Source organism: Vicinamibacterales bacterium, from assembly GCA_036496585.1.
Classification (GTDB): Bacteria; Acidobacteriota; Vicinamibacteria; order Vicinamibacterales; family 2-12-FULL-66-21; genus JAICSD01.
Map to the genome: position 1 here is coordinate 114,007 of DASXLB010000015.1, position 56,950 is coordinate 170,956.

54 protein-coding genes (1 of these 54 cut by a window edge) are annotated in these 56,950 nt (G+C 67.7%); 30 read left to right on the top strand and 24 right to left on the bottom strand.

What is annotated here, in order from left to right; genetic code table 11:
• Both VGI12_04840 and VGI12_04845 read left to right on the top strand, forming a co-directional pair.
• Positions 1–117, top strand: partial view of an NAD(P)/FAD-dependent oxidoreductase gene (locus VGI12_04840; GenBank protein ID HEY2431982.1) — the final stretch only. Its footprint begins 1,140 nt before the window's first position; 117 of the gene's 1,257 nt are visible here — the last part of the coding sequence; its start codon lies beyond the left edge, outside the window; the stop codon is at positions 115–117.
• On the top strand, positions 114–1,133 hold the full coding sequence (locus VGI12_04845; protein HEY2431983.1) for a DUF3810 family protein: 1,020 nt from the start codon (positions 114–116) through the stop codon (positions 1,131–1,133). The genes VGI12_04840 and VGI12_04845 overlap by 4 nt, the downstream gene beginning before the upstream one ends.
• 56 nt (positions 1,134–1,189) lie before the next feature.
• Here the strand turns inward: VGI12_04845 and VGI12_04850 are convergent, their stop codons facing one another.
• The gene (locus VGI12_04850; protein ID HEY2431984.1) at positions 1,190–1,432 is read right to left on the bottom strand and encodes a hypothetical protein; all 243 of its coding nucleotides are present in this window, start codon (positions 1,430–1,432) and stop codon (positions 1,190–1,192) included.
• A gap of 137 nt (positions 1,433–1,569) precedes the next feature.
• On the opposite strand from VGI12_04850, the gene VGI12_04855 reads away from it, so the two are divergent.
• A complete protein-coding gene (locus VGI12_04855; protein HEY2431985.1) occupies positions 1,570–2,499 on the top strand; it encodes a hypothetical protein in 930 nt (309 codons plus the stop codon).
• Here VGI12_04855 and VGI12_04860 read toward each other — a convergent pair.
• Complete coding sequence (locus VGI12_04860) at positions 2,480–3,271, bottom strand: DUF4097 family beta strand repeat-containing protein (GenBank protein HEY2431986.1); 792 nt, start codon at positions 3,269–3,271, stop codon at positions 2,480–2,482. The genes VGI12_04855 and VGI12_04860 overlap by 20 nt on opposite strands.
• Positions 3,272–3,375: 104 nt before the next feature.
• On the opposite strand from VGI12_04860, the gene VGI12_04865 reads away from it, so the two are divergent.
• The 3 genes from VGI12_04865 (at position 3,376) to VGI12_04875 (ending at position 5,920) form a co-directional block, all read left to right on the top strand.
• Complete coding sequence (locus VGI12_04865) at positions 3,376–3,822, top strand: hypothetical protein (protein ID HEY2431987.1); 447 nt, start codon at positions 3,376–3,378, stop codon at positions 3,820–3,822.
• 54 nt (positions 3,823–3,876) lie between these two features.
• Positions 3,877–4,887, top strand: coding sequence for an acetamidase/formamidase family protein (locus tag VGI12_04870; protein ID HEY2431988.1), 1,011 nt, complete (start codon positions 3,877–3,879; stop codon positions 4,885–4,887).
• A gap of 337 nt (positions 4,888–5,224) precedes the next feature.
• Entirely contained in the window at positions 5,225–5,920 is a 696-nt protein-coding gene (locus tag VGI12_04875; protein ID HEY2431989.1) for a transposase, read from the top strand.
• 73 nt (positions 5,921–5,993) lie between these two features.
• Here the strand turns inward: VGI12_04875 and VGI12_04880 are convergent, their stop codons facing one another.
• Genes VGI12_04880 through VGI12_04890 form a run of 3 tightly spaced genes read right to left on the bottom strand, consistent with a single transcriptional unit; the run spans position 5,994 to position 8,198 of the window.
• Positions 5,994–6,956, bottom strand: coding sequence for a threonine/serine dehydratase (locus VGI12_04880; GenBank protein HEY2431990.1), 963 nt, complete (start codon positions 6,954–6,956; stop codon positions 5,994–5,996).
• A 57-nt stretch (positions 6,957–7,013) separates the two neighbouring features.
• Positions 7,014–7,439 (bottom strand): SgcJ/EcaC family oxidoreductase, encoded by a 426-nt coding sequence (locus VGI12_04885; GenBank protein ID HEY2431991.1) that lies wholly within the window; start codon positions 7,437–7,439, stop codon positions 7,014–7,016.
• 18 nt (positions 7,440–7,457) lie between these two features.
• A complete protein-coding gene (locus VGI12_04890; protein HEY2431992.1) occupies positions 7,458–8,198 on the bottom strand; it encodes an ABC transporter ATP-binding protein in 741 nt (246 codons plus the stop codon).
• A gap of 209 nt (positions 8,199–8,407) precedes the next feature.
• Between VGI12_04890 and VGI12_04895 the strand changes: the two genes are divergently transcribed.
• The 5 genes from VGI12_04895 (at position 8,408) to VGI12_04915 (ending at position 16,433) form a co-directional block, all read left to right on the top strand.
• Complete coding sequence (locus tag VGI12_04895; GenBank protein ID HEY2431993.1) at positions 8,408–10,846, top strand: fused MFS/spermidine synthase; 2,439 nt, start codon at positions 8,408–8,410, stop codon at positions 10,844–10,846.
• A gap of 9 nt (positions 10,847–10,855) precedes the next feature.
• Positions 10,856–11,770 carry an alpha/beta fold hydrolase gene (locus tag VGI12_04900; protein HEY2431994.1) on the top strand — a complete coding sequence of 305 codons (915 nt, stop codon included), beginning with the start codon at positions 10,856–10,858 and terminating at the stop codon, positions 11,768–11,770.
• Entirely contained in the window at positions 11,767–13,608 is a 1,842-nt protein-coding gene (locus VGI12_04905) for an amidase family protein (protein HEY2431995.1), read from the top strand. Before VGI12_04900 ends, VGI12_04905 begins: the two co-directional genes overlap by 4 nt.
• Before the next feature lie 26 nt (positions 13,609–13,634).
• Entirely contained in the window at positions 13,635–14,858 is a 1,224-nt protein-coding gene (locus VGI12_04910; protein HEY2431996.1) for a c-type cytochrome, read from the top strand.
• A 165-nt stretch (positions 14,859–15,023) separates the two neighbouring features.
• Positions 15,024–16,433: a M48 family metallopeptidase gene (locus tag VGI12_04915; GenBank protein HEY2431997.1), complete on the top strand. Its 1,410-nt coding sequence runs from the start codon at positions 15,024–15,026 to the stop codon at positions 16,431–16,433.
• On the opposite strand, the gene pnuC is transcribed toward VGI12_04915, so the two are convergent.
• Entirely contained in the window at positions 16,418–16,996 is a 579-nt protein-coding gene (gene pnuC / locus VGI12_04920; protein HEY2431998.1) for a nicotinamide riboside transporter PnuC, read from the bottom strand. The genes VGI12_04915 and pnuC overlap by 16 nt on opposite strands.
• Positions 16,997–17,035: 39 nt before the next feature.
• Here pnuC and VGI12_04925 point away from each other — a divergent pair, with 39 nt between their 5' ends.
• Entirely contained in the window at positions 17,036–17,587 is a 552-nt protein-coding gene (locus VGI12_04925) for a DinB family protein (GenBank protein ID HEY2431999.1), read from the top strand.
• A gap of 20 nt (positions 17,588–17,607) precedes the next feature.
• On the opposite strand, the gene VGI12_04930 is transcribed toward VGI12_04925, so the two are convergent.
• Positions 17,608–19,167 carry an amidase family protein gene (locus VGI12_04930; protein HEY2432000.1) on the bottom strand — a complete coding sequence of 520 codons (1,560 nt, stop codon included), beginning with the start codon at positions 19,165–19,167 and terminating at the stop codon, positions 17,608–17,610.
• A 21-nt stretch (positions 19,168–19,188) separates the two neighbouring features.
• On the opposite strand from VGI12_04930, the gene recQ reads away from it, so the two are divergent.
• Positions 19,189–21,015 (top strand): DNA helicase RecQ, encoded by a 1,827-nt coding sequence (recQ, locus tag VGI12_04935; protein ID HEY2432001.1) that lies wholly within the window; start codon positions 19,189–19,191, stop codon positions 21,013–21,015.
• Between the two features lie 29 nt (positions 21,016–21,044).
• Positions 21,045–21,332, top strand: a complete 288-nt coding sequence (locus VGI12_04940) for a DUF1330 domain-containing protein (GenBank protein ID HEY2432002.1) — start codon at positions 21,045–21,047, stop codon at positions 21,330–21,332.
• A gap of 104 nt (positions 21,333–21,436) precedes the next feature.
• Here VGI12_04940 and VGI12_04945 read toward each other — a convergent pair whose 3' ends face one another.
• Positions 21,437–22,033 (bottom strand): peroxiredoxin family protein, encoded by a 597-nt coding sequence (locus VGI12_04945; protein ID HEY2432003.1) that lies wholly within the window; start codon positions 22,031–22,033, stop codon positions 21,437–21,439.
• Between the two features lie 174 nt (positions 22,034–22,207).
• Here VGI12_04945 and VGI12_04950 point away from each other — a divergent pair, with 174 nt between their 5' ends.
• Positions 22,208–24,001, top strand: a complete 1,794-nt coding sequence (locus VGI12_04950; protein HEY2432004.1) for a M28 family peptidase — start codon at positions 22,208–22,210, stop codon at positions 23,999–24,001.
• 66 nt (positions 24,002–24,067) lie between these two features.
• Here VGI12_04950 and VGI12_04955 read toward each other — a convergent pair whose 3' ends face one another.
• The 4 genes from VGI12_04955 to VGI12_04970 form a co-directional block, all read right to left on the bottom strand.
• Complete coding sequence (locus tag VGI12_04955) at positions 24,068–24,574, bottom strand: CHRD domain-containing protein (protein ID HEY2432005.1); 507 nt, start codon at positions 24,572–24,574, stop codon at positions 24,068–24,070.
• Between the two features lie 96 nt (positions 24,575–24,670).
• A complete protein-coding gene (locus VGI12_04960) occupies positions 24,671–25,531 on the bottom strand; it encodes a DUF5777 family beta-barrel protein (GenBank protein ID HEY2432006.1) in 861 nt (286 codons plus the stop codon).
• Between the two features lie 130 nt (positions 25,532–25,661).
• Complete coding sequence (locus tag VGI12_04965; GenBank protein HEY2432007.1) at positions 25,662–26,078, bottom strand: universal stress protein; 417 nt, start codon at positions 26,076–26,078, stop codon at positions 25,662–25,664.
• A gap of 1 nt (position 26,079) precedes the next feature.
• Positions 26,080–27,435, bottom strand: a complete 1,356-nt coding sequence (locus VGI12_04970) for an Nramp family divalent metal transporter (GenBank protein HEY2432008.1) — start codon at positions 27,433–27,435, stop codon at positions 26,080–26,082.
• A 67-nt stretch (positions 27,436–27,502) separates the two neighbouring features.
• Between VGI12_04970 and mntR the strand changes: the two genes are divergently transcribed.
• Together mntR and VGI12_04980 are read left to right on the top strand one after the other, a co-directional pair.
• The gene (mntR, locus tag VGI12_04975) at positions 27,503–27,922 is read left to right on the top strand and encodes a manganese-binding transcriptional regulator MntR (protein HEY2432009.1); all 420 of its coding nucleotides are present in this window, start codon (positions 27,503–27,505) and stop codon (positions 27,920–27,922) included.
• Positions 27,923–27,995: 73 nt separating this feature from the next.
• Positions 27,996–28,523: a GNAT family N-acetyltransferase gene (locus VGI12_04980; GenBank protein HEY2432010.1), complete on the top strand. Its 528-nt coding sequence runs from the start codon at positions 27,996–27,998 to the stop codon at positions 28,521–28,523.
• Between the two features lie 16 nt (positions 28,524–28,539).
• Here the strand turns inward: VGI12_04980 and VGI12_04985 are convergent, their stop codons facing one another.
• Positions 28,540–29,982, bottom strand: a complete 1,443-nt coding sequence (locus tag VGI12_04985) for an NAD(P)/FAD-dependent oxidoreductase (protein HEY2432011.1) — start codon at positions 29,980–29,982, stop codon at positions 28,540–28,542.
• Positions 29,983–30,021: 39 nt separating this feature from the next.
• Between VGI12_04985 and VGI12_04990 the strand changes: the two genes are divergently transcribed.
• The 6 genes from VGI12_04990 (at position 30,022) to VGI12_05015 (ending at position 36,943) form a co-directional block, all read left to right on the top strand.
• Positions 30,022–32,151, top strand: coding sequence for a M28 family peptidase (locus VGI12_04990; GenBank protein ID HEY2432012.1), 2,130 nt, complete (start codon positions 30,022–30,024; stop codon positions 32,149–32,151).
• A 5-nt stretch (positions 32,152–32,156) separates the two neighbouring features.
• Positions 32,157–32,876, top strand: coding sequence for a phosphatase PAP2 family protein (locus VGI12_04995; GenBank protein HEY2432013.1), 720 nt, complete (start codon positions 32,157–32,159; stop codon positions 32,874–32,876).
• Between the two features lie 143 nt (positions 32,877–33,019).
• Positions 33,020–33,448 (top strand): response regulator, encoded by a 429-nt coding sequence (locus tag VGI12_05000; GenBank protein ID HEY2432014.1) that lies wholly within the window; start codon positions 33,020–33,022, stop codon positions 33,446–33,448.
• Between the two features lie 42 nt (positions 33,449–33,490).
• A complete protein-coding gene (locus tag VGI12_05005) occupies positions 33,491–34,495 on the top strand; it encodes a hypothetical protein (protein ID HEY2432015.1) in 1,005 nt (334 codons plus the stop codon).
• Entirely contained in the window at positions 34,488–35,519 is a 1,032-nt protein-coding gene (locus tag VGI12_05010; GenBank protein HEY2432016.1) for a hypothetical protein, read from the top strand. Before VGI12_05005 ends, VGI12_05010 begins: the two co-directional genes overlap by 8 nt.
• On the top strand, positions 35,516–36,943 hold the full coding sequence (locus tag VGI12_05015; GenBank protein ID HEY2432017.1) for an MBOAT family O-acyltransferase: 1,428 nt from the start codon (positions 35,516–35,518) through the stop codon (positions 36,941–36,943). The genes VGI12_05010 and VGI12_05015 overlap by 4 nt, the downstream gene beginning before the upstream one ends.
• 131 nt (positions 36,944–37,074) lie before the next feature.
• Here the strand turns inward: VGI12_05015 and VGI12_05020 are convergent, their stop codons facing one another.
• From VGI12_05020 to VGI12_05050, 7 genes are all read right to left on the bottom strand, one after another.
• Positions 37,075–37,422: a hypothetical protein gene (locus VGI12_05020; protein ID HEY2432018.1), complete on the bottom strand. Its 348-nt coding sequence runs from the start codon at positions 37,420–37,422 to the stop codon at positions 37,075–37,077.
• 187 nt (positions 37,423–37,609) lie between these two features.
• Positions 37,610–38,557, bottom strand: a complete 948-nt coding sequence (locus tag VGI12_05025; protein ID HEY2432019.1) for a hypothetical protein — start codon at positions 38,555–38,557, stop codon at positions 37,610–37,612.
• Between the two features lie 127 nt (positions 38,558–38,684).
• The gene (locus VGI12_05030; GenBank protein HEY2432020.1) at positions 38,685–38,999 is read right to left on the bottom strand and encodes a hypothetical protein; all 315 of its coding nucleotides are present in this window, start codon (positions 38,997–38,999) and stop codon (positions 38,685–38,687) included.
• 38 nt (positions 39,000–39,037) lie between these two features.
• The gene (gene cax / locus VGI12_05035; GenBank protein ID HEY2432021.1) at positions 39,038–40,126 is read right to left on the bottom strand and encodes a calcium/proton exchanger; all 1,089 of its coding nucleotides are present in this window, start codon (positions 40,124–40,126) and stop codon (positions 39,038–39,040) included.
• A gap of 9 nt (positions 40,127–40,135) precedes the next feature.
• Positions 40,136–40,774 carry a hypothetical protein gene (locus VGI12_05040; protein ID HEY2432022.1) on the bottom strand — a complete coding sequence of 213 codons (639 nt, stop codon included), beginning with the start codon at positions 40,772–40,774 and terminating at the stop codon, positions 40,136–40,138.
• 48 nt (positions 40,775–40,822) lie between these two features.
• Positions 40,823–41,257: a hypothetical protein gene (locus VGI12_05045; GenBank protein ID HEY2432023.1), complete on the bottom strand. Its 435-nt coding sequence runs from the start codon at positions 41,255–41,257 to the stop codon at positions 40,823–40,825.
• Positions 41,258–41,259: 2 nt separating this feature from the next.
• Positions 41,260–43,977 (bottom strand): TonB-dependent receptor, encoded by a 2,718-nt coding sequence (locus VGI12_05050; protein ID HEY2432024.1) that lies wholly within the window; start codon positions 43,975–43,977, stop codon positions 41,260–41,262.
• Positions 43,978–44,074: 97 nt separating this feature from the next.
• On the opposite strand from VGI12_05050, the gene VGI12_05055 reads away from it, so the two are divergent.
• Together VGI12_05055 and VGI12_05060 are read left to right on the top strand one after the other, a co-directional pair.
• Positions 44,075–45,607, top strand: coding sequence for an ATP-binding protein (locus tag VGI12_05055; protein HEY2432025.1), 1,533 nt, complete (start codon positions 44,075–44,077; stop codon positions 45,605–45,607).
• A 100-nt stretch (positions 45,608–45,707) separates the two neighbouring features.
• Entirely contained in the window at positions 45,708–48,209 is a 2,502-nt protein-coding gene (locus tag VGI12_05060) for an ABC transporter permease (protein HEY2432026.1), read from the top strand.
• A gap of 16 nt (positions 48,210–48,225) precedes the next feature.
• Here the strand turns inward: VGI12_05060 and VGI12_05065 are convergent, their stop codons facing one another.
• The 4 genes from VGI12_05065 to VGI12_05080 all read right to left on the bottom strand — a co-directional run bounded on the left by VGI12_05065 (position 48,226) and on the right by VGI12_05080 (position 51,218).
• On the bottom strand, positions 48,226–49,428 hold the full coding sequence (locus VGI12_05065) for a rhomboid family intramembrane serine protease (protein ID HEY2432027.1): 1,203 nt from the start codon (positions 49,426–49,428) through the stop codon (positions 48,226–48,228).
• A 152-nt stretch (positions 49,429–49,580) separates the two neighbouring features.
• Positions 49,581–49,868, bottom strand: coding sequence for a hypothetical protein (locus tag VGI12_05070; GenBank protein ID HEY2432028.1), 288 nt, complete (start codon positions 49,866–49,868; stop codon positions 49,581–49,583).
• Between the two features lie 115 nt (positions 49,869–49,983).
• Positions 49,984–51,003: a carboxypeptidase-like regulatory domain-containing protein gene (locus VGI12_05075; protein ID HEY2432029.1), complete on the bottom strand. Its 1,020-nt coding sequence runs from the start codon at positions 51,001–51,003 to the stop codon at positions 49,984–49,986.
• Positions 51,004–51,008: 5 nt separating this feature from the next.
• Positions 51,009–51,218 carry a hypothetical protein gene (locus tag VGI12_05080; protein HEY2432030.1) on the bottom strand — a complete coding sequence of 70 codons (210 nt, stop codon included), beginning with the start codon at positions 51,216–51,218 and terminating at the stop codon, positions 51,009–51,011.
• Positions 51,219–51,511: 293 nt separating this feature from the next.
• On the opposite strand from VGI12_05080, the gene VGI12_05085 reads away from it, so the two are divergent.
• The 5 genes from VGI12_05085 (at position 51,512) to VGI12_05105 (ending at position 56,392) form a co-directional block, all read left to right on the top strand.
• Positions 51,512–52,294, top strand: coding sequence for a DUF4412 domain-containing protein (locus VGI12_05085; GenBank protein HEY2432031.1), 783 nt, complete (start codon positions 51,512–51,514; stop codon positions 52,292–52,294).
• A gap of 325 nt (positions 52,295–52,619) precedes the next feature.
• Positions 52,620–53,024 carry a hypothetical protein gene (locus VGI12_05090; GenBank protein ID HEY2432032.1) on the top strand — a complete coding sequence of 135 codons (405 nt, stop codon included), beginning with the start codon at positions 52,620–52,622 and terminating at the stop codon, positions 53,022–53,024.
• Positions 53,025–53,157: 133 nt separating this feature from the next.
• Positions 53,158–53,718: an MOSC domain-containing protein gene (locus VGI12_05095; protein ID HEY2432033.1), complete on the top strand. Its 561-nt coding sequence runs from the start codon at positions 53,158–53,160 to the stop codon at positions 53,716–53,718.
• A 550-nt stretch (positions 53,719–54,268) separates the two neighbouring features.
• The gene (locus tag VGI12_05100; protein ID HEY2432034.1) at positions 54,269–54,553 is read left to right on the top strand and encodes a type I restriction-modification system subunit M N-terminal domain-containing protein; all 285 of its coding nucleotides are present in this window, start codon (positions 54,269–54,271) and stop codon (positions 54,551–54,553) included.
• Positions 54,554–54,928: 375 nt separating this feature from the next.
• Positions 54,929–56,392 carry an MFS transporter gene (locus VGI12_05105; GenBank protein HEY2432035.1) on the top strand — a complete coding sequence of 488 codons (1,464 nt, stop codon included), beginning with the start codon at positions 54,929–54,931 and terminating at the stop codon, positions 56,390–56,392.
• Positions 56,393–56,950 lie beyond the last annotated feature (558 nt).

Consider the following 56,950-nt stretch of genomic DNA (forward strand, 5'->3'; position numbering starts at 1 on the left):
CTGAACCTGATTGGGTTCCGCAACCGGCTGCTGGTGATGATCCAGTGGGCGTGGGCCTACGCCAGCTACGATCGCGCGGTGCGGCTGATCACCGGCGTCGATACGGACGGGGAGTGAAAACCCGCACGCTCGCCGTCCTTGTGGCCCTCGCGAGTACCGCCGCCGTGCTGCCGATCCCTGCCGTCGTGGTGGAGCGCTGGTACTCGACGCTGGCGTATCCGCGACTGCAGCGCGTGCTGACGCCGACGTCGAACCTCGTGCCGTTCGCGCTCTTCGATGTCCTGTGGGTGGCAGCCGTTGCGGCCGCCGCGCTGCTGGTGTATCGGCGCGTGCGCGACCGTGGCTGGACACGGGGACTGCCTTCCGCGGCCGGCGCGCTCGTGGCAGCCGCGGCGGTCACCTACCTGGCGTTTCTCGGACTCTGGGGATTGAACTACCGGCGCGTGCCGCTCACCGAGAAGCTGGTGTTCGACCGGCGGCGGATCAGCGAACAGACCGCGCGCGACCTTGGCGCCGCGAACGCCGCCGCGCTCAACCGCCTCTATGCGGCGGCCCATCCGGCGACGTTCTCGGAGCGGGCGCTGGCCGCGAGTTTCGAGCGCACGATCGCCGCGCTCGGCGGCGGCGTGCCGATCATCACCGGCCGTCCAAAGCAGACGCTGCTCGGCGGATACTTTCACCAGATCTCGGTCTCCGGTATGACCGATCCGTTTTTCCTCGAGACGCTCGTCGCGCCTGACCTCTTCGACGTCGAGCGGCCGTTCGTCGTCGCTCACGAGTGGGCGCATCTGGCCGGCTACGCCGACGAATCTGAAGCGAACTTCATCGCCTGGTTGACCTGCCGCCACGGCGAGCCGGTGGCGCAATACAGCGCCGCGCTCGAGATGATCGGCTATGCCGCGCCGGGCCGGCCGCTCGGTGCACTCCTCGACATCGGGCCGCGGATCGACCTGACCGCGATCGCGTATCGCTACGCCCACACCAGCCGTGTGCTGCGCGTCGCCGCGCGTCAGGGCTATGACACGTATTTGAAGGCGAACCGTGTCGAGCGCGGCGTCGAGAGCTACGATGCGGTCGTGCAGCTCATCCTCGGAACGGTCCTCGACGACAGCGGATATCCGAGGCGGCCCTGAGCGGGCAGCCGCCTTGCAGTTCTCGCCGGCTGGCGGGTATGACGGAAGCGCGGAGCCTAGACTGGATCGAGGTCGTCGACGTTGGGGGGCGTCACGGCATCGGCACCGCGCCCGCTGCGGAGGTCGTCGGGGGTAACGTCGGCGCTCGGGGACAGGAATTCGACTTCGCGCCACTTCCGCCAGTCGCACTCGTGGCAGCGATAGGGCTGCCGATCGGTCAACTTCAGGCGCATGCGCTCCCAGTTGTTACGCAGCCGCGACGGATAGACGCGTGTCGATGCGCAGCGGGGGCATTTCATCGTCGAGCTCCGGCGGGGAGGCTGGCATTTTAACACAGCGGGATCCGAAGACGTCGGCGCGGGCGGCAGGCCTCCGGTACGCTGTCGACGACGCCCCCGGCCTCCGGCGCCTCGGCCGCGCCGGACACTTTCGCTACGTGCGACCGGACGGCCGCCGGGCCGGAGCCCGCGATCTCGCGCGCATCCGCTCGCTCGTGATTCCTCCGGCGTGGACCGACGTGTGGATCTGTCCCGATCCCCGCGGCCACCTGCAGGCGACCGGGCGCGACGCGCGTGGCCGCAAGCAGTATCGCTATCACCCGCGCTGGCGGGAAGTGCGCGATGAGGACAAGTACGGACGGCTGCCGGAGTTCGGCCGCGCGCTGCCCGCGATCCGGCGACGGATCGCCCGCGATCTGCGCCGCCGCGGACTGCCTCGCGAGAAGGTGCTCGCGGCGGTCGTCAAGCTGATGGAGGTGACGTTCATTCGCGTCGGCAACGACGAGTATGCGCGGCAGAACCGGTCGTTCGGCTTGACCACGATGCACGACGGGCACGTGCGCGTGTCCGGTTCCACTGTGCGCTTCATGTTCCGAGGCAAGAGCGGCGTGCAGCACCAGCTCGAGCTCGACGACCACCGCCTGGCGCGCATCGTCAAGCAGTGCCGCGACCTGCCCGGCCAGGAGTTGTTTCAGTATCTCGACGAGCAAGGCCGGGTGGTCGACGTGGGGTCGGAAGACGTCAACGGCTATCTGCGCGAGATCACCGGCAGGGGCTTCACCTCGAAGGATTTTCGCACCTGGGCCGGCACGCTGCTCGCGGCAAGGCTTCTGTGCGACGGCGAGCCGTCCGGCTCGGCGACCGCGGGACGGAAGGCGATCGCGCAGGCGATCGACCAGGTGGCGGGCCGGCTGGGGAACACCCGGGCGGTCTGCCGCAAGTGTTACGTCCACCCGGCCGTCATCGAGGCGTATCTCGACGGCTCGATAACGCGAGCCATGGCGGGTCCCACGGCGACGGAAGCGGCGCTGCTGCGGCTGCTCGCGCGGCGCGCGCGCCGGGCCGCCGTTATCGTCCGACCAGGGTGATCCCGCCGTTCACGCCTTCTATTTCCAGGCGCGGTCCACCACCGTTGAGCGTGCCCTCGAAACGGCGGCGCGTGTTTTCGCCGCCCGCGTCGACGTTCAGCCCCTCGGTGTTGATGCCACCGTTGGTGATGCGGGCTGAGATCGTCGCCTTGGCATCGCGCGGCAGGCGCACGTCGATGCCGCCGTTCACGCAGCCGAGCTTGACGCCCCCTGCCGGCACCCGCGCCAGGTCGATGTCGAGGCCGCCATTGGTCGTGTTGGCCTCCAGCCTGCCGCCGATGCCGTGGGCGGTGACGCCGCCGTTGGTCGTTTCGGCGACCACGGTGCCGTCGAGCCCGGTGATCTCGACGCCGCCGTTGACCGTGGCGAATTTCACGTCGGCGCCGGCGGGCACCTTGACGTGATACTCCACGGTGACGCTGCCGCTCAGGAACGAGAGGCCTTCGGTCTTGGCGATCTTCGTGTCGATGCGGATCCGCCCGTCGGCGACGTCCTCGACGATGCTGACGCGGTCGAGCGCCGCCTTGGCGGCTTCGTCCGACGCGCCGCGCGCCTTGCGTGTGGCGTCGACGTCGACGGTGTTGCCGGTCGACGGCTCGACGACAATCTTGCCGTTGACGTTGTGCAGTTCGAAATGGCCGTTGCGGTCGAGCGAGTAGCTCTTGTGCCACTGCGTCGACTGCTCGGCGCGCATGTCGGCGGTGACGATGTCGCAGCCCACGCTGAGGGCGGCGGCGGTGGCGAACACGGAGAGGGCAATCCAGCGTGTCATGGCAGCTCCCGGCTGACTATACGCGCGTTTGAAAGCCGCCGTTCCAACGCGCCCGGCGAGAGGGGCCGGCCGCGCTGGCGTATAATCCGCCGCGACCCGTCCGCATGTCCGAACGCAAGTACCGCCACCGCGGCTATCGCGACGAGCCCCCCGAGCCGCGCGGCGAGCGCAAACCGGAGCAGAAGAAGGAGTACGCGCCGCGCGGCCAGCCGCCGCTCGCGCCAAAGACCTTCAACATGCCCGGCTTCCGCGACGTGATGAAGTGCGCCCGCTGCGGCGCCGAGCTCACGGTCGCGGCGGCCTGGACCAAGGACGGGCAGTGTTCGCGGTGCCAGCTGGACCTCCACAGCTGCGCGCAATGCGCGCACTTCGACACGAGTGCGCCATTCGAGTGCCAGCAGCCGATCGCCCTGCGCGTATCGCCGAAGGACAGCCGCAACAGCTGCACGCATTTCCAGCCGCGGACCACGGTCGAACGTGAGACGAAGTCCTCGTCGCAGCCCTCCAGCCCGTCGAGCGCGAAGAAGGCGTTCGAGGATCTGTTCAAGTAGACAGGGAAGGATGCGAAGGAGGGCGAAGGAGCCGAAGGAGAAGGAGCCGAAGGTATGCGCGGGCTGATTGCCTTCGCTTTGGCTGGGTTGCTGCAGGCGCAAGCGCCGGCGACGCACCGGCTCGAGGCGACGCCGGAGACGATCGCCTACGGGTGGTACGACGCCGCGGCCACGCCGGTGCTCCGCATTCGCTCGGGAGACGTCATCGACGTCGACACGCTGTTGACGAATACGCCGGCCGGCCTCCGGCGCGCCGGTGTGCCCGACGATCAGATCCAGGATTCGCTGAAGCGGATCACCGAGGCGTTCCAGCCAGGCAATCCCAAGCGCGGGCCGGGCGGTCATATTCTCACGGGTCCGGTCTTCGTGGAGGGGGCGGAGCCGGGTGACGCGCTGGAGGTGAAGATTCTCGCCATCGACCTCGCGATCCCGTACGGCTACAACGGCTGCGCCGGCTACCTTCCCGAGAACTGTCCGACGCCGCGTCCGCCGGCGAAAATCATTCCGCTCGACGCCAAGACCATGACCGCGGCGTTCGCGCCGGGCATCGTCATTCCGCTGCACCCGTTCTACGGGAGCATGGGCGTCGCGCCGCCGCCCGAGGCCGGCCGCGTCAGTAGCAATCCGCCCGGTAACCACGCGGGCAATCTGGACAACAAGGCGCTCGTGGCCGGCTCGGTGCTCTATATCCCGGTGTTCGCGCCGGGAGCGTTGTTCGAGATCGGCGACGGCCACGTGGCGCAGGGAGACGGCGAGGTCGATCAGACCGCCATCGAAACCTCGCTGCGCGGGCGCATCCAGCTCACGGTCCGCAAGGGCATGACCCTGAAGTGGCCGCGCGCGGAGACCGCGACCGACTACATCGCCATGGCGACCGACGAGGATCTCGCGAAGGCGACCAAGGCGGCGATCCAGGAGATGATCGACTTTCTCGTCGCCGAGAGGCACCTCGATCGTCTCGCCGCCTACCAGTTGACCAGCGTCGCGGGCGACGTGGCGATGACGCAGCTCGTCGACGGCAAGGTCGGCGTGCACGTCAAGATGCCGAAGACGATCTTCAAGTGACCCCCACCTAACCCCCGCGCCCCCCGACCAGGGTCAAACCGGGGTCAAACGCGGGTCCGACCACCATGCGATCGTAGGCGTACGCAGGATTCGCGCGCGGCGTTTCGACATGTGCGCAATCGTTGCCTCCCTTCACAACAATCGACACGCACGCCCCAAATCGAGCCGGGGTCAAACCGGGGTCAAACGCGGGTCCGACCACCATGTGATCGTAGGTGTACGCAGGGTGCGCGTCCTTATCGCTTCGGACAGGTCAGCAATGTTCGCGCGTATCGCAGGATCGGAAACGCGCGACAGGAGGGCAAGACGGCGGATCGGATCCTGCAGGACGCGCGTCATGGCACGCTACAAGAGAATCCGCGAACAGGGCTTGCTGCGACACGTGATGTCGCGAGGGAACGGCCGCATGGGCATCTTCCTCGACGACACCGACTACCGGAAGTTCCTTTACATCCTCGGCGATGTTCTCGACGAGTACGACGTCGACTGTTGGGACGCGTGCGTGATGCCGAATCACTATCACCTCGCGCTCATGAACCGCCGGCCGAATCTGGGCGAGGCGATGAAGCATCTCAATGGCGAGTACGCCACCTGGTGGAACGCGCACCACGGACGCGTGGGGCACGTGTTTCAAGGGAGATACAAGGACCAGATCGTTCAGCGCGAGAGCTATCTTCGCAACCTACTCGTCTACGTGGCGCTGAATCCGGTACGGGCCGGGCTGGTGACCTCGCCCGAGTTGTGGCCGTGGAGCAGCTACCGCTGCACAGCCGGTCTCTCACCGAATCCGGGGTTTCTGCGCATCGAGCCGGTGTTGGCGGTCTTCGGCGACGGCCCCGAGGACGTGCTCCGCGATCGCTATGTGCGGCACGTCCGCGGAGGCTTGCCGGAGGACGACACGAGCTACAAGGACTTTCGTTCGCGCCAGCGGATTCTGGGCGATCGGCAGTTCAAGCTGGAGGTGCGCCAGCGGCTGGCGCCCCGCGCGGAGGTTTCGATTTCGGTGGAACCCGCGGCGTCCGCCGGAGGGTAGCGGGCGGCGCAGAAAACGAAAGGTGGTCTGACCCCGGTCTGACCCCGGTCTGACCCCGGTCTGACCCCGCGCGCTAGTTCCAGCGCAGGCCTTTGAGTTGATCGAGGTCGACGTTGCCGCCGCTCAGCACGCAGACGACCTTCGTCGCCGGCGCGGCCTTCACCAGGCCTTGGAGCAGCGCGCCCACTGGCGCGGCGGCGGCCCCCTCCGGCACCACCTTCAGGTGCGACATGATCCACACCACCGCCTCGAAGATCTGCTCGTCCGGCAGCGTCACCAGATCGTCGACCGCGCGCCGCACGATCTCGTAGTTGATCTCACCGACCCGCTTCACGCGCAGCCCGTCGATCACGCAGTCCACCGTCTCGAGCGTGGTGAGCCTGCCCTCGCGGACGCTGCGGGTCATGCCGGGCGCGCCTGACGACTCCACGCCCACGACGTGCACCCGGGGATTGCACGCCTTCAGCGCCGTCGCCACGCCGGCGATCAGGCCGCCCCCGCCGATCGGCACGATCGCGAGCTCGACCTCCGGCCAGTCCTCGTAGATCTCCAGGCCCACCGTTCCCTGACCGACGATCAGCTGTTCGTCATCAAACGGATGGATGTAGGTGTAGCCGTGTTCGGCCACGAGCTGTCGCGCCCTGTCGTTGGCCTCGTCCCAGATCGTCCCGTGCAGGACGACCTCGGCACCGTAGGCGCGAGTCGCCGCGATCTTCGATGGCGTCGCGTTCTCCGCCATGACGACGATGGCCTTGATGCCGTAGCGCGCCGCCGCCAGCGCCACTCCCTGGGCATGGTTGCCCGCCGACGAGCAGATCACGCCGCGACGCTTCTGCTCGTCGGTGAGTTGCGCGAACTTGTTCATGGGCCCGCGGATCTTGTACGACCCGCCGCGCTGGAACATCTCCGCCTTCAGCCGCACCTCGAAGCCGGTGCGCTCGCTGAGCAGCCGTGACGTCAACAGCGGGGTGTGAGCGACGAAGTCCCCCATGCGCGCGCGTGCCTGCTCGAATGCGGAGCGTGGGAACGGCAGCATCCGCCGAGTATATCCGTCGTGTCGAAGGGCTGTGCCGGCGCGGTCGAAAACCGATCGCTACGCCGTGGGCTTGGCCTTGAGCACGCCGACCTGCACCAGAAAGCCGGTGAAGTCGTAGATGCGGCGCTCCTCGGCGAACAGGCCGTTCTCGATAGTGAGCACCATCGCGACCTGCACTTCGACGCGACGGCCGGTCGGCGCGACGCCGAAAAAATCGCCGGCGTGCGTGCCCGAGAGCTGTGCCACTTCCACGACGCGGTCGCCGTCGATGAGGACGTCGTCCCTCCGGAACCGGATGTCTGGAAACGCGCTGAGCCAGAGCCGGTAGATACGCTCGATTTCGTCGCGTCCTTCCAGCACTCCGCCAGTCGGGCTGATCACCACGCCGGCCGGTGAGTGCAGCGCAGCGAGTGCCGAGGCGTCGCGCGCGTCCCAGGCGGCGCGGCGGCGTTCGACGAGTGCGAGGATTTCGTCCCGCGTCATGGCAATCGTGCGTGGATACTACACCACTCGTCCGTCAAACAGGCAAATCCGGCGGTGGCTGCGGGCGATGTGGCGTTCGTCGTGGGTGGCGAGGCAAATCGTGGCGCCGCCGCGGTGCAGTTCGTCGAGCATCTGCATGACCGCCTCGCCGCTCTTGGAATCGAGGTTGCCGGTCGGCTCGTCGGCCAGGACGATAGGCGGCTGCCCGGCGATCGCGCGCGCGATTGCGACGAGCTGTTGATGGCCGCCCGACAGTGCGCCCGGACGCTGCCCGCGCCGCGCCAGAAGGCCGACCCGCTCGAGCGCCGCGTCGACGCGCGTCCGGCGATCCGCCGCCGACACGCCGCGCAGCGTCAGCGGGTACTCGACGTTCTCGTAGACGGTCATGTCGCCGATCAGGTTGAAGCTCTGGAAGATCAGACCGACGTCGAGGTTCCGGATCCGCGCCTTGTCGGCCGGAGAGAGCGTGTCGACGCGCCGGCCGTTGAACCAGTAGCGGCCGCTCGACGGCGCGTCGAGCAGCGCCAGAATCGAGAGGAACGTCGATTTGCCGCAGCCCGAGGGCCCCGAGACCGAGACGTATTCGCCGCGATCGATGTCGAGCGTGACGCCGTCGAGGGCACGGGTCTCGCCCTCCTCGCCTGGGGCGTCCACCTTGTAGAGCTTCGCGACTCCATCGAGTCGGATCAGCGGCATCTGCTCGGCGTCGGCCGTCGTCCCCGCCTCCTGAGCCGGTCGCGCGCGTGTCCACCAGGCCATCGATCCTCCCGCGAGGGATTGGACGTCAACGGGCGCCGAATCGTTGGCGTGAACCGCCAGGCGCCGGGTCGATTCGGTCACGGCATCGTGGGCACGCGCCGGTAAGCGGATCGACGCAACAGCGCGTATGAGGGCTCATAGCGCCCGCACACCGTGATACCATCCCGATTTCCCCTAAGCCTATACGTGAGAAAGGTTTCTACACGACGATGACGCCGCGCCGGTTCCTTCCCGCGCTGCTGTTGCTGTTTGTCGGCAGCGGCTGCGCGGCTCTGATATACGAAGTCGTCTGGTTTCAGCTCCTTCAGCTCGTCATCGGCGCCTCGGCCGTTTCGATGGCCGTGCTGCTCGGCACCTTCATGGGTGGCATGTGCCTGGGGAGCTACCTGCTGCCGCGCTACATCGACCGGCGTGATCACCCGCTCCGCGTCTATGCCTACCTCGAGCTGGGGATCGGCGCGTGCGGGCTGCTGATCTTCTTCGGCATGCCGCTGGTCAATACGCTGTATACGGCGTGGGCGCCCGGCGGGATTGCCGGTATCGTCGTGCGCGCGATCTTCGCGGCGCTGTGCCTGCTGCCGCCGACGTTGCTGATGGGCGCAACGTTGCCGGCGATTTCGCGCTGGGTCGAGGCGACGCCCGAAGGCGTCTCGTGGCTCGGGTTCTTCTACGGGGGCAACATCGCCGGCGGCGTGATCGGCAGCCTGCTCGCCGGATTCTACCTGCTGCGCGTCTACGATCTGGGGATCGCCACCTATGTCGCGGCGGCGATCAACGTCACCGTCGCGGTCCTGGCGTTGACGACCGCCGGCGCCTCGCCGACCGTCGAGACGCTCGCGTCTGATCGCGACGACGCGGGGCCGGCGCCGGTGGCGAGCGCCTGGGCGATCTACACGGCGATCGCGCTGTCCGGGGCGACGGCGCTCTCGAGCGAGGTCATCTGGACCCGGCTGCTCTCGCTGTTGTTCGGCGGGACGGTGTACACCTTCGCGCTGATCCTCGCGGTGTTCCTGTTCGGGCTCGGCATCGGCAGCAGCGCCGGTTCGGCGATCGGCCGGGCCGCCGCGCGTCCGCGCGCCGCGCTCGGCTGGGTGCAGATGTGCATCTGCGGTGCGGTTGCGTGGTCGGCCTACATGCTGACGCAGTCGATGCCGTACTGGCCGGTGAACCCGTCGATCACGACCGATCCGTGGTTCAACTTCCAGCTCGATGTGGTGCGCTGTCTGTGGGTGGTGCTGCCGGGTGCGATTCTCTGGGGCGCGAGCTTTCCTCTGGCGCTCGCCGCGCTGGCGCGCCGCGGCCAGGATCCCGGCCGCCTGGTCGGCGGGGTCTACGCCGCCAACACGGTCGGCGCGATCGTCGGGTCTCTCTCGGCGAGTTTGCTCCTCATCGTCTGGCTCGGCAGCCAGCACGCGCAGCAGACGCTGATTCTGATGTCGGCGCTGTCGGGCCTGCTGGTGCTCTCGACCGGCGCGGGCGACGAGGATCCGGCGCGCGGCGTCGGTCGGCCGCGGTCGCAGCTCGTCGGGACGGTGCTCGTCATCGCGGCCGCCGCCATCGCGGGCCTGCTGTCACGCAGCATCCAGCCGATTCCTGGCATCTTCGCCGCCTACGGCCGCTATACCGCCACCCGCCTGGGGCAGGCCGATGTCATCTACACCGGCGAAGGCTGGAGCGCGACGATCGCGGTGACGCGCCTGCCGGGCGGCGTGCTCAACTACCACAACGCCGGCAAGGTGCAGGCGTCGAGCGAACCGCAGGACATGCGCCTGCAGCGGATGCTCGGCCACATGACCACGCTGATCCCGACGCAAGCGCGGCGCGTCGTCGTCATCGGCTGCGGCGCCGGCGTGACAGCCGGGGCGGTGTCGGTGGATCCGGCCGTCACCAACCAGACGATCGCCGAAATCGAGCCGCTGGTGCCGAAGGTCGTGGCGAAGTACTTCGGCGACTACAACTTTCACGTCGTCGACAATCCCAAGGTGCACGTGACGATCGACGACGCGCGGCACTACCTGTCGACGACCAATGAGAAGTTCGACGCCATCACCTCGGACCCGCTCGACCCGTGGGTGAAGGGGGCGGCGATGCTCTACACCCGCGAGTTCTTCGAGCTGGCCAAGCGCCACCTCAATCCGGGCGGCGCGGTCACGCTGTTCGTGCAGCTCTACGAGAGCAACACCGAGGCGGTGAAGAGCGAGATCGGCACCTTCATGGAGGCGTTCCCGCACGGCGTGGTCTGGGGCAACACCAACAACGGCGCCGGCTACGACCTGGTGCTGCTCGGACAGGCGGACGACACGAAGATCGACGTCGACGCGATCCAGGCCAAGCTGGATCGTCCCGAGTATGCGGTCATGAAGCAGTCGCTGCGCGATATCGGCATGAACTCCGCCGTCGATCTGTTTTCGACGTTCGCAGGACGCGCCAGCGACCTGCAGCCGTGGCTGGCCGACGCCAAGATCAACCGCGACCGCGACCTGCGCCTGCAGTTTCTCGCCGGCCTCGGCTTGAACCTGTATCAGAGCGACGTCATCTACTCCGGCATGCTGGTCTACGCGCATCGGTTCCCCGACGAACTTTTCGTCGGCTCGCCGCAGACGCTCGATGCGCTGCGCGCCGGGATCCGCCGCGAACAGGGGCAATAGGGGCCGCTGGTGCTGGGTATCCCGTGCGCGGTGCTGAGTGCACTGCTGATCGTCGCGCAGCCGCCAGCCAGGCAGCCCGTCAGACACGATGTCGTGGCCGCCGGCCATCACCTCGCCGTGTGGGAGAAGCGCGGCGCGCAGCCACGCGCCGCCATCCTGCTGCTGCACGGCCGCACCTGGAGCAGCCTGCCGAATTTCGATCTGCAGGTCGGTGGTGAGCGCCGTTCCTTCATGGACGCGCTCGTCGACGGCGGCTTCGACGTGTTCGCGCTGGACATGCGCGGCTACGGTGCCACCGAGCGCGACGACACCGGCTGGCTGACGCCCGACCGCGCGGTGGCGGACGTCGCGGCGGTGCTCGCGTGGATGCAGGGGCGGATGCCGGCGCAGAAGCTGCCGGTCTATCTCTTCGGGTTGTCGCGCGGCGCGATGATCGCGGCGATGACCGCGCAGCAGCGTCCGGAGACGCTCGCCGGCGTCGTGCTGCTCGGGTTTGGATTCGACCCCGACGTGCAGTCGCCGCCGACGCCCGGCACCGCTCGTCCGGAGCGCCTGGCCAACACGGCCGACGCCGCCGCGTCCGACTTCATCACCAAAGACGCGTTCACGTCGGCGACGGTGACGGCGTTCGTCCGCGCCGCGCTCAAGGCCGATCCGGTGCTGGTCGACTGGAAGAACGACAACGAGTTCAACGCGTTCCGCCCCGCGCAGCTGCAGGTGCCGGCGCTGCTCGTGCACGGGGCCCACGATCCGCAGGCGCCGATGGCGATCGAGACCAAGCTGTTCACGCGCTTCGGCACGCCCGACAAGTGGTGGGTGATCCTGCCGGGCGCCGACCATGCGGCCCACCTGGAGAAATCGTCCGTGGAACTCGTCCGCGCGATCGTCTCGTTCGCGCGCCGCCATGAGGTGTCCGCCCCATGAAATACAGCCTGCTGATCGTGTCGCTGCTGGTCGGGGCCGTCGCGGCCCAGGCACCGGCGAAGTCTCCGGCGGCGCCGCCGAAGCCCGCGGCGAAGACGTTCGATGTGTTCGAGGCGAGCATTCCCGACATGCAGGCGGCGATGAAATCGGGGCGCACGACCTCGCACGCGATCGTTCAGCAGTACCTGACCCGCATCGCGACCTACGAGGACCGTCTGCACGCGGCGATCACCATCAACCCGAAGGCGCTGGACGAAGCCGACGCCCGCGATCGCGAGCGGGCGCAGGGGCGCCTGCGGGGTCCGCTGCACGGCATCCCGATCGCCTTGAAGGACAACATCCACACGACCGACATGCGGACGACCGGCGGCGCGCTCGCCTTCGAGTGGCTGGTGCCGCCGTATGAAGCGACGCTGACCAGCAACCTGAAGGACGCCGGCGCGATCATCATCGCGAAGACGGGGATGACCGAGCTCGCCAACTACGTCGCCGCCGCCATGCCGACCAACTACAACGCCGTCCAGGGCTACGGCATGAACCCGTACGATCCGCGCCGCGATCCGCGCAGCGACGGCCGGCCGATCATGCAGACCGGCGGGTCGAGCTCGGGCATCGGGACCGCGGCGGATTTCTGGGCCGGCAACGTCGGCACCGAGACGTCGGGGTCGATCCTCAGCCCGTCGAACCAGAACATGCTGGCGGCGATCAAGCCGACCGTGGGGCGGATCAGCCGCTACGGCGTCATCCCGATCACCGCCGATCAGGACACGCCAGGGCCGATGGCGAAGTACGTGAGCGACATCGCGATCATGTTCGGTGCGCTCGAAGGCGCCCATCCGGATCCGCATGATGCCGCGACGAACACGTGCACGCCGCCCGCGAACCACGACTACACGCCGTTCCTGAAGAAGGATGGCCTGGCGGGGGCGCGGATCGGTATCCCGCGCAAGAGCTACTACGAGCCCTTCGAGCCGCCGGTCGTGCGTCCCGAGCCCGTCCCGGCCGCGCCGGCAGGCGGTGGTCGCGGCGGCGGCCGCGGCGGCCTCAATCCCGCACAGAAAGACGTCATGGACGCCGCCATCGCGGCGCTGAAGGCCGCCGGCGCGACAGTGATCGACGTCGACATTCCCAGCATGCTCGACACCGATCCGAAGGAGAACCTGCTCACCGCCGGCAGCTCGATCGTGCTCAACTACGGGATGAAGCGCGACTTCAACACGTGGCTCGCCTCGCTCGGTCCGGCGGCGCCCGTCCGGTCGCTCACGGAGCTGCGCGAGTGGAACACCGCGCACGAGCGGCTCGGCACGATCAAATACGGACAATCGCAGCTCGATGCCTCGGATGCGATCGACCTCGACAGGGATCGCGCGAAGTACGAAGAGGATCGGGCGCGCGACCTCCGCGTCTATGGCGCCCGCGGCATTGACGCCGCCATCAAGGCGAACCACCTCGACGCGCTCCTGTTCCCAGGGCCGGCGAGCGCCGGCATCGCGTCCAAGCCGGGCTATCCCACGGTGCTCGTGCCGTTCGGCATGATTCCGAACCCGGCGACGAACTTCGGCGGCGGCGCAGGGCGCGGGGCCCGCGGAGATGCGGCGGGACGCGGCGATGTCGGAGGTCGGGGCGCCGCGCCGCCAGCTGAAACGGCCACGGCCCCGGCGTCGTCTGCTACTCCGACGCCGGCTCCGCTCCAGCTCCCTCCCGGTTTCGATCCAAAGCCGCAGCCTTATGGCGTCGGCTTCACGGGAGGCGCCTGTAGCGAGCCGACGCTAATTCGTTTGGCGTATGCGTTCGAGCAGGCTACGAAAAAGCGAACTCCGCCGCCGGGGCTGAGATAAAGGGACAGAGACAGAGGAGGACAAGCGTGAAATCGCGTTACGTCGTTCGGTTTGCCGTCGTCACCTGCATAGCGGTTCTGGGGATGGCCGTAGGGCTGGGCGCGCAGGGAGGCGGCCAGGCGCCGCCGCCGCCGCCCAAGCCGGGGCAGCTGGCTCCCGACTACTTCAAGAACATCAAGGTCCTCAAGACCATGCCGGCCGACCAGCTGCGCACGCAGATGGAGTATTTCACCGCCTCGCTCGGCGTGCAGTGCAACTTCTGTCACGTCCAGGGCCAGTTCGACAGCGACGACAACCCGCACAAAGATCGCGCCCGGAAGATGATGGCGATGGTCGATCGCTTCAACGAGAGCACGGCGAACGACATCACCGTCACCTGCGCCACCTGCCATCACGGCCACGCGCCGCCCGAGCGGACGCCGACGCTGGCGGTAGTGATGACGCAGGCCGAGGCGGACGCGGCGGCCGCGGCGCGCGCGGCGCGCGGCGGTGGGCCCGGCGGCGGCCCAGGGGGCGGCGGTCAGGGACGCGGTCCTGCCGGCCCCGGCGGACCCGGTGGGCCTGGCGGCCAGCGCGGGGGCGCCCCGGCGGCGCCGCCGAAGCCGACGGAAACGGCCGACCAGGTGATCGCGAAGTACGTGCAGGCCCTCGGCGGCCAGGCGGCCCTCGCGGCGGCGAAGACCCGCGTGCTCGAAGGCTCGCAGACGACGCGCGACCTGCAGACAGCGCCTATCAAGGTGCAGGAGAAGGTGACGGGCGAGTACCGGATTGACGTGGCGAGCACACCGAATCCGAGCTATCGCGTGTCGACGCCGCAGGGCGCCTGGGCGACCGGCTTCGGCCCCAACCCGCGTGACCTCGAAGGCGTGCAGGCGGCGCAGGTGGCGCGTCCGACCGACTTCGGTCTGGCGCTCAACGCCAAGACCGTCTACTCGTCGTTCGACGTGCGCCGCTACGAGACCATCGACGGGAAGAAGGCCGTCGTGGTCACCGCGCAGCGGGGCCCGATCGTGACCGAAGCGCTGTCGTTCGACACCGAGTCGGGCTTGCTGCTGCGCCGCGTCGTGCAGACCAAGACGGCGTACGGCAATTTCGCCGAGCAGATCGACTACAGCGACTACAAGGATGCGGGCGGCATCAAGATCCCTTTCACGGTCAAGCACACGACCTGGAACCAGGCGACGACCGAGAAGTTCGTCGACGCCAAGGTTAACGCCCAGATCGACGACGCGCTGTTCGCGAAGAAGTAATCCTGCGGAGGTTGGAGGTTGGGAGTTTTCCCACCCTCCAACCTCTAATCCCCACCCCACGCCCCCCACTTCCAACTCAACCTCGACCTCGACCTCCGTCCTGGCTTGGTACGGATCGCGCAATAGCTCCTCCGGACGGCCGAAAGGCCGAGGTTGGGAGGATCCGTGAGGAAGACAGGTTCGCCTCGTTGGCTGCCGGTGTCGGTTGCCGGTGCCGTTCTGCTCTCGTGGGCAGTCGCGGCCGCGCAGACGCAGGTGGTTGCGCCCGCGAACCATTACAAGCCGGCTGACGATGTCAAGCTGGGGCAGGAGGCCGCGCAGCAGGTGGAGAAGGAAACGCCTGTGATGCACGACGCCGAGGTGAACGACTACCTGACGTCAATCGGCCGCCGGCTCTCAGAGAACATCCCTCCCGAATTCAGGCACGCCGAGTTCCGCTATTCGTTCACCGGCGTCAACCTGCGCGATATCAATGCCTTCGCGCTTCCCGGCGGTCCGATGTTCATCAACCGAGGCATGATCGAGAAGGCGCACACCGAAGGCGAGGTCGCGGGCGTCATGGCCCACGAGCTGAGCCACGTGGCGTTGCGTCACGGCACCGCGCAGCAGACCAAGGCGACGCCATACGCGGTCGGCTCGGTGGCGGGGCAGATCCTCGGTGCGATCGTCGGCGGCGGCTGGGGTCAGGTGATCTCGCAGGGGTCGCAGTTCGGCCTCGGCGCCGCCTTTCTCCGCTACGGCCGCGAATACGAGCAGCAGGCCGACATCCTCGGCAGCCACATCATGGCGGCGGCGGGCTACGACCCGCGCGACATGGCGAACGTCTTCCGGACGATCGAGAAGGAGAGCGGCCCAGGCGGACCGCAATGGCTCAGCGACCATCCCAATCCGGGGAACCGCTACGACTACATCAACAAGGAAGCCCAGCTCCTGCACGTGACGACCGCCGAACACGATTCGCGGCAGTTCCAGCAGGTGCAGGCGCACCTGCGTTCGCTGCCACCGGCGCCCTCGGCCGAGGAAGTGTCCAAGAACCGCAAGGCCGGCCGCGGCACCAGCGTCCCCGACTCACGTCCGCGGACGGCAAACATTGCGCGCCCGGACTCGCGGACGACGACCTACAACGAGGGCAATCTGTTCCAGGTCGCCGTGCCGGCGAACTGGCGCGAGCTGCCGAGCAATGATTCGGTCACCTTCGCGCCCGACGGCGCGTCCGGTACGATCGACGGCAACGGCGTGTTCACGCACGGCGTCGAGATCGGCGTGGCGCGCAACGAGAGCCACGACCTGCCGACCGCGACGCGCGAGCTGCTCGACGGGCTGCGCGGAAGCAATCCGCGCCTGACCCCTGGAGCCAATTCGGATCCCGTCTCGATCGGCGGGAGGCAGGCGCTGCACACCGTCGCGTCGAACGTGTCGGACGTCACGGGCGGCCCCGAGTCGATCGACGTCTACACCGCGATCCTGAGCGACGGGTCGCTCTTCTACGTCTTTGGCGTGGCGCCGCGTGAAGAGGCCTCGATTTATGCGACCGCCGTCCGCAACGTCGTCCGCTCCGTTCAATTCACGCGCTGAGTCTCGGGCGGGCGCCGCCACTCGCGGTATCCCTGCACGCAGAGCGCGAGGAAGACGACGTACAGGGCCGCCGTCAGGTAGAGCCCCTTCCGCGGGTAGATCAGGAAGATGTAGAGCACGTCGGCGACGATCCACAGAAGCCAGTTGTCGAGGTATTTCTTGGTCATCAGGAACTGACCGAAGACGCTCAAGGCGGTTGCCGATGCGTCGAGGTAGGGGAGCGACGCGTTGGTGTAGACGTGCATGGCGGTGCCGAGTGCTGCGGTTCCGCCGACGACGCCGCCGGAGGTCCAGGCCCAGCCGCGCGCGCTGAGCCGTTTCACGGCCGACAGCGATCGTGCGTGCGCCACCGGCCCGCGCGTCCACTCGTACCAGCCGTAGAACTGCATGACGAGAAAGAACACGTTGAGCAGCGCATCTGAGTACAGTCGCGCCTCGAACGTGATGTAGATGTAGAGCGACACCATCACCGCCCCGGCGGCCCAGCCCCAGATGTTCTGCTTGACCGTCAGGTAGATGTTCGCCAGCCCGAAGACGACCGCGACGATTTCGAGAGGACTCACGATGACGAGATGTTACACTCAGCGGCTGGCCCAGGAGGCATGAACGTGACCTATTACGGATCGAAGCACATCGCCGACAGTTTCCGCACCGTCCGCAAGAACACGCTGACGATTGCCAACGAGATTCCCGAGGACCAGTACGGCTTCCGGACCGCCGACGGCGCGATGAGCGTTGGCGAGCTGCTCGCGCACATCGCGATCAGCCCGATGTGGCAGATTGACGTCCACGGCAAGAAGATCGCCGCGGTGGATTTCGCGTACTTCGGTGCGCATCAGCAGCAGGCCAAGCTCGACGAAGCCGCGCTCCGCACCAAGGCCGACATCGTCCGGGCCCTGACGGAGCATGGCGAGACATTCGCGGCGTTCGTCGAAGGCCTCGACGAGGCGGCGCTCGCGTCGACGGTGACGTTCCCGCCGCCCATCCAGCCGTCCACCAAATCGCGCTTCGAGATGCTGCTCGGGCCCAAGGAGCACGAGATGCACCACCGCGCTCAGCTGATGATGGTGCAGCGGATGATCGGCCAGGTCCCCGAACTCACGCGGCGCCGCCAGGCGTTCCAGACTGCCGCTCGCGCGCAAGCGCAGGCCTGACCTTCAGGTTCGGTCCTTCCTTATTTCGCCGTCTCCCGCAGTGGCGGCGTCGACGCCGGCGGCCTGCGATGGCGGGTCGCCTGCTCATACGCGTACGCGTACGCGACGAGCGTCGGCTCGCTCCAGGCGCGGCCGAAGAACGTCAGGCCAATCGGCAGCGTGCCGCGCGTGTAGCCCATCGGCACGTTGATCGCCGGCCAGCCGGTGGTGGGTGAGAACACCTGGCTGTTGTCGCCGTGCGGTGTGTTCAAATCGCCGATCAGCCTCGGCGGGTTGCTCCACGTCGGGTAGACGAAGGCATCGAGCTTCTCCGCGTCCATCGTTTTCGCGACCGCGCCGCGGAACGCCTCGCGGTAGTCTGCGTCGGCGGCGCAGGACGTCGTGTTGGGGCCGTTCTCGTCGCCGTCCTGCGCGGAACGCAGCCGCGCTTCGATCGAGGGATGGAACGCGCGCGACCGGATGATCTCCTCGAGCGAGTGCACCTTGACGCGATCGCCCTGCGCGGCGAGATAGCGGTTGATGTCGTACTTGAAGCCGCCGCAGACGTGAGCGTCCTGTGCGCGTCGGACGTTCGTGAGATCGACGCGCACCGGATCGATGACCTCCGCCCCGGCGCGCTGCAGGTCCGCCACCGCCGCCATGAACACGTCGACGACTTCCGCGTCGGCCGTGTCGCGCTCGTAGGCCTGGCGCAGGATGCCGATGCGCGCCCCTTTGAGCCCGGCCGTTTGCAGCGACTGCCGGTAGTCCGGGACCGTCCTGCCGCGGCTCGCCACCGTGGCCGGGTCGTCGGGATCCTCGCCGACGATCGCCTGGAACACCGCGACCGCATCCTCGACGGTGCGGGTCATCGGTCCGGCGATGTCGGCCAGGAGGCTGAGGGGGACCACTCCGGCGCGGCTCGTCAATCCCATCGTCGATCGGATGCCGACCAGCGCCTGGTGCGAGGACGGACCGCGGATCGAGTTGCCGGTATCGGTGCCGAGCCCGACGAGACCGAAGTTCGCGGCGACGGCGGCCGCCGTGCCGCCGCTCGAGCCGGCGGTGACGCGGTCGAGTGCATACGGATTCCGCGTGTAACCGGGCAGGATCGAGTTGACCGTCTCGTACGGGCTGAAGGCGAACTCCGCCATGTTCGATTTGGCGAGCACGATTGCGCCGGCAGCCTTGATGCGCCTCACCAGAAACGCGTCCTTGTCGGAGACGAAGCCCTTCAGTGACAGCGAGCCCGCGGCGCTCTGCAGGCCGACGGTCTCGAAGTTGTCCTTGACGATCGCCGGCACGCAGTGCAGCGGTCCGACGAAGCCGTTCTGCCCGAAGCGCCGGTCGAGTTCGTCGGCGTCCTTCGTTGCGTCGGGATTGGTCTGGACGATGGCGTTGATGGCCGGGCCGTTCTTGTCGTAAGCGTCGATGCGCTCGAGGTACGCCTCGACGAGCGCGCGGCAGGTCAGGCGATGCGCGGTCATCGCCTCGTGCACCTGGCGGATTGTCGTTTCCTCGATGCGAAACGTCGGCGGCGCGACCGGTTGCGCGGCGATCGGCGCGACGAGCAGAAGCAGTGCGGCGAGTTGCACGCGCATGGCGGCACATTATGGCCGATAATGATTGCCATCACCCTCGACGCCGTTCTCTCCACTTACTGGGGCTATTCGTCGTTCCGGCCCCTGCAGCGCGAGGCGATGGACGCGATCCTCTCGGGCCGCGACTCCGTCGTCGTGCTGCCGACCGGCGGCGGCAAGTCGCTCTGCTTCCAGGCGCCGGCGCTCGTCCGGCGCGGCAGCGGCCCCGGCCTCGTCGTGTCGCCGCTCATTTCGCTGATGAAGGACCAGGTCGACACGCTGGTCGAGAACGGTGTCGACGCGGCGTTCTATAACAGCGCGCTCAGCGCCGACCAGAAGGCCTCGGTGACGGCCGGCATCTGCGAGGGGCGCTACGCCCTGCTCTACGTCTCGCCGGAACGCCTGGCGGGGGACGGGAGCGAGGCGTTCCTCCAGCGGCTCGGCCGGGTGGCGTACATCGCGATCGACGAAGCGCACTGCATCAGCCAGTGGGGGCACGATTTCCGTCCCGAATACCGGCAGCTCGGCGCGCTGCGCCAGCGCCTCGCCGGCGTCAGCCTGCACGCGTTCACCGCGACCGCGACCGGCCGGGTGCGGCGCGACATCGCTTCGCAGCTCCAGCTGCGCGACGCGGTCGAGCTGGTCGGATCGTTCGATCGGCCCAACCTCCTCTATCGCGTGCTGCCGCGCGGCGGCCTGAAGAAACAGCTGCAGGAGGTGTTGGCGCGCCATCGCGGCGACGCCGGCATCGTCTACTGCCCGTCGCGGCGCGAAGTGGACGCGCTGGCGGCGTGGCTGTCGTCGGAGAAGATCCGCGCCGTGCCGTATCACGCCGGCCTGCCGGACCAGGAGCGCAACCGCAACCAGGACGCCTTCATCAACGAGCACGCCGACGTTGTCGTCGCCACGGTGGCGTTCGGGATGGGGATCGATCGCTCCGACGTCCGCTTCGTCGTCCACGCGGGCGCGCCGCAATCGCTGGAGCACTACCAGCAGGAGTCCGGCCGGGCCGGTCGTGACGGTCTCGAGGCGGAGTGCGTGCTGATCTATTCGGCGGCCGACTTCCTCAAGTGGCGGATGATGCTCGAGCGCAACGGCGAGCTGACGGACGCGCGCCGGTCGCTGCTGCGCGACATGGAGCGGTACGCTGCCGGCGTCGGCTGCCGCCACCGGCATCTCGTCTCCTACTTCGGCGAACCCTACGTCAAGGAAGGGTGCGGCGCCTGCGACTATTGCCTCGGCGAGCTTGAGGCGGTGGCCGAGCCGGCGACGGTGGCGCGCAAGATCCTGTCGTGCGTGGCGCGGGTCGGGCAGCGGTTCGGCGCGGCGCACGTCGCCAACGTGCTGTGCGGCAGCGAGAGCGAGCAGATCGCGAGCCGCGGTCATCAGCGGCTGAGCACGTTCGGGCTGTTGCGCGAGGCCTCCGCGCCGGAAGTGCGCGCCTACATCGAGCAGCTGATGGCCGAAGGGCTGCTGCGCCAGACCGACGATCAATATCCCGTGCTGGCGCTCACCGAGGACGGCGTGTCACTGCTGAAAGATCCCGCCGCGCGTCCGGACCTCTCGCTGGCGCGGCAGCGCCGGGTCACCCGGGAAGCTCGCGCCGATCGCCGCCGTCAGGCCCCGGTCGGCGGCGGCGACGTCGATGACGATTTGTTCGACCGACTGCGCGCCGTGCGCCTCCGTCTTGCGCGCGCGCGCAACGTGCCTCCTTACGTCATCTTCCACGACACGACGCTGCGCGAGCTCGCGCGGGTGAAGCCGACGTCCGTCGCCGAACTCAGCGGCATCTATGGCATCGGCGAGAGCAAGGCGGCGCGCTTCGGCGATGCCTTCGTGGAAGAAATCGTGCGCGCGCCGCACCGATGATCGGCGACATATCGAAGGGAACGACAGAGATGGCAGCCTACGTCGTCGTGCAGGTGGATGTGAAGGACGCGGTGCGCTACGCCGACTACAAGGCGATGGTGCCGCCCAGCCTCGAGAAATTCGGCGGCCGCTTCATCGTTCGCGGCGGCCAGGTGCACCCGATGGAAGGCACCTGGAGCCCGAAGCGGTTCGTGTTGGTTGAGTTCCCGTCGGTCGAGGCAGCGAAGGCGTGGTGGGCGTCGCCGGAGTACGCCGCTGCGAAGGCGCTTCGCCAGGCGACCGCCGAATCCGAGCTGATCATCGTCGACGGCGTGTAGCTTCCGCCCTCGGGCGGAAGCTCCATCGCAACACCGCCGATCGGCCGGGTGCACGGAACGCGACGATCCATGTCGTTGCGCCCGCGGTCCCACGGCCGCTCGGGTTATTTCTTGGCGACCCCGAGTTCCCCCAGCTTGGCGGCCATGTCTTCCGCCGACGTCTGGACGTGCTTGCCGACTTCCTTGTCGATCGCCTGGATCTTGCCGTCCTTGCCGATGTAGAAGGTCCAGCGGTTGGCGAAGCCGGCCTGGTCGTTGAGTACGCCGTAGGCCTTGGCGGTCGCCTTGGTCGGATCGCTCAGGATGGGAAAGTCCGCTTCCTTTTTCGCGACGACGCCGCCGCGAGCCCCGAGGTCAACGCTTGTCGCCTTGGCGAACTCGGTGTTCTTGTCGAGCGGATCGACGCTCGCCATGAAATACGTCACGTCGTACTTGCGGATCATGTCGCCGTGCTCAGCGAGCGACTTGCACTCGAGCGTGCAGCCGCTGGTCATCGCCTTGGGGAACCAGGCCAGCACGATCGCCTGTTTGCCCTTGAAACTCGAGAGCTGATAGGTCTTGCCGTCACTCGCCTGCAGCGAGAAGTCCGGCGCCTGATCGCCAACCTTCAATTCCACCTGGGAACCTCCCGCGGGAGCCTGCGCCATGGGCAGCGCCGCCGCGCCCGCCGCCAACACGGCGCTCAACATCACAACACGCATTCGAAAGCCTCCTCGCCGAAACCGGCCTCGCGATCTTATGCGAAAAGACGGGCCACCCGGCTCGGGCGTGCCGCGTCCGCCGCGATCCATGCGCTCGACGCGACCGGGTAAATGAACACTCTTCATCCAACGTATGCTGTGGATGGAGGGTGGATTTCCATGAAATGTCGCAGGTTGAACGCTCTGTGCGGGGCGTTCCTGATTGCGCTGTCGTTGCAATGGACCGGCCTGGCGCAGGGCGGCAAGACGTCCGGCGCGCAGTCGATCACGGCCGACGAACTCAAGCCGTGGCTGTCGTACATCGCGTCCGATGAACTGCAGGGGCGGCAGGTCTTCACCGAAGGGCTGGGGTTGGCGGGCGGCTATATCGCCGATCACCTGAAAGAGTGGGGTGTACAGCCGGGCGGTGACGAGGGGACGTATTTCCAGACGGTGAAAGTGCTCGGGGTCAGCGTCAAGCGAAACTCGAGCGTCACCGTCACGGTGAATGGGCAGTCGAAAACGTTCCAGGACGGCCAGGGCGTGACCTTCCCGGCCAATGCGGGCGGAAAGCAGACGGTCAGCGGCACGGCCGAATTCGTCGGCTACGGCCTCAGTCTGCCGGAGGCGGGCATCGACGACTACAAAGGGCGGGACGTCAGCGGAAAGATCGCGATCTACGTCGGCGCGCTCGGACCGCAGAACCTCCCCGCCGGGGGCGCGCGGCTGCTGGGGGCGCGGGCGCGCAACGCCATCGAACTGAAGCATGCGGTTGCCGCGATCGGTCCAGTCGGCCGCGGCGGCGCGGGGCGAGGCGGGGCGGGCCGCGGTGGGGCAGCAACCCCAGCGCCGGCGACCGCTGACGCGCGTGGCGGCCAGCCCGCAACGCCTGCGGCGCCGCCGCAGCGCGGTGGGGGGCCTGCCGTGGGAGGACGCGGCGGCGCCAGTCAGAATCTCGGCGATTTCCAGACCGTCGAGCGTCTCGACAAGAAGATTCCCCCGCAGATCACTGCCGGTGACGAGCTCTTCGACTTCGTCTTCAAGGCGGCCGGACAGGACTACGCCGATCTCAAGGCGAGAGCCGAGAAACAGGAAGCGCTGCCGGCCATCGCGCTCGGTAACGTGTCGATCACGATCAACGTCGACGCCGACTACGAGATCGTCCAGACGCGGCTGACCCACAACGTCGTCGGGCGCATCGAAGGGGCCGACCCGAAGTTGCGGGACACCTACGTGCTGTTCGGGGCGCACTACGACCACATCGGCTATCAGCAGACGCCGCCCGGACTGGGGCGCGGCGGCGGACAGGCCCCCGGCGGCTGCACCGGACAGCAGCGCGACACACCGGCGGCCGGCGACGTGATCAACAACGGCGCCGACGACGACGGCTCGGGGACGGTGGCGGTGATGGCGCTGGCGCACGCCTTCGCGACGGCGCCGAAGCCGAAGCGATCGCTGCTGTTCGTGTGGCACACCGGCGAAGAAGCGGGCCTCTACGGATCACGCTACATGGCCGACTACCCGGAGGTGCCGCTCGACAAGGTCTCGGCGCAATTGAACATCGACATGATCGGCCGCAACCGCTGCGACGATTCCAAGGAAGAGAACACCGTCTACGTCGTCGGGTCGGACCGCATCAGCACCGAGCTCCACAACCTGGACGAGGACGCGAACGCCTCGCTGTCCAAGCCGATGACGCTGGACTACGAGATGAACGATCCAGCCGACCCGGAGTCGATCTATACGCGCAGCGATCACTACAGCTACGCTTCAAAGGGAATCCCGATCATCTTCTTTACGACCGGGCTCCATCGTGACTACCACTATCTGACCGACGAAGTGAGCAAGATCGACTTCCCTAAGCTGGCGCACATCACGCAGCTGGTCTATGCGACGGGCACCAGGGTTGCGAACCTGGATCACTTCCCGGTGCGGGACAACAAGGGGCCGAGAAAAGGGAAGGGCGCGACCGGCAGAATCGGGGAGTAGAAGTTGCGAAGGATGGCGAAGGACACGAAGGAGCGGTCCTTCGCCTCCTTCGCGCCCTTCCTGCCCTTATTGGAGCTGACCGCGCATGACGCCGCCTGGATTGGCGGACGTGTGCACGTTGAAGTAGAAGTTCTGCGGCGCGGCCAGGATGTTCTGGATGTTGGTCGCCGCGGTCACGCCGTTGGTCGCCGCGGTCACGGCGTTGGCGGTGTAGGTCCCGCTGCCGGTGCTCAGCGGCAACGGCGTGCTCGCCGACAGGCCGGTGACGCCGATCAGCGCCGGTCCCGGGACGCCCACCGCGCCTGGATGGATGTGGGCAAGAATCACGTTCGCGGTCGTCGGGAACCCCGCCATCGAGATGGAGAAGTCGACCGTGTTGGTATCGGTGTGGATGGTGATGACCGCCGTTCCGTGTCCGGTGTTCTCGGCGTTCGTGATTGGCGGCGTCTCGAGAGCCGGAGAGAGCTGTACGGTGAACACTTTGATGGTGCTGGCGCTTGGCGAGGTCGAACTGCTACCGCAGCCCGCCGTGCCGATTGCCAGGACGCTTACTGCTATTGCTAGACGCTTCATGGGGATCCTCCTCGTACCGAAGTAATGCCAGAGCCAGAGCGAGTGCCAGGATGATCGCGAGGCCGGCCGCGCTCGCATGCAGTTCTCCCATTGCCGTCAGAATTTCCGGCTCAGGTTGAACCCGAAGTAGACCTCGTGCGCGGTGCCCCCGCGCGCGAGCATCCCGGGAGTGGTGTCGAAGTTGTTGCCGAAGTTGAGCTGCAGGACGTGGCCGCGCGTGAGCTTCTCGATCGCCGCGTTCCAAGTCGTGGCGCCCGGCACATAGCCCGCTACGCGCGGCGAGGTCTCGAACACGACCGCGACCGTCTCGAGCAGGCGTGCCCGCGCTCCCAGACCGACGAAGAACGTGTCGACCGCCGTCGAGTGATCTTCGGCGTCCTGTTCGATGCCGGCGTGCTCGTGCCCTTCGTGAAGCAGCCGGAGTGTTTCGGTGTGTGAGTCATGGACGTAGGTCGGCGTGGCGTAGAGGGCGAGCCGGGTTCCCTGCGCGCGCGAGAGCGTCACCGACGCACCGGGCTGTGGATCTTGGCGCAGGTTGTTCTGTCCTTCGATCGAGATCATCGGCGACACGCCGATGGGCGAACGGGCCCCTTGCCGCAGGGGATCCCAGCGTCCGAACGCGTGCAATGTCTTGCCGAGCGTCGACCGGTGGACGCCGGCCTGCAGCGTCGACGTGATCCCGAACCGGTACTCGAGGCCCATCACCGCGCCGTTGTCGAGGCTGAAGAGATCCGACGCGAGATCGCCGAAGCTGCCCTGGCCGAGATCCCGGGCGAATCGGTGGGTCAGGCGGAAGTACGAACGGTGCGACTTGAGCGGCAGGGTGGTCGGCAGGTTGACCAGGGTCTGGTCGATTTCGATGGCCGGCGCATCGGCGGCGGGTTGGGCGTCCGCGGTGGGGCAGACCGCGACCAGGGCGCCGGCAAACAGCCAGACGAGTGCGACCGGACGAAGCATTGGGTGGCCGCAGTCGCAAACCGCGTACCCTGCGGATGGTTGCAAACTATTGAAAAAGCAGCGGTATCGCGTGATCCGTTTACCGATTCAGTAACCAGTTACGCCGTGCGTAACTTTCAGGTCGGGTGGATCAGCGGGCGCGCAGCAGCAAGACGGGGACACGGACCTGGTGCTGGACGCGCGAGGCGGTGGTGCCGAGGAACAGGTCGGCGAGGAAGCGGTGGCCGTGCGTGCTCATCGCGACGAGGTCGCACCCGTGCTCCCGAACCCACTTCACGATCTCGTCGGTCGGCTCGCCGAACGCGAGCACGGTCTGGGCGGCAGTCCCCGCCGATTCGAACTCGGTCTTGACGGTCTCCAGATACGCGAGATCGTTCGTCACCTCAGGGCTGACCGCGTCGGAGCCGAAGAAGCGCGCCGCCCACCCGTCGGCCACGTGCATCAGGATCACCTGGCTGCCCATGGCGCCGGCGAGCTGTTTGACGTGCTCGATGATCCCGCGGTCGGTGGACGTCCCGTCGAGGGTGACGAGGATGGTGCGATACATCTCAGTGCCCCGAAACGATGCGCCAGGCGGCGGCCAGCGAGTCGGGCAGACCGTAGAGATCCATCGCAGTGATCAGTATCGCGCTCGCCCAGCCCGCGGCAAGCAGAAACGGCCCGCTCTTCCAGGCCCCCATGCGGGCGCGCTGGCTGGTGAAGTGGAGCAGCGGGAACATCGCGAACGGCAGCTGCAGGGCCAGCACGACCTGGCTGAGCGTGAGCAGATCCGTGACGCTGCCGTCCCCGCGCAGCGCGATGATGATCACGGCCGGCAGGATGGCCAGCGTGCGGGTGATCAGCCGGCGCACCCAGGCCTGGATGCGCCAGTGCATGAACCCTTCCATGACGACCTGGCCGGCCAGCGTGCCGGTGATGGTGCTGCTCTGGCCGCTGGCCAGCAGCGCGACCGCGAACAGCGTGCTGCCGAGCGCGGTGCCGACGAGCGGCGCGAGCGTCAGGTACGCGACGCGGATCCAGTCGGAGTCGGAGGAGAAGGTGACGACCTGTCCGCCCGGCACCGTGACCGAATCCCGGCCGAAGAAGACGGTGGCGGCCAGCACCAGGATCGCGGCGTTGACCAGAAAGGCCAGCGTCAGCGCCAGGGTTGAATCGAAGGTGTTGAAGCGGATGGCGCGCGCCACCGACGCTTCGTCCTTCTGCAGGCGCCGGCTCTGCACCAGCGCGGAGTGCAGATAGAGGTTGTGCGGCATCACCGTCGCGCCGATGATGCCGATCGCCACGAAGAGCATGCCGGGTTCGCGGAAGCCAGGCCGCAGCATCGCCGCGCCCATCTCGGAGAACAGCGGCCGGGTGGCGGGCAGCACGAAGAGCTCGATGCAGTAGCAGCCGGCGATCGTCGAGACGAGCACCAGCACCGCCGCCTCGATCGTCCGCATCCCATGCCGCTGCAGCGCCAGCAGCGCCAGGACGTCGAGCGCGGTGAGAATCACCGCCCACAGCAGCGGGACGTGGAACAGCAGGTTGAGCGCGACGGCGCTGCCGAGCACCTCGGCCAGATCGCAGGCGCCGATCGCCAGCTCGGAGAGGATCCACTGCGGCCAGCGCGCCCACGTCGGATACCAGTCGCGGCAGGCCTGCGCCAGGTCCTTGCCGGTGACGATGCCGAGGCGCGCGGCGAGCACCTGCATGAAAATCGCCATCAGCGACGCCAGCGCGACGACCCAGAGCAGATCGTACTTGTAGCGGGCGCCCGCCTGCAGGTCGGTGCCCCAGTTGCCGGGGTCCATGTAGCCGACCGAGACCAGCAGCGCGGGACCGGCGAAGGCGCGCCAGGTGCGCCAGAAGCCGGCCCCGGCCCCGGGAACCGGCACCGAGCCGTGGATGCCTTCGAGACTGTCCATTGCAGTGCGAGTCGCATAATGTAGCATATGCTACATATTGTCAAGTGGTGTAGAGTGAACGCTCTCCATGAGCCGCCCGACGCTTGCGCGCAATCCCAGCCGCGCCCGCCAGGACCATTCGCAGGAAACCGCCCAGGACTACGTCGAGATGGTCGCTGAGCTCATCGACACCACCGGCGAGGCCCGGGTCATCGATCTGGCGCGCCGCTTCGGCGTCACCCATGTCACCGTCGGCCGGACGCTGCAGCGCCTGCGCCGCCACGGCCTGGTCACCTTCCTGCCGTACCGCTCGATCTTCCTGACCGCCGCCGGCCGCCGGCTCGCCGACGAGGCGCGCCACCGCCACGAGGTGGTGGTCGAGTTCCTGCAATCGCTCGGCGTCCCCGCGCCGGTCGCCAACTCCGACGCCGAGGGAATCGAGCATCACGTCAGCCGCGAGACGCTGGAGGCGTTCGAGAAGCACCTGCGCCGGGCGCGGAAGCGCTGACCGCCGATGGTCGATGGCGACCGATGACGCTTTGGACGTTGACACGGGAGCGGCGCGAGAGTGTGATTGCACGGTGTCCTTCGAACTCCAGCCGACACTGACCGGCCAACGCCTCGCACTCCGGCCGCTGCGGCCCGACGATTGGGACGCGCTCTTCGCCGCGGCTGCCGATCCCCGGATCTGGGAGCAGCATCCCGAGACCGACCGTTACCAGCCCGATGTATTCCGGCGGTACTTCGACAGTGGCCTCGCGTCGGGCGGCGCGTTCGCGGTGATCGACCGCGAGACCGGCGGCGTGGTCGGTTCGACGCGCTACTACGGCTATGACGAGGCGGCCAGCGAGATCGAGATCGGCTGGACGTTCCTGGCTCGCCAGTATTGGGGCAAGTCCTACAACGGCGAGATGAAGAGCCTGCTGCTCGATCACGCCTTCCGCTTCGTCAAGCGCGTCGTCTTTCTGGTCGGACCGTCGAACGTCCGGTCGCAGCGCGCGATGGAGAAGATAGGCGGCGCCAGAATCGGCACCCGCCTGGCGCGTGGCCATGAGAGCGTGGTGTTCGCGATCGAGGCCCCGGCAGAGCGTTCGGCTGACGAGGGCTAACGGATGCCCGGCCGGCTCACAACGCCGCGATTCGTTTCGCCGCCCTCGCGCCCGACTGCAGCGCCCCTTCCATGTAGCCGACGAACGCATAACAGGTGTGTTCCCCTGCGAGGAAGACACGGCCGGCGAGCGGCTGCTGCAGCTGCGGACCGAGCGTGGTCACCTCGCCGGGCGCCGGGAACGAATAGGAACCCTTGACCCACACGTCCGACGGCCAGTCCATGAACCGCGCCCTCTCGAAACTCGCGGCAAGCGCCGGATACATGCCCTTCAGTGCGGCGAGATAGTTGGCCTGGCGCTCGGCCGGCGGCCAGGCGCGGCACGCGTCGGCGGCGGCGCCGCCCGAGAACGCCACCGTGCCGGCGCCCTGGATCGCCTGATGCTGTGTCGTGTGCCAGGTGAGATGCACAGGACCGTCGCTGAGCGAGTCCGGACCGCAGCGGGAGGCCTGCCAGAAGCGATCGCGCGTTTTCATCAGGAACTTGACGTTGCTGCCCATCTGCGGCGGCGAAGTGACGTGCAGCCGCGGCGTGAAGGCGATGCGATTCCAGGTCAACGGCGGCACGGCGAGCACGACGTAGTCGGCTGCATACGTGCCGGTGCGCGTCGTCACCGTCACGCCGCTGGCGCCGACGGCAATCGCGACGACCGGTTCGCGCAGGTGTATGCGCGCGGCGCCCAGCTCCGCGGCGATCTTCAGTGCCAGCTGCTGCGCGCCGCCGCGGCAGCGATACACCTCGGTGTCCGTCCAGTATTTCTCGACCCCGCCGCCCTTGATCTGCGCGAGGTTGCCGAGATAACTCTGCCACGCCGTGGCCATGCCGTTGTCGGCGACGAGCTGCGCGTCGATGCCGGCCTTGCACAGGGGGGAGCACGTCTGCGCCGCGATCCAGTCCGCCTGCGAGCGGGCGTCCCAGACGGCCGCATCGGCGGCGCGCCAGGGCTCGAAGGGATCGGGCACGCGCGCCGCATCCACATTCATCACGTTGAGCGCTTCCGCCATTTCCTTCCACAGCGCTTCCGACTGCGCGCTCGACAGACGCCGCCCGCCGAGCACGATCGGCGCTTCGGCGTCCTCCTCGGTGATCGTGACGAACGGCAGATTGAACCGCTGCGCGTAGTCGAGCCAAATGGCATGGTTCGTCCCGATCAGCTCGGCGCCCCCCTCCATCGCCGCGCCGGGCGCGAGATCGCTGAAGCTGACGACCCGTCCGCCCACCCGGTTGCGCGCCTCGAGCACGGTGACTTCGGCGCCGGCGTGCGTCAGCTCGTACGCCGCCGCCATGCCGGCGAAGCCGGCGCCGATCACGACGACGTGCGGGCCGGCGGCGCGCCGTGCGGCGGCGCCGCGCGCCGAGATCAGCACGCCTGCCGCCGCGGCGAGCGAACGCCGGATCATCTCCCGCCGATCGACCGGCGCCCCGAACCGGGAGTGGAGACGGGCGTACAGTGAGCGCATGGTGCGGTAGAGTCTAGCGCGGAGATGGACGGAGGGATCATGCGGAAGAAACTCGTCGTCGTCGCGATGGCCATCGCCGCCGTGACCGCGTTTGCGCAGGAGAAAGAAGATCGCACGCTGCTCTCGACCGAGCAGATGAACGCGATCATCAACGAAGCGTCCGGCGAGCGCGCGATGCATCACGTGCTGCAGCTCGTGCCCTACCAGTTCGTGCGGCCGCCGTCGGAGTATCAGGGCCACTTCCGCGAGGCGGAGGTGATGGCGAAGCTGGCGAAGGAGTACGGCTTCTCGAACGTCACCATCGAGGACTACCCGACGGGGCAGACCTGGCAGCCGACGGTGGGCGAGCTGTGGACGACGACACCGCGCGCCGAGAAGATTTACGACCTCAACGACATTCCGGAGGCGGTCGCCTCGACCAACGGCAACGCCGACATCACGGGCGAGCTGGTCAGCGTCGGCCAGGGGGCCGCGCAGGACTTCGAAGGCAAGGACGTGAAGGGGAAGTTCGTCCTGTCGCTGGCGCCGGGCGGCCTCGGCGGCGTCTACCAGCGCGCCGTCGCGGCGGGTGCGCTCGGCGCACTTGGCATCAGCGCCATCGGCGCCGGCGACCGCGCCGTCGACTATCCCGACGAAATCGTCTCGATGACAGTGACGGCGCAGCCGGGGACCGCGGCGTGGGCGCTGGCGCCGAAGAAGGCACGCGCGCTCGAGACGTTGCTGAACCGCGGCCAGAAAGTGACGATCCGCTCGATCATCAAGAGCGAGCAGGTCCCCAACAAGCAGGAGATCGTCCACGCCGAGATCCCCGGCGACGGCAGCACGACGCAGGAAGTCGCGATCGGCGGTCACCTCTTCGAGGGCTACATCAAGCAGGGAGCCAACGACGACAACTCCGGCTGCGCACTGACGCTCGAGGTCGGCCGCACCTACTTGAAGTTGATCAACGAGGGAAAGCTCCCGAAGCCGAAGCGGACGATCAACTTCCAGTGGGTGCAGGAGATCAGCGGCACGCGGCAGTGGCTCGACGCCCACCCCGACAAGGCCAAGCGGATCATCGGTGACCTCAACTTCGACATGGAGGCGCTGCGCCTGACGCTCAGCCGCAGCTACTGGATCATGCAGCGCACGCCAGACACGTTCCCGTCCTATATCAACGACGTCGGGCAGAGCATGATGGAGTACATCTCAGAGCTGACGCGCGAGCGCGTCCGCTACCGCGCCAACGGCTACCAGCCCGTCTTCAACATCACCTCGCCCAACGGCAGCGACGACGCCTTCTACATCAAGATCGATCAGCACTACGGCTCGAGCGATCACGTGACCTACATGCAGTACGGGATCCCGGCAGTGATGTTCATCACCTGGCCGGACATGTGGTACCACTCGTCACAGGACACGCCCGACAAGCAGGATCCGACGCAGTACAAACGCGCCGCGATCGTCGCGACCGGCGCGCTCGCCGTGGTTGCGACCGGCGGCGACGAGCTGGCGGCGCGCGTGACGAGCGAGAACCTGGCGCGCGGCAGCGAGCGGATGGGTGGCAACCAGCGCAAGGCGACCGGCTACCTCGCCGACGCGAAGACGGCCGCCGAGCTGCACGCGGCATGGAAGGACGCGCGCGTTGCGATCCGTCATCAGGCCGACGTCGAAAAGACCGTCGTGCGATCGTCGTCCGTGCTGTACGACGATCCGGCCGGTGCGCCGAGGCGGCTGGCTGCGCTCGAGGCAGCGATCGATCGCAAGACGGCGGCGATGCTCGAAGAAGCGAAGGCGGTTTACGCTTTGCAGGCCGAGCGTTTGAAGACGCAGCCGATCGTCGAGCCGCCGCAGACGCCCGAAGAGAAGGAAGCAGCGGGCCTCATCGTCACGTGCGGCAACGGCGAGGGGACCTACTCCGGCTGTCCAACGGCCGGCCGCGGCGCCGCCGGCGGCGGCGGAGGCGGACGCGGCGGCGGTCGCGGCGCCGGTCCGGCAGGGCCGTCGCTGCCGCAGCACATGAACGCCGAGCTCACGATCCTGCTCGGCAAGAGACTCAGCGCGCTCGAGATTCGCGACTTCCTGTCGGGCGAATTCGAACCCGTGCCGCTGACGGACGTGATGGCGGTCCTGCGCACGCGTGAAGCCGGCGGGACGATCAAGCTCGTACCCAAAACCGCGTCAAAATAGAGAACGTGAGTCCCGTTCGGATCGCTCGGCGCATCACCGCACGGCTGTGCGGTGTGGAGCGTCACGAGATCACGTGGCTGCTCGTCGGGCTGGTCGCCTGCGTGCTGCTGCTCCTGTTCCTCCTGCTGGCCGGCGAGGTCATGGCGGGCCACACGCAGGCCATGGACACGCGCATCCTCCGCGCGCTGCGCAGCCCGGACGATCCGGCGCGGCCGATTGGGCCCATGTGGCTACCCGGCATGCTGGAGGATCTCACCGCGCTCGGCGGACCGACCGTCACGTGGCTGGTGATCCTCGGGGTGACCGGTTACCTGCTGTTCGAACGGCGGGCGCGCGCCGCGATGTTCGTCCTGGTGGCGTGCGGATCGGGCGACCTGCTGACCCGCATCATCAAGGGCGTCTTCTCCCGGCCGCGGCCGACCATCGTGCCGCACCTGCGCGACGCCTTCTCGACGAGCTTTCCGAGCGGGCACTCGATGGAGTCGGCAATCGTGTATGTCACGCTCGCGGCAGCGCTCATCCGCGTAGTACGGCGGCCGGCGACCAGGGCCTACTGCCTTGGTCTGGCGATCCTCATCACGGGGCTCGTCGGCGTCAGCCGCGTATTCCTTGGCGTGCATTACCCCACCGATGTCGCCGGCGGCTGGATCTTCGGGCTGTTCTGGGCCTCGCTGTGCTGGCTGGCGGCAGAGTGGTACGACAGGCGACGAGCGCCGATTGCGTGACTGATCCGCGCACATCGTGTGCGCAGCGTGCGGTAGGCGCACACGTGTTCGTTCCGGATCGGTTCGACGTTGAGGGAGAGAGCGCACCCCGAGTCGGGCGGCAGTCTGGCTATTCCGCGGTCGAACGAATTCAGGGAGACGCAATGAGCGAGTTACAAGGGGACCGTCCGCTGTTACCCTATGCGATGGGGGCCGGGAGAGCCGAAGTGTCAGAAGCGCGACTGGAGACGATTCTGCTCGTCGAAGACGAACCCGCGGTGCGCCAGTTGTTCTCACAGGCGCTCACTCGTGCCGGCTATGCCGTGTACGAGGCGCGCAACGGGCAGGACGCGATGAAGCTGTTCGATGCGCACGGCGACCACATCGACATGCTCATCACCGATATGCGCATGCCGTACATGGGTGGCGCCGAGCTCGCCCATCACCTGCGCGGCCGCCGCCGGACCCTGAAGCTGGTCTGCATATCCGGGTATCCGGGGAGCCTCGACGCCGATCTCGCCGGCGATTTTCTCGCCAAGCCGTTCTCACGCGACGACCTGCTCAGGAAGGTCCGCGAAGTGCTCGACCGGTAGTCGTCTCGCGTCAGGCAGGCGGGATAAGATGTCCCCCGCGGCATGACGGCACGTTCCCGTACGTCCGGGCTCCTTCTCGCGGCGCTCGCCGCGATCGCGCTCCCGATTGCGGTCGGCGGACAGGGGAAATCCGCCTTCGGCCTCGCCGTGCTGCGGCGCGACGGCGTCATGATTCCGTTCGCCGCTTGGAACGGCCGCGCTTGGAGCACCGACTGGCCGGGTCCAGGAGCGAGCGTCGACCTGCCCATTTCGATCGCCGACGTACCCAAGCGCTGGTGGGGCGCGCCGGGCCCCGCCGTTCACTGGACGGCGTGGCTGGAAGACCGCCCGCAGCCGCTCGCCCTCGAGCGGCCGCAGCAGGTGCCGGTGTTCTGCGGTACGCACCTTGGCGTGAAAACCGACTACCGGTCGAGCGGCGCCGACCCTCGCGTTCCGACCGTCGCCAAGGACGGCCTGGCGATTGCCGGTGACGCAACGCTGCTGCCGATCGTCAACGTGTCGGTCCATACCGAAGACGCCAAACAGATCGTCGCGGCGATTACCGACGACTTCAACCGCGAGGAGAGCACCGCCGCCACGCATTTCGTCAACTGGCAGCATCCTTACGGCGATGTCGCCCGTCGCGAGTACCCGATCGAGCTCGAAGCGTTCTACCGGACGCACGAGAAGACGCCGGGCGGCGAGTGGGTCACCAACTACGTGGAGGCCGTGCGGCGTTTTCCGGCGCGGCCGGGAGACCAGGGCTGCGGGTTGATCACGTTCGTGCGCGGCTGGGTCCTGGTCCGCGACGGCGGCAAGCCGGTCATCGATCTGGGCGCGCGCATCACCTATTGCGACCGGGCCGACGTGTCGTTCATGCAGCCGTTCGGGGAGCTGATCATCGACCGCGAGCCGTACTGGGTATATCAGCTCAGCAGCTGGCGGGACGAAGTGTACAGCGTGTCGCGAGTCAGGCCCGATGCCGTGCGGCCGGTGATGGCGGTAGAGGGGGGCACCTGCCCGCGGACCGAGGCGAATCGCGGACGGGGGCGCGGCGGCGGTGAATAGATCGGTCGTTACCCTCCTGCTCTCGGCGGCCGGCCTGCTCCTGTTTCCACTCGCGCTCCGCGGCGCCGCGACACTGCATCCGGTTCCGAACCTGCAGCCGACCTATCTGCCCGCCATCGAAGGGCCGCGCGAGCGGGCGCCTTTCGACGACTCCCGCGTCGAGGCGCTTCGCCGCATGCAGCCCGACTTCGTCGTCATCGGCGACTCGATGGCGGGGTCGCGTATCGACCCGGCCGTCTTCACCGGGACGTCCCGACGGAGCGTTGCGCCGCTCCTCTACGCGGGCAGCGGTCCGGCGTGGTGGTACCTGGTGCTCAAGAACTGGGTGATTGCGAGCGGCATCCACCCCCAGGCCGTCTTCATCTTCTTCCGCGACACCAACCTGACCAACGTGCTGTTCCGCATCGACGCGACGTGGGCGCTCGACACCGCAGCCCACGCGCGGGAAGACGATCTCAACGCGGCGGTGGCGCGGCGGCGCGGCACTCCCTTCCACGAGCTGGGCGCCGCGGTCGACCGTCTCTACGCGACGACCGAGGTCCGCCGCTGGCTCGAGCCGGCGATCACCAGCTGGCCCGCGAGAGCGATGTTTCCGTATCGACGACCGCGCGAGGCGTTCCTGCAGTCGGTCAATGAGCGCTTCGGGCTCGAGCACCTGCGCCCCATGGACGCCGCCGACATGCAGGCGACCGAGGATCGCGAGGCCGACTTCGGCGGGTTCGTGGATCGGTCCGAGCTGCCGCTGATGCTTCGCGACGCGCAGCAGGCCGGGCTGCGTCTGATCTTCGTGCGGGTGCAGCGCCGCCCGGTCGGCGGCCGCGCGCCGTACCAGTCGCCGGCCCTGCAACGCTACATGCGCGCGCTCCACACCTACCTCGAACGGCAGGGAGCCGCTCTGATCGACGACACCGGCGATCCCGAGCAGACGCTCGACCTGTACGAGGACGGCGACCACCTCTCGCGCGAGGGGCGCCGGCGTTACACCGAGCGCTTCGCCGAGCGGGTCCGGCTGCGCTTTCCGTGATCTTCCACAGCCTCGACTTCGTCGTCTTTTTTGTCGTCGTGGTGGCGCTGTACTGGCGGCTGCCGGCCCGCGGGCAGAACGTGCTGCTGCTCATCGCGAGCTACGTCTTTTACGGCTACGTCCATCCCTGGTTCCTGAGCCTGATCGCCTCCTCGACGGTGGTCGACTATCTGTCGGCGCGGGGGATGGAGCGGTGGCCGTCGCGGCGGCGGCTGTTCATGGGCGTGAGCATCGTGTCGAACTTCGGGATGCTCGGGTTCTTCAAGTACTTCAACTTCTTCGCCGACAACCTGGCGGCCGTGATCGACGCACTTGGACTCCACGTCAGCGTCCCGGTGCTGCGCGTCGTCCTGCCGGTGGGCATCTCGTTCTACACCTTCCAGGCGATGAGCTATACGGTGGACGTCTTCCGCGGTGAGCTGCGCGCACGGCGCAGCCTGCTCGACGTCGCCGTGTTCATCTCGTTCTTCCCGCATCTGGTCGCCGGTCCGATCCAGCGCGCCTCGTACCTGCTCCCGCAGGTGGAAGGGGAGCGCCGCTTTTCGCCGGCCGCGGCGGCGAGCGGCTTCTACCTCATCGTGTGGGGCTTCTTCAAGAAGCTGGTCATCGCCGACAACGTCGGGGTCATCGCGAACAAGGTGTTTGCGCTGAATGACCCGTCGTTCGAGATTCTCTGGGCCGGGGTCTTCGCGTTTGCCATCCAGATCTACGCCGATTTTTCGGCCTATACCGACCTCGCGCGGGGGACGTCGCGGTGGCTCGGGTTCGAGCTCACCGAGAACTTCGACCATCCTTATCTGGCGCGCACGCCGGCCGATTTCTGGCGGCGCTGGAACATCTCGCTCTCCACCTGGTTCCGCGACTACGTCTATATCCCGCTCGGCGGATCCCGGGCCAGGGGAGCCGTCTGGATCCGTAACGTGATGGTGACGTTCCTGCTGTCGGGGCTGTGGCACGGCGCCAGCTGGAACTACGTGCTGTGGGGCGGGTATCACGGGCTGCTGCTCGTCGCGACACGCGCGCATCAGATTCTCCGCCCTCCGAACAGCGCAGCGCGGACTCGGTTCGGCAGCATCGGCCCCGTCTTCCAGTGGCTTGGGATGTTCGCGCTGACGCTCGTCGGCTGGCTGCTGTTCCGCGAGACGGAGTGGCCCGCCATCGTGCGCGATCTGCGTCTCGTGCCGTGGCACAGTGCGCCGAAGGATCGCCAGGTCGGCCTGTATCTGTTCCTGCTCGCCTTCGGCTACTCGATTCCGCTCTGGGCCCAGAGCGTCTGGGTCGAGCTGCACCGTGGACGGCACCCGCTCGACAGCGATCGGTGGAGCAGCGACGTCGTCCGCGCGCTTGCGTGCGGCGCGGCGTTCGCGGCGATTCTCGTGCTGCGTTCGCGGACGTCGCTCGACTTCATCTACTTTCAGTTCTGAGCCAGCCGAGCGGCGGCGAAGGGGGGCCGGTCACGCGAGGGGTGACCGGGACCAGCGGTACACGCGAAAGGCCCGGGATCGCTCCGATGACATCTCGGTGCGTCCGGGCCCATCGTGCGAACGGGTGTGTGCTACTTGCTCTTGGCCTTCGGCATGTCGATCTTCGAGACCGTGATGCTGTCGCCCTTCATCTCGCCGCTCAGCGCGACGTGATGGCCGCCGTGGTCCTTCAGCGAGGCAAAGTCCTGGTTCGCGATCTGGTAGGTCTTGCCACCTGACACGAACACGTACTTGCTGCCGCCTTCGACACACTTGCTCACGCAGTCGTGATCGCTGTCGTCCTGTGCTCCGTGCTCGGCCTTGTGGTGGGTGCCGTTGCACTTCGCATCGCTGATCGTCCCGTTCCAGGTCTTGTCAGCCGCCAGCGCGGGTGACGCTGCGAACATCACTGCCGCAGCCAACATCGCGAACTTCTTCATCAAGAGACCTCCTCGAAAAGTAAATAACAACGCGCGCGCTTAGTCTATTCCACTCCGCCCCGGCCGCGGGCCGATTTCGCGGCCGCCCGGCCCGACGGCCGGCCGCCTTGCTATCGCGATCCCCAAGCGGCTCTGTTACTTGAGGCTGGACGGCGGAAGGGCCGGACCCTCGCAGGTCCGGCCTCGATTACTGCTGCGGAGAGAGGAGCGAGCGCAGCGCTTCGACGTGCCGCTTGAGGTTGGCCGTCTGGTCGCTGGTCAGCGTGCCCGTCTTCGACGCGTCGAGGATGGCGGAAATCGCGTCGAGCTCCTTCTGGGCGTCGGCGCGGCTGGCGGCGTTGACGTTCGTCACACCGCTGGTCCCGGTCGGCGGCGTCTGCTCACCCGAAACAGACGAGGAAGCAGGCGCCGGGTTGGATGGATTCGGGCTGGCAGGGCTCGTTGGGTTCGTGTTCTCCGGGTTCGGCGAAGTCGAGGTGCTCGACGTCGCAGCGCTCGTCGCCATCGCCGCGCCCGCGGCGGCCGGGGCGGAACTGCTGGCGGCGTTCGAACCGCTCGCCACGCGATCGAACTCGCGCAATTGCGCTCGGAACTGTACGAGCTTGGCGCGGATCGCCGGATCGATCGGGGCATCTGCCGTCGCGGTCGTCCCGGTGGTTCCGGTCGGCGCCGGCGTGGCGCTGCCCGACGTGCCGACGCTCTCGTTGCCGTTGTCGGGACCGAGGATCGACGTCAGATCCGAATCGACCTTGGCGTAGGACGCGCGCCAGTCGAGCGGCGTGGTGATGAGCGCGTTGAAGTCGGTGATGACGGCCGACACCTGCGTCCGGGCGGTGCCCTGCAGGTGCGTCGCTTCCGGCATCGAGGTGATCTGACTAAGTGTGTCGCGTGCCGCGGTGAGCTGCGCCTTGGCCGCCGTCTGGTCGACCTGGCCCGATGCCGACTGCGGAGTCGAGGTCGGTGCCGCCGGCGGTTGGGTCGTCTGCGGCGAAGCCGGCTGCTGGGCCGTCGACGCCGGCGGCTGCTGCGCGGGTGGATTCTGCTCTGGCGTAGTCGTGGACTGGGCCGAACCGGCGACCGGCAGCGCGAGCAGCGCCGCGGCCGCGATGGCGGTGGACCATCGTGTTTTCTGCATCGGTGCACTCCTCCTGGAGATATTCATTTCGTCTCGCAGGAGACTTGAGCAAGCGTGGTACCGCGCAACCTCGAGCGCTGTTTTTCAGGTGTTTTGACGGCAGAGGTCGCGCGCCACCAGGAAGTTCTTACTCGAGCGTGTCGGGACTGCTCGGGTGCCAGCCGGCCGCAAGCAGCCGCGACTGTTCCCGCAGGTAGGCCGCGATGAGTTCGCGCGGCGATTCGAAGCGCGTCGTCGTCGGTCCGGCCATGCCGGCGACCTCGAACTCGAACTCGTCGTCGTTGTCGGCGGCGCGTCGAATCTCGCAGACGATCAACTCGCTGTCCCGTTGGAAGAACCAGATCACGTTGGCTGGCTCGAGCAAGCCGTGCGCCAGGGCGCCGCGCCAAAAACCGGCCTGATTCCATCGATCGACGCTGTGCGGCCGTCCGCGGCCGCGCACAGGTGTGCGTCTCGTGCCGCACGCAGCGCACACCGCCGCTACCCCGGGATCAGGTAGAAGGCGGCGGCGAGAATGACGTAAAGGCCGAGCAGCTGCAGCCCTTCCAGCCAGTTGCTCTCGCCATCCATCGCGACGAGCGTGACCGTGCCGACCGACAGGACGATCGCGGCGATCTCGAAGGGGTTGAACACCAGCGACATCGGCACGTGCATCATCTGGGAGACGATCACCAGCAGCGGCGCCACCATCAGGGCGATCTGGGCGCTGCTCCCGATCGAGATCTGGATGGCGAGGGTCATGTCGTTGCGGCGGGCAGCCGAGACCGCGCTGTAGTGCTCGGCGGCATTGCCGACGAGCGCGACGACGATGATGCCGGCGAAGAGTTCCGTCATCCCCAGCTGCGCGAGCGCCGGCTCGAGGCCGCGCACCAGGATTTCGGCCTCCACCGTCGTCAGCAGCGTCCCGAGCAGCAGGAGGATCACCGCCGATGCCGTACTCAGCCGCGAGGGGTGATGTCCGGCCGGACGGAGTGGATCCGTGTTGGTCCGGAACGCGAACACCAGACCGGCGACGTAGACGACCAGCAGCACCCACGCCGTCCAGACGCTCAGGCGCAGCAGCACCTCGGGACGGGCCTTGAGCGACCCGAACGCGAAGAAATCGACCGTCGCGGGCATGACGAGCGCGGCCACGGCGAGCGACAGCATGACTGTCGCGCTGCTCGAGGCGACGCGGTTGAACCGCTGCGTGCCGTGGGTGAGGCCGCCGACGAACGACGAGGCGCCGAACACGAGCAGCAGGTTGCCGATGATGCTGCCGGTGATCGAGGCTTTCACCACTTCGACGTGGTTGGCGCGAAGGGCGACGATCGCGATGATCAGCTCGGCGGCGTTGCCGAAGGTCGCGTTCATCAAGCCGCCGAGCGTCGCGCCGCAGCGGTTCGCCAGCTCCTCGGTGGCCTCGCCGATCAGTCCCGCCGCCGGAATCAGCGCGACGGCCGCCGCGACGAAGAGCCAGAGCGACGCCCCGTCGCCGGCTGCCAGCCACCAGCTGATCGGCGCGACGACCAGCAGGAGGTTGAGCCAGCTGGCGGTCAGGCTGCGGCCGAGCTGCGAAGCAATCGACACCGCCGAATTCTAACGCGGTCGTGTCTCGCGCGCCGATCCGGCAGGGCCGGGGTCGCGCCGGTTGGCGAGCGTCGCCAGCTTCTGCTGCGCGGCCTCGACGAGCGTCCGGAGCTGGTGGAACTCACCGCCGTTCAGCGTCCGCCGCGCCCGCAGCGTCCGCCCCACCTCCACGCCGTACGCCACCCCGCGCAGCCGCGTGCTGGAAGCCGTCAGGACCAATTCGCCGCGCGTGCTGTAGCGCATGTCGAAATTGCGGAACTCCGCGGACGGGTTGACCGTGATGGCGAGCAGCGCGTCGAAGCCCTTCATCAGCGAATCGAACTCGTCGGGGTCGACGAACGCCTGATCCGGCTCGGCGTGCGACTGATCGGCGATCGTGACCACGATGCCGCGCGTCTGGCCGCCGCGCGGGTCGCGCATCTCGCGCGCTTCGACGAGCACCCCCTCGACCTCGCCGAGCTCCTCGTAGGCGGTCGTCAGGATGTCGCCGGGCGCGGCATGGAAGGCCTCGAGCGCCGTGGCGGGCGGCGGTGGCGGCCCGATCACGATCGGTTCGCGCGGAGCGGAAGCGGGTGGCGCCGGCGCCTGGGCGGGTGGGGCCGCCATCGACACGAGGAACGCGAAACCGATCAGGACGGATCCGTACATGCCTGCCCTCCAGCGCTTAGGACGCGCAAGGCAGGATATCAGCCGGGCTCAGGGATGGACGACGGTGATCGTGTAGAGAACGGTGGTGTCGAGCGGGACGTTGCCCGAATCGAAGATCCGCACGCAGTAGTTCCCGATGGCGGCCGCGCCGGTCAGGGCGATGGCGCCGGCGCGCGCGTCGGTATTCTGCGAGATCTGCGTCACGCAGTTCGTGCCGTCGGATGTCGTCACCGCCACGCCGAGCGACATCGTCGAAAGCGGCGCGACGGTGGTCAGCGAGAGCGTCACCGTTCCGTTGGCGGCGACCGCGAAGACATGGTTTTCCGAGCCGAGCTGCGCGACGCTGCCGCTGAAGGTGTCGGTCGTCGTGGCCGGCGCGGACGCCGCGGGCGCCGTCGGTGAGCTCGCCGAGCCGCAGCCGGCGACCCCGGCGAGGGCGGCCGCCGCGAGCGCGGCGATCGCGAGACGATGGGCGGTCCGCATGGTCAAAACCCCACTCTCAGGAAAATGTCGAAGGCGCGGCGCATCAGGTTCGTCTGGCTGACGATCGCGGTCGAGGCCGCCGCCTCGTAGTCGAACGATGCGATGTTCTGGCGGTCGTAGACGTTGAACACGGTGACGCCGACGGTGGCGGTGGCGGGGCCGAGATGCCGCGCGACCTGGGCCGAGGCATCGAGCTGGTGATACAGGGGCAGCCGTTCCGCGTTCTTGTCGCCGAACTGCGACTGATAGGCGAGCGTGCCGTTGGGGAACCACACCTGCTGTGCGCCGCTCGACGACGTGAAGGGCTGTCCGCTGGCCGCCATGAACACCGCGCTGACCGTCAGTGGCCCGACCACCCGGGCGCTGTCGGTGATCTTGACCTGGTTCGTCCGATCGAACGACGCCGGAAACGTGCCGGACTGCAGCGCCGGGAAGTCGTACTCGACCCGTCCGCCCGCGTAGCTGGCCCACAGCGTGTTCCGCGCCTGCATGTACTGGACGAGCAGTTCGATGCCCAACGCGGTGCCGGTTCCCGTGTAGAAGGCCTGGGAAGGGGCGGTCAGCGACGTGCCGGGCAGCAGGCGCGGCGCAAACATCGACAGGTGATCGAGCTGCCGGTAGTAGGCGTGGCCGTCGAAGAGCAGCCCGGGCACTTCGACAGTGGTTCCCAGCGTCGCCTCCTGCGAGCGCGCGACCGGCACGACCGTCCCATCCGACAGGGTCCAGAACACGCCGTCGCCGTGCTCCTGGTCTTCGCGCGTAAGGCGGTTGACCGCCTGGTGATCGATCGCCCACGAGCCCTTGAAGACGACGTGCGGCGCGGCCGCGTAGGCGGCGGTGACGCGCGGATCGGCGTAGGCGGCCGACGCGAGTCCGGCATAGGTGATGCGCACACCCGGCGAGAGCGTCAGCTTCGACGTCGGCCGCCAGACGTCCTGCGCGAAGCCGCTGGTGATCCCGCCCGACTCCGTCCGCGTCAGCAGCGGCACCAGGCCGGTGAGCGCCTCGTTCCGGCTCTCGTAGCTCGTGTCGATCGCCGCGTGTTCGATGCCCGCTTCGATGGCGTGCGCGAACCCGGCGCTGATCGTCGCGGTGAGCCGCACGGTCGTGTCCTCGATCCGGTTGCTCTCCGTCAGCGCGTCGCTGCCGCCCCGTCCGGTGACATAGGACAGGTCGCCGGCTGTCGCGCTCGTCAAGTCGTAGGCCTGGCTGCGCGCGTTGGTGAAACGCGTGCGGGTGACGGTGGCGGTGGTGGCGACGTCGGCCGCCCACCGGCGTTCCCAGACCGCGCTGAGGCCGCGCCCGGTCCACGACTGCACGTCGCCGACCTGCATCACCGCATCGGCGGGAAGCTGCAGCGGATCGGGCACGTCGATGGTGGTGGTGGCCGCCGGTGGCAACACGTTCTTCGAGAAGTTCCCGTCGTCGCCGGAGTGGAAGAAGCTCACGTAGGCGCGATTGTCCTTGGCCGGCGCAATCTCGACGCGGCCATTCAGGCTGGAGAACCCGATGTCGGGCGACGTCGCCAGCGTGCCGCCCGTGTAATGCACGTCGCGCGTGCGCAGGTAAGTGGTGTCGGCGCCGGCGAAGCGATCGAGCACGTCGCTATACAGCGAGGACGGCCATGACTGGCGGCCCGCGATCATGGCCGAGCCGATGTGCCCGAGCGGCACGTCGACGGTACCGCTGGGGCCGAACACCCCGACCGCGCCGATCCCCGAGACCCGCGAGCTCTGGGGCTGAACGGTGCTCATCCGGATCAACCCGCCAAGCCGCGCGCTCGCCTCGATGTCGAGCGGCGTTCCGGCGAGGTCGGTCTGCTGCAGAGACGCCGTCGTGAATGGCGTCGTCAATCCGGCGGCGAGTCGAGGGAAGGCGTACCAAGGCATGCCGTCGAGCGTCTGATAGGTCTCGCCAGGCGTGTTGCCGTGCAGGTAGAGCTCCGACTCGTCCAACCCGACAGCGGCGAGCGGCAGCAGACGCGCGGCGCGGAAGACATCGGACGGCGTCAGGCTCGGGACCGACTCCACAGCCGGCCGCAGCAGCGAGAGTGAGACCCGATCGGGGACGGCCGCCGCGAGTCCCAGGCCGGTGTCGTTGATGGATGCCGTGGATGCGGCCAGCGTGAAATCGACATCCTGTGCGCCGCTCGCCGGCACCGACACCTCTTGTGTCGAGTCGTCGAAGCCCGTCGCCGCCGCCTGGATGGTCATCGTCAGCTTGGCGCGGATCAGCCCGAACGTGTAGCGGCCCATCGAGTCGGTCACGACGTCGACGGGCGTATTGGCGATCGTGACGTGGGCGTCCGCAACGGGAGCACCGTCGGCAGCGCGCACCGTGCCGCGAATCTCGCCCGCCTCGCCGCCCTGGGGATCGAGATCCTCCAGCGTGCCCGGCGTGGTCGCCACCGGCAGTGCCTTGATGTCGAGAGTCTCGACGAAGCTCGTGACCAGCGTGAAGCTGCTCGCGACCGGCCGGCCGTCCGAGACGACCCGAACCTCGACGCGGATGCCGGGCTTGATCCCCTCGAACACGTAGTGGCCCGCGCCGTCGGTCTTGCCTGACCGCGGATCCTTGGAGTCCGGCACGGCCAGCATGATGTCGGCGTTGGCGATCGGCGCGCCGCTGGCGGCACGGACGACGCCTTCGAGGCGGCAGCAGTCCTGGGCGCGCGCGGGCACGGCCGCAAGCAGGAAGAGAAAGAGAAAGAAATATTTCATCGGCCGGCGGCGTATGTCTCGCCGAGGACGGGCTGGCCCCACAAGTCTATATGGAACGCGGGGTTCGCGTCTCTGGCGCAAATGTGACAATAGTGTGATGCGTGCGGGTGCCGCTTGGCGGTCCTACCTGTTGTCGGTCGTCGCGACGGCCGCGGCCGTCGTCACGACTCGCGTGACGTGGCCGTTCTTTGCGGCGGCGCCCTTCGTGCCGACGTTCGGCACGGTCGCCGCCGTCTCGCAGTGGGGCGGCGGCGGCGCCGGTCTCCTCGCGGCCGTGCTCTCCGCGGCTGGTCTCGTCGCGGCGTTTCAGAGCGCCCCCTCGCAGCCGCCGTTCGGCTGGCGCGCGCCCTCGCTGCTTCTCTTCGCGGTCATTGCGATCGTCGGCAACCGCCTGATCGTCGGGCGGAAGCGGGCGATCGCGGCGCTGCGCGCCAGCGACGCCGAGCTGCGGGCGACGCTCACCCAGATGCGGGCTTCGGAGGAGCAGCTGCGGCGGGCCCAGAAGATGAAGGCGGTCGGCCAGCTCGCCGCCGGCATCTCACACAACTTCAACAACCTGCTGCAGGTGACCATGGGCTATCTCGACGTGCTGGGCGACGTCCCGACGGACGGCCCGATCGATCGGGAGGCGCTCGCAGAAATCAAGAAGGCCACCGAGCGCGGCGCGGCGCTGACGCGCCAGCTCATGACCTTCAGCCTGCAGAACGAGCCGCGCGTCAGTCGGATCGATCTCGACCAGGCGGTTGATTCGCTGCGCGGCATGCTGTCGCGCGTCGTCCGCGAAGACATCGAGCTCGAGCTATCGCTCGGCGCCGAGGCGGGTGGGGCGCTGATCGACCCAGCCGACTTCGAGCAGGTCATGATCAACCTCGTCATCAACGCGCGCGATGCGATGCCGTCCGGCGGCGCGATCCGGATCGACTCGGCGCGCGTGACCGTCGCCGCCGCCGATGTGCCCGCCGGCCAGCACGCCGTGCCGGGCCGCTACACCCGCGTGCGGATCATCGACAACGGCAGCGGGATGGCCCCCGAGGTGCAGGCGCATCTGTTCGAGCCGTTCTTCACCACGAAAGAAATCGGCCAGGGCACCGGGCTGGGGCTGGCGTTCGTTCACGGGGTGGCGCAGCACGCCGGCGGATTCATCTCGGTGCAGACGGCCCCCGGCCGCGGCACGACCGTGTCGATCTTCCTCCCGCTCGCCGCGGAGGGTCCTCCCGAGTCGGAGCCGCCGCCCGAAAAGGCGCCGCCGGTGCTGGCGGGCCGCGCGACGATCCTGCTCGTCGATGACGAGACGGGCATGCGCGCGACGACGAGTCGCACCCTGACCCGCGCCGGATACCACGTACTGGGCGCGGCCAGCGCCGCCGAGGCGATGATGCTGTTCGAGGCGAACGCGTCCAGCATCGACCTGCTCGTGACCGACGTCGTGATGCCGGGCCTGCACGGACCGGCGCTGGCGGCGCGTCTGGCGGCCATTCGCCCCGATCTGCGGGTCGTCTTCGTCTCGGGCTACAGCCACGATCTGCCGGCGCTGCCGGCGCGGCCGCGGGGCGCCTTTCTGGCCAAGCCGTTCACCGCGGCCAGCCTGCTGCGAACGATCGACCGTCTGCTCGCCGCCGACCCGGACTGATCGGGCGCTCGCCCTGCTGCCCGCGCCGCTCGTCCCTGCGAAGGAACCGTCGCACGTCGCGTCCGTATACCCAGGCGGATCCGTCCGACAGGGGGCTGCCGTGATTCGAGTGTCCGACCTCCGTTACGCGCTGCGGCTCTGGCGCCGCCATCCGGCGATGCTGGCCGTGTCCGGGCTGTCGCTCGGCCTCGGCGTCGGCGCCACGACGACGATGTACAGCGTCGTGAACCGCGTCGCGCACTACGACCTGGGCTTTGCCGCCGAGGATCGGCTGGCCGTCCTGTGGGGCACGAATCCGGAGCGCGGCATCGGCCAGCAGCCCCCCAGCTACGAGATCGTGCGCGCGCTCGTCGAGCGCGGGCAGTCGTTCGAGGCGTTCGGCTTCTTCCAGGGCAATGGCGCGCCGGTGACCATCGCGACGCCGGCCGAGACGAGCCGCGTCTCGCAGATGCCGGTCGACTGGAACGCGCTCTCGATCACCGGCGTCGCACCGCTGCTCGGGCGCACCTACCGTCTCGACGACTTCGACGACGTCGTCAAGCAGAAGGAAGCGCGATCGATCGTCATCAGCTACGACACCTGGCAGCGCCACCTGGCCGGCGCCGCCGGCGTCATCGGCACGTCGATTCACGTCGACGGCGAGCCGCGGACGATCATCGGGGTGATGCCGCGCGGGTTTGCGCTGGTGCCCTGGGAAGACGACATCGCCTTCTGGGCGGCCAACGACCTGCGGCGGATTCCCGAGGCGCGCTGGATGATCGCGACCGGCCGTCTCAAGCCCGGCGTCACGCTGGCGGCGGCGGAAGCGGAAGCGACCGCCGTGACGCGCCAGGTGCTCGAGTCGCACGGCGAGAAGGCCGGCGCCAGCGGCGCGCGCGTAGTCGGGTTGCAGAAGGCGTTTTTCGGCGATGCGACGACCGGCCTGACGTTCCTGCTCGGGGCCGTCAGCTTCGTGCTGCTGATTGCCTGCGCCAATGTGGCGAACCTGCTCCTGGCGGCCGGCGCCGCGCGGCAGAAAGAGATGGCGATGCGCGCCGCCGCCGGGGCGGGACGCGGGCGGCTGATGCAGCAGCTCCTCACCGAGAACCTGCTCCTGGCGCTCGTCGGCTGCGGTTTCGGCCTCGCGCTGGCGCTGTGGGGGACGCGGCTCTTTGCCCTGATCGTCCCGGCGCAGTTCCCCGAACTGCTGCGACACGTCGGCATGGACGTCCGGGTGCTGGTGTTTGCGCTGGCCATTTCCCTCGCCTCGAGCGTGGTGTTCGGGCTGCTGCCGGCCCTGCGCGCCTCGCGCGCCGATCTCAACGAACTGCTGAAGGAAGGCGCGCGCGGATCGAGCGGCGGCGGCGGCCGCGGTCGCAGCATGCTGCTGGTCGCGGAGGTCGCGCTGTCGATGGTGCTGCTCGTCGGCGCCGGCCTGATGATGCGCGGCTTCCTGCGCGAACAGCACGAGCTGCCCGGATTCGACACGACGCGTCTCCTCACCGCCGACGTGCTGCTCGGCGGCACGAAGTACTTCGACAAGTCGGCGCGCGACACCAATCTCGTCACCGGCGAGAGCCAGCGGTTCTACGACCAGCTCCTCGAGCGGGTCCGCGCGCTGCCGGGCGTGACCAGGGCCGGCGTGATCAGCCGTCTGCCGACGGACGTGTGGACGCATCCCTTCGTCATCGTCGGCCGCCCGCGTCCCGAGCCCGGCAAGGAGCCGCAGGCCGATCTGAACGAAGTCGACGCGCAGGCGCTCGACACGCTGCAGATCCGCCTGCTGCGCGGCCGCACGATCGACGGGCATGACAACGCCTCGACGCCGTGGGTCGCCGTGGTCAACAAGACGTTCGCCGATCGCCACTTTCCAGCGCAGGATCCCATCGGCCAGATGATTCGGGTCTCGATTGGTCCGGCCGGCGACGGCCCGACCGCCGAGCCGCAGCCGCGCCAGATCGTCGGTATCGTCGCCGACGTCGCCTATCCGTCGTTCTTCAACGAGAAGCCGGCCGCGATCTATATCCCGATGCGCCAGCACCTGTCGGAGTACGGGCGTGAAGACGAATGGATACACACCCGAAAGGCGCTCGTGGTGCGTGCCTCGGTCGACCCGCTCACGCTCGTCCGGCCGATCCAGGACGCGCTGAAGAGCGTCGATCCGGACCAGGCCGCGCGCGACTTCATGACGATGGATGAGCGCGTGTCGTCGTCTCCGTCGGTGACCAACAGCCGGTTCTTCGCGTCGCTGTTCAGCATTTTCGGTTCGCTGGCGATTCTGCTGGCGGTCGTCGGGGTCTATGGGGTGATGTCGTGGGTGGTCGGCCAGCGGACGACCGAGTTCGGCATCCGGATGGCGCTGGGCGCGACCGCGCGCGGTGTCGTGGCGCAGCTGCTTGCGCAGTCGTTGCGCCCGATCGGCGCCGGTGTGGCGCTGGGTGTCCTCGGCGGCTTCGGCTTGAGCCGCGTCCTCAACAGCATGTTCTGGCACCTGGCGTCGGCCGACCCGATCGTCCTCGGCGGGATCTCGCTCCTGATGCTGGCGGTGGCGCTCGTTGCTGCCTGGGTGCCGGTCCACCGCGTCACCAGGATCGATCCGCAGGTGGCGCTGCGCCGGGGGTAGTGGTTCGGCAGCGCCTCTACGAACCGCCGGTCAGCTGCAGGCGCCCATAGGCGTCGAGCGCAGCGCGCTCGGCGCGATCGGCATCGCGCAGGGCGGTCATGCTCGAGCCGCGCAGGCCATCGACGCGGCGGCGCCACGACGCGTCGCGCAGCTCGAAGTATTCGCGCGCCGTCGCGACCATCGGGGCCTGTTCGCGAGGCACCCCGCGCAGCCCTTCGACCCGCGCGCGATCGGCGTCGAGCGCCGGCAGGATGTTCTTCTCGATGAGTTGCGCGAGTGCCCTGGCGTTCAATCGTCCCTGCGTGTAGGCATTGACGGCCTTCGCGTAGTCGGAGGACGTCCGCGCCTCGACGTCGGCGATTCGTGCGATGGCCGGCCGCGCGTCGATCGTGCCGCGGAGCGGCAGCGCGAGCGCGAAGGCCAGGCCGGCGACCGCCGCGGACACGGCCAGCGATCTTCCGGGACGGGCTCGTGCCTGCACCACGCCGCCGGCCACGACCACGCCGATCGCGAGGCCCGTCGACAACGCACTGAACGCCGCTGCCGCGGTGAGCTGGCTCGTCGAGGCCGCGACGATCAGGAAGAGCGCCGTACCAGCGCCGATACGCTTGACTGCGACGGCCGAGAACGGCAGACGGGGCTGGCGCAGATAGCCATAGACCATCGCCGCCAGCAGCAGCCCGATCGCGCCGAACACGGCGCCGGACGCGCCAGAGGTGCTCGACGTCGCGGGAAGCGTCCAGAGGCTGACGACGCCGGCGACCACTGCGGCTGCAGCGCTGGCGCCCGCAAAAGCGATGGCGCCAGTCAGGCGTTCGAGGACCATGCCGATCGCGACGAAAGCCGCGGCCGCGGCGAGCAGCGGCAGCAGGCCGTCGGGGATCGTCGCATAGCTGGCGAGGCGCCACCACTCGCCGTTGGTCGTCAGCGGAGCATAGTTCGCTCCCCAGCTCACCGCGCCGTCACTGCCCACTGCCGGCGTGAAGAGCCAGACCAGAGTCCAGACGGCGATCACCGCGGGGGTCACGATGATGCTCCGGGTGCGCGCGAGCAGGATCGCGTCCAGTTCGTCGTACGGCTCGCGTCCGTCGCGCATTTCGAGGGCAACCCGCCGAAGCCACGAGACGCCGGCGGCTATGAGTTTCTGCCGTTCTTCCGGGTTCATGAAATACAACGCCGCCCCGGCGAGGACGAGAAGCGCAAACAGCGGGGTGGCCATCGCGGGCGCTAAGCTCAAGAGCTGTGCCACGCCGTCGCGGCTGACCTGTCAGGAAGATAGCGGCGGCTGGACACCGGCGCGGATTTCAATTTGGGGCGGCGGACGCGAGAAACGCACGAGGCGCCGAGGGCGCCATTCCAGTATTGGCAGTGCTACTCGGGCGACTTCCCGCGCTTGCGGCGATCCACCTGAGGCCGCTCATCGGCTCTCTGGCCGTCGGTCTTGTGCAGATCGCGCCGCTCCGCCCTGCGCGCGGGGTGCCGCACCATCGAGTCGAGATCGTGCCTGAGCTTGCGCGTGGCCTCGGTCAGCTCGCGCAGCTCTGCCTTGATTTCGTCCTCAGATTGCCATTCTTTACACAGTGTACTGTCGTCCTTGAATACACTCCGGCGGCATCCGGTTCGGCACGCTCCGGCCAGTGCATATGATGGACCACTCATGCGAGCGCACCGGTATTGCGTAACGGCGCCGATCGCGCACTGAGGACTGAGGAGCTGGCTCCGGAGTTGGGAGAGGTGACGCCTGAGGCCGAACCGTGTTCGCCCGAGCCTGCCATCAACCACCGTTGGCGCTGCGCGCCATGAGCAGCGCGTGATCGCTCCGCGTGCACGAGGTCCCGGTGAAGTTCGGCTCCAGAAAGACGTGCACCATGCCGTTGAGTTGGCCGCGGAACGTCCCGGCGCTCAGGTCGAGCGTCGCGGCGCCGTCGAGGGTGAATTTCTCCCCCGAGCTCAGCGTCTGGTAGATCAACGGATCATCATTCGACAGGACGAACGTCATCCGCGAGCCGAAGAGGAGCCCGTTCACGGTGAACTCACTCGACGACCACGCACTCTGCGGCAATGTGAACTTCAGTGTCAGCGCCGGGCCGCTCTGTCCGACGATGATCGGATAGGTCCGTAGCCTCGCTTCGTCGGGGAGGATGGGGCAGGCCGGCGAGGCCATGAACGTCAGCAGCCACGCACCCGACACGTCAGGGCGCGGGCCTGCCGGCTGCAGTGTGAAATCGACCGTTGCGGCGGCGCTGATATTCAGCGTGGTCGTCGCGGGCTGATAGCCGTCGAGCGTCACGGTCAGCGTGTCGGTCCCTCCGACCCCCAGCAGCTCGAACGCTCCGATATTGCTGGTGACCGCGCTCAATCCGGCGGCGGCGCCGGCGACCACCGTGATGTGGGCGCCTGGCGTCGCGATCGACCCGTCGCGAACGATGCCGCGCACGGCGAACGTCCCGGTGTCCAGCACATAGACGTGTGCCAGCGCCGCCATCTTCAGGTAAGTGACCCGGATATTGGTCTCGCCGAGTGATGACGCCGCTAGGTATGTGCCAGGTGCGGTCGATCGCAGGACGTCGGGACTGTCGCTCGTCCACGCAGCGCCAGCGGTCACGTCCTGCGACACGCCGAACTGGGTGGCGAGCGCCCGATAGCGCAGCACGCCGCCCGGCGCCACCGATGCCGGGCCATCGAGTGAGACCACGATGCTGGACGTCAGGCCGGGGCTGGTTGGAGCGCTGCTGCCAGGCTTGCACCCCGACGCAAGAGCGGCGGCCACGATCGCCAGCGCGCAGCGCTTCATGCCAGTCACTCGTTCACGCGCGTGCAGACGGCATTCTCGAAGTCGTTCTTGTTCATGGTCTGGTTGTAGGTGACGCTCAACGTGTCGTCGGTGAGCGTCGCGGTGGCATTCCACGGCGCCTGGATGGTACCGGCGTCCCAGGTGAACGTGGCCGTGCCGTTCGCGGCGTAGGTGCCGTGGTAGTCGAGGCAGCAGGCGTAGTTGGGGGCGTGCATCCTCGTAGTGGTGAGTTATACGACAGGCGAGCAGGGCGTCGCCTGCCTGAGCGGGTCGAAACGGGGTTCATACTCCTTGCGCCTCCAGGAAAACGGTGGATACTCAACGCCAGCCCATGACCAGCGAAGCGATCCCGGAATCCGACGGCGTCCGGCGGCAGCTCGATCGGCTGCTTGGCAGTCCCGGCTTCGTTCGGAATGAGCGCATGTTGCGCGCGAAACCGGCGCATCGAGCTGACGCGCCAATAGGCGACGCCAACACCAGACTCACCCATTCTTCAACTGGAGGATTTATGCGATTTGCGACACTCACGCTCAGCGCGCTTCTCTTCGCCGCGGGGACGGCCGCGTCTGCCGACGACCTGACGATCGTGTCGAAGAACACGGTCAACGGCAAGCCGGGCGCCACGTCCACCAGCTACATCGCCAGTGACCACGTGCGGATGGCGCAGGACGGCGGGCACGACGTGATCATCGACCTGAAGACCGGCGTCATGACGACCCTGGACGGCGCGAAGAAGACCTACTACACGACCACGAAGCAGGACATGGATCAGTTCGCGGCCAAGCTGCAGGAGAAGATGAACGACCCGGAGATGAAGAAGGGGATGGAGATGATGGGGAAAATGAGCGCGGGGATGGCCGGCCCGGTCGAGGTGAAGAAGACAGGGGAGACCCGGAAGGTCGCAGGCTTCAGCTGCGAGGAATGGGTGATCACGATGAACGAGTTCACCACGATGAAGGAGTGCGTGACGAGTGAGCTTCAGTACCCCGTCAGCGCCTTCGACGCCTACAAGGCTTACTCCGAGAGCATGCAGAAGGTGATGGCCGGTTTCGGGCCGATGGCCAAGAGCGGGGCCGATCTGGCGGAGAAGATGAAGGCCATGAAGGGGTATCCCGTTGCCACGTCGATGAAGATGGACGTCATGGGGCAGAAGACCACGAGCGAGAGCGAAGTGACCGAAGTCCGCAAGGGGGCGATTCCGGCGTCCGCGTGGGAGGTCCCTGCCGGCTATACGAAGATCGACAACCCCATGCTGAAGGCCCTCGACGGTCGCGGGCGCCGTCGACACTGAGTTGTTGCACTGCCCCGTTCTGTTGGCTCTCTGAGCCGGCTTCTCGCTAGACCGAGGGCTTCTTCTCTGTGCAGCGAGCGCATGACGGTGCCCTACAGAATTGCCAAAGTAACGTCACCCCCGTCGAGTTCCCGAATCGAGGTGGCCACGATCGAGGCAGCACGACGCGATTACGATATCTGCAGAGGGAAGGCCAAAATCGCGGTATACACTTCTCGCGCTGCGAGAGGCCGGCTTGCGACATCCTGGACGTCTGCATATGCACGGAGATAGTGTCGCGAAAAGGCGTGGTCGTTTTCGCTTGGTGCTCTGCGGCCACAAGGCCGTGGAGGTCGGTGCCGTGTGCCTGGTGTTGATGGTTCAGGGCCACCTCGGCGACGTAACGTTGACGCACGCCTGGATTGCTGCGAAAACAGGGCTGCTGGGAGTCTCGCCGGCCCTGGCTGTGACGTTCAGTCAATACGCGCGGCATCTCTTGAACCGCTGGACCTCAGCTGCATTCCTCGGAATGTGCACGTTCGTGGCGGACGCCGTGATCCACGCGTCGCACTATCCCGGCGAGTATACGGAGGCCGCGCTCACAGCGGCCGGCGCGTTCGTCTTTTCGATCGTGGTCTCGTACACGCCGCTCGGCGTGCGTATCGACCGGCTCGCGGAATCGCTCTTCAACGCCCATCCCATCGAACCTCCCATCACTGAAATCGCCTGCGCCGCGGCTAGAGGCGAGTGACCCTCAGCCGTCGACGCACATACAAGAAGTCGCGCGGCCACCGCCCGCCGCGAAGCCGAGGCCCGGCCAGAAGATGGCGGGAACTCCGGCATCGCCAATCTATCTTCGAAACCCCCGCGATAGACTGAGCGGAATGACGCTGCTGTCGATCAACGTCGGCTCACCGCGGGAGGTGGAGTGGAACGGGGAAGTAGTCACGACCGGCATCTTCAAGTCGCCCATCCCAGGGCCGGTCGCCGTCCGGCGGCTGAACATGGACGGCGATCGCCAGGCCGACCTGACCGTCCACGGCGGGATCGAGAAGGCGGTCTACGCCTATCCGGGTGAGCACTATGCTTACTGGCGCGCGCAGTTGCCGGAGGTGGATCTGGGGATGGGGGCGTTCGGCGAGAACCTCACCACGGAAGGCCTGCTCGAGACCGATGTCGCTCCCGGCGACCGGCTCCAGATCGGGGGCGCCCACTTCGTCGTGACCACGCCGCGGATGCCTTGCTACAAGCTCCAGATCCGGTTCGAGCGACTCGACATCGTGAAGCGCTTCTTGCGAAGCGGCCGCAGCGGCTTCTACCTGGCGGTCGAACGGGAAGGTGAGGTTGCGGTCGGGGATGCGATCCGGTTCACTCCTGGCACTGGCCGCCGAGTGACGATCGCGGAGGCGTTCGCGGCGCGCTCCGCGCGGCCGATCGCCGAGTGATCTTTCCCCGCCAGAACGCCAGTCGAAGAACGCCGGCCATCAGCGAACGCACTCCGAGCGGCGCGGAGCTTTCGTCAAGACCCAGCCAGGTCGTGCAGTGCGGGGGCGTAGCCCGGCGGAAGCTCGACCCCGATGGCCGGCCTTCGAATCGAAGAAGACCGTGCGAGTCTTGGAGCGAGCGCCCGCGACAAACCGATCGGTCAGGGCGATGCAAGCCATAACTTGCTCGACGTTAGCCCAGTGTCAGCCCGAGTCAAATTGCTGGCCGCTAGCTCTGCGGTCGATCCTCTATGGCATCGCGAGCACCGATGACGTTTGGCGCAGCGGCTCTCGCGCTCGGACTCGTCGCAGTCGTCGCAACTTACCTGCCGGCGCGCCGGGCCGGGAGAGTGGATCCTGTGGCTGCGTAGCGGAGCGAATGATGGTCACCGCAGCGCGTCCAGCTCAGGGGCGCCTGCTGCATCGAGTGTCTTGAGCATGCTCGCGTCTCGGGCGTGGCGCGTCTCTCCTTGTTCGTACCTGTAGCGCGCGTAGATGGTGGTGACGGGAGATCCTCCGCGGCAGCGCCGTGGACCGCACTGACTGGAAGGCGTACATCCTGCCGCTGCTGTTCTTTAGGCGCATCTCCGACGTCTGGGACGAAGAGACGGCCGACGCTGCGGCGCTGTTCGGCGATGCCGATCCGGTCGATGTCCCTGAAGTGCATCGCTTCGACGTCCCGGAGGACTGCCACCGGCGCGACGTGCGCGAGACGCCAGCCAATGTCGGCGCGGCACTCTCGGGGAGTCGCGCACGCCAACGGTCAGTCACGTCGCACGATCGAAGAGCGCCCTGACCAACACATCGTCGCGTTGGAAGCGCGACCCTCGGGCCCACGCCTCTGTTGTGGAACGCGGCGGGAAGGTTCAGGATGGCGTTGTGCTCGCCGCACTGGAGGGACACACCTGACAAAATCCACCCTCGAATCCGACGCCATTCTGGCGCCGCTGCATCAGAGGTGCTCGCTGATGCTGACGCACAAAGGCTATCGTGATCGTTTCTGGCACGAGTCCTTTGCTCACGCTGTAGAGACGTGGGACTGGCGCAGCGTGGCGCAGATGTACGTCGAGGCGATGCGCCTCACGCCGAATCCCCATCCGTTTGTGAGATAGCCTCGCCGCGATCTCCCGCACATCCATCGCCAACCGCGTCGGTGACAGAATGGCTCGCGATGCCGAACGTCACGAGGGGAAGATGGGTGCTGGCGGCGACCATCCTGGGTTCGAGCATGGCATTCATCGACGGCACCGTCGTGAACATCGCGCTGCCGGCCGTGCAATCCGCCCTCCATGCCACGCTGGCTCAGGTGCAATGGGTCGTCGAATCGTATGCGCTCGCCCTGGCCGCGATCCTGCTCACCGGCGGATCGCTCGGCGATCTCTACGGAAAACGGCTGGTGTTCGCGATCGGTGTTGTGATCTTTTCGATCGCGTCCATCTGCTGCGGCCTGTCGACGACGATCGCGGAACTGATCGCGGCACGTGGAGCGCAGGGTGTCGGGGCGGCGCTGCTGGTCCCGAACAGCCTAGCCCTCATTAGTGCGTCCTTTCCGGCGCACGAGCGAGGTCGCGCCATCGGCACGTGGTCCGGATTTACGTCCATCACGGCCGCGATTGGTCCCGTGCTGGGCGGCTGGCTCGTGCAGCACGGCTCGTGGCGCTGGGCGTTCTACATCAACGTCCCGCTCGCGGTGATCGTGCTCGCAATCACGATCGTCCGCGTGGGGGAAAGCCGACGTGACGACTCGCGACCCGTCCTCGACTGGCGCGGCACGCTGCTGACGATCGCGGGCTTGGGCGCCGTCGTGTTCGCGTTGATTGAATCGAAGCCGGCGATCGGTGGCATCGGAGCGATCGTTCTTCTCGTCTTCGCGTTCGTCGAAACGCGCGAGCGGGCCCCGATGATTCCGCTGTCGTTGTTTCGTTCACGGACGTTCACGGGCGCGAACCTGCTCACGCTTCTTCTGTACGCCGCGCTGAGTGCGGTGTTCTTCTTCCTTCCGCTCGATCTCGTCCAGGTCCAGGGCTATTCGACGACGCAGGCGGGTGGGTCGCTCCTGCCGTTCATTCTGCTGATGTTCCTGCTGTCGCGGTGGTCGGGCGGTCTTGCAGGCAGGTACGACGCCCGAGTACCGCTGGTGATCGGTCCGCTGATCGCGGGCGTCGGTCTGATGCTGCTCGCACGCCCTCGTGTCGGCGGCTCCTACTGGGCGACGATCTTTCCCGGAATGCTCGTGCTCGGCTTCGGCATGGCGGTCTGCGTCGCACCGCTGACGACGGTCGTCATGGGTGCGGTGGATCAGCGTCGCGCCGGGATCGCGTCGGGCATCAACAACGCCATGTCGCGGATCGCGGGACTACTGGCCGTCGCCGCGTTCGGCGTCGTGCTGTCGAGCGCGTTCAATCGCGAGCTCGATCGCCGCATCGGTACGCTGCCCGCAGGCGTCCGTCACTCAGTCGACGCGCAGCGCGCCAAGCTCGCGGGCGCCGAAGTGGACGACGCTGACGGCCGTCGAGCAGTCCAGGAATCGTTCGTGGTCGGCTATCGACACGTGCTCTGGGAAGCGGCCGCCCTGTGTGCGGCGGGCGCGCTGGCCGCCGCCCTGTTCGTCGAGCGACGTCCCACGAACGCGTGAACGGGTGCCGCTGGCGAACAGCCGCTTGTCGAACACCACGATTCCAGTGACCCCGCGATTCCGTAGCTGGCGCGATCCTTCGGGTGGTCCTTGCGGAAGTCAGCGTGTTGGCGGTGGCAGTGGTCTTCTTGCTCATTTGGCACTCCTTGATTCACGCAATTAGTGCCGGAATTAATGCCAAAGATATTCAGTGACAGAATCGCTCCGCAAGGAGCATTCGGACGGCTCCACAAGTGTGGTCTTTTTTCGGAAGCTACCTTTTGGCTACCCCCAAGCCTCTAGCGGCTATCTGTGGCACCGCTGGCGCGTGTGATGTGCAAAATTGCTAGGAAAAGTGCCGGAGGACGGAATCGAACCGTCACGGGCCGTTAAGCCCACGGGATTTTGAGTCCGGATTGATGAAAAGACCTGCATACGCCTGAACACGCGATGTGCACAGAATATTCAGCATTCTCGTTCAACGCCGTTCGGCCGGTATCGCCCAGTCTCGTCGCCGCGTTAGCACAGTGTCAGCCCGAAACTTCCATCGAACCGCGTCCCCCAAAAGGCGGCGCAGCG

Excerpts from the sequence above, each read along its gene's own strand:
- VGI12_04890 (HEY2431992.1), bottom strand. The coding sequence starts at position 8,198 with ATGGCCTGGTGGACACGCGCGCGACCGGCTCAGGAGGCGGGGACGACG.
- VGI12_04990 (HEY2432012.1), top strand. The coding sequence starts at position 30,022 with ATGCGGAAGAAACTCGTCGTCGTCGCGATGGCCATCGCCGCCGTGACC.
- VGI12_04945 (HEY2432003.1), bottom strand. The coding sequence starts at position 22,033 with ATGCGTGTTGTGATGTTGAGCGCCGTGTTGGCGGCGGGCGCGGCGGCG.
- VGI12_05045 (HEY2432023.1), bottom strand. The coding sequence starts at position 41,257 with ATGCGGACCGCCCATCGTCTCGCGATCGCCGCGCTCGCGGCGGCCGCC.
- VGI12_05020 (HEY2432018.1), bottom strand. The coding sequence starts at position 37,422 with ATGAAGAAGTTCGCGATGTTGGCTGCGGCAGTGATGTTCGCAGCGTCA.
- VGI12_05095 (HEY2432033.1), top strand. The coding sequence starts at position 53,158 with ATGACGCTGCTGTCGATCAACGTCGGCTCACCGCGGGAGGTGGAGTGG.
- VGI12_05025 (HEY2432019.1), bottom strand. The coding sequence starts at position 38,557 with ATGCAGAAAACACGATGGTCCACCGCCATCGCGGCCGCGGCGCTGCTC.
- VGI12_04865 (HEY2431987.1), top strand. The coding sequence starts at position 3,376 with ATGTCCGAACGCAAGTACCGCCACCGCGGCTATCGCGACGAGCCCCCC.
- VGI12_04870 (HEY2431988.1), top strand. The coding sequence starts at position 3,877 with ATGCGCGGGCTGATTGCCTTCGCTTTGGCTGGGTTGCTGCAGGCGCAA.
- VGI12_04985 (HEY2432011.1), bottom strand. The coding sequence starts at position 29,982 with ATGCGCTCACTGTACGCCCGTCTCCACTCCCGGTTCGGGGCGCCGGTC.
- VGI12_05070 (HEY2432028.1), bottom strand. The coding sequence starts at position 49,868 with ATGAGTGGTCCATCATATGCACTGGCCGGAGCGTGCCGAACCGGATGC.
- VGI12_05075 (HEY2432029.1), bottom strand. The coding sequence starts at position 51,003 with ATGAAGCGCTGCGCGCTGGCGATCGTGGCCGCCGCTCTTGCGTCGGGG.
- VGI12_05105 (HEY2432035.1), top strand. The coding sequence starts at position 54,929 with ATGCCGAACGTCACGAGGGGAAGATGGGTGCTGGCGGCGACCATCCTG.
- VGI12_04955 (HEY2432005.1), bottom strand. The coding sequence starts at position 24,574 with ATGAAGCGTCTAGCAATAGCAGTAAGCGTCCTGGCAATCGGCACGGCG.
- VGI12_04965 (HEY2432007.1), bottom strand. The coding sequence starts at position 26,078 with ATGTATCGCACCATCCTCGTCACCCTCGACGGGACGTCCACCGACCGC.
- VGI12_04925 (HEY2431999.1), top strand. The coding sequence starts at position 17,036 with ATGAACGTGACCTATTACGGATCGAAGCACATCGCCGACAGTTTCCGC.
- VGI12_05065 (HEY2432027.1), bottom strand. The coding sequence starts at position 49,428 with ATGGCCACCCCGCTGTTTGCGCTTCTCGTCCTCGCCGGGGCGGCGTTG.
- VGI12_04860 (HEY2431986.1), bottom strand. The coding sequence starts at position 3,271 with ATGACACGCTGGATTGCCCTCTCCGTGTTCGCCACCGCCGCCGCCCTC.
- VGI12_04905 (HEY2431995.1), top strand. The coding sequence starts at position 11,767 with ATGAAATACAGCCTGCTGATCGTGTCGCTGCTGGTCGGGGCCGTCGCG.
- VGI12_04960 (HEY2432006.1), bottom strand. The coding sequence starts at position 25,531 with ATGCTTCGTCCGGTCGCACTCGTCTGGCTGTTTGCCGGCGCCCTGGTC.
- VGI12_05040 (HEY2432022.1), bottom strand. The coding sequence starts at position 40,774 with ATGTACGGATCCGTCCTGATCGGTTTCGCGTTCCTCGTGTCGATGGCG.
- VGI12_05050 (HEY2432024.1), bottom strand. The coding sequence starts at position 43,977 with ATGAAATATTTCTTTCTCTTTCTCTTCCTGCTTGCGGCCGTGCCCGCG.
- VGI12_04940 (HEY2432002.1), top strand. The coding sequence starts at position 21,045 with ATGGCAGCCTACGTCGTCGTGCAGGTGGATGTGAAGGACGCGGTGCGC.
- VGI12_04850 (HEY2431984.1), bottom strand. The coding sequence starts at position 1,432 with ATGAAATGCCCCCGCTGCGCATCGACACGCGTCTATCCGTCGCGGCTG.
- VGI12_04970 (HEY2432008.1), bottom strand. The coding sequence starts at position 27,435 with ATGGACAGTCTCGAAGGCATCCACGGCTCGGTGCCGGTTCCCGGGGCC.
- recQ (HEY2432001.1), top strand. The coding sequence starts at position 19,189 with ATGATTGCCATCACCCTCGACGCCGTTCTCTCCACTTACTGGGGCTAT.
- VGI12_05085 (HEY2432031.1), top strand. The coding sequence starts at position 51,512 with ATGCGATTTGCGACACTCACGCTCAGCGCGCTTCTCTTCGCCGCGGGG.
- VGI12_05000 (HEY2432014.1), top strand. The coding sequence starts at position 33,020 with ATGAGCGAGTTACAAGGGGACCGTCCGCTGTTACCCTATGCGATGGGG.
- VGI12_05055 (HEY2432025.1), top strand. The coding sequence starts at position 44,075 with ATGCGTGCGGGTGCCGCTTGGCGGTCCTACCTGTTGTCGGTCGTCGCG.
- VGI12_05005 (HEY2432015.1), top strand. The coding sequence starts at position 33,491 with ATGACGGCACGTTCCCGTACGTCCGGGCTCCTTCTCGCGGCGCTCGCC.
- VGI12_04880 (HEY2431990.1), bottom strand. The coding sequence starts at position 6,956 with ATGCTGCCGTTCCCACGCTCCGCATTCGAGCAGGCACGCGCGCGCATG.
- VGI12_04885 (HEY2431991.1), bottom strand. The coding sequence starts at position 7,439 with ATGACGCGGGACGAAATCCTCGCACTCGTCGAACGCCGCCGCGCCGCC.
- mntR (HEY2432009.1), top strand. The coding sequence starts at position 27,503 with ATGAGCCGCCCGACGCTTGCGCGCAATCCCAGCCGCGCCCGCCAGGAC.
- VGI12_04930 (HEY2432000.1), bottom strand. The coding sequence starts at position 19,167 with ATGCGCGTGCAACTCGCCGCACTGCTTCTGCTCGTCGCGCCGATCGCC.
- VGI12_04895 (HEY2431993.1), top strand. The coding sequence starts at position 8,408 with ATGACGCCGCGCCGGTTCCTTCCCGCGCTGCTGTTGCTGTTTGTCGGC.
- VGI12_04875 (HEY2431989.1), top strand. The coding sequence starts at position 5,225 with ATGGCACGCTACAAGAGAATCCGCGAACAGGGCTTGCTGCGACACGTG.
- VGI12_05080 (HEY2432030.1), bottom strand. The coding sequence starts at position 51,218 with ATGCACGCCCCCAACTACGCCTGCTGCCTCGACTACCACGGCACCTAC.